Annotated in this window: 50 protein-coding genes (1 of these 50 running past the window's edge); 10 read left to right on the forward strand and 40 right to left on the reverse strand. The window is 62.3% G+C overall.

What is annotated here, in order from left to right; genetic code table 11:
• Both N2315_02960 and N2315_02965 read right to left on the reverse strand, forming a co-directional pair.
• On the reverse strand, nucleotides 1–1,420 hold a 1,420-nt coding region (locus N2315_02960), incomplete at its 3' end, for a methyl-accepting chemotaxis protein (protein ID MCX7828149.1).
• Between the two features lie 172 nt (nucleotides 1,421–1,592).
• The gene (locus tag N2315_02965; GenBank protein MCX7828150.1) at nucleotides 1,593–3,443 is read right to left on the reverse strand and encodes a molybdopterin-dependent oxidoreductase; all 1,851 of its coding nucleotides are present in this window, start codon (nucleotides 3,441–3,443) and stop codon (nucleotides 1,593–1,595) included.
• 173 nt (nucleotides 3,444–3,616) lie between these two features.
• On the opposite strand from N2315_02965, the gene N2315_02970 reads away from it, so the two are divergent.
• A complete protein-coding gene (locus tag N2315_02970) occupies nucleotides 3,617–4,852 on the forward strand; it encodes an MFS transporter (protein MCX7828151.1) in 1,236 nt (411 codons plus the stop codon).
• 129 nt (nucleotides 4,853–4,981) lie between these two features.
• On the opposite strand, the gene N2315_02975 is transcribed toward N2315_02970, so the two are convergent.
• From N2315_02975 to N2315_02990, 4 genes are read right to left on the reverse strand one after another with little or no spacing between them, the layout of a single operon-like run.
• Nucleotides 4,982–7,738, reverse strand: a complete 2,757-nt coding sequence (locus N2315_02975) for a diguanylate cyclase (GenBank protein ID MCX7828152.1) — start codon at nucleotides 7,736–7,738, stop codon at nucleotides 4,982–4,984.
• A gap of 17 nt (nucleotides 7,739–7,755) precedes the next feature.
• Nucleotides 7,756–8,994 carry an HDOD domain-containing protein gene (locus N2315_02980; protein ID MCX7828153.1) on the reverse strand — a complete coding sequence of 413 codons (1,239 nt, stop codon included), beginning with the start codon at nucleotides 8,992–8,994 and terminating at the stop codon, nucleotides 7,756–7,758.
• A gap of 3 nt (nucleotides 8,995–8,997) precedes the next feature.
• Entirely contained in the window at nucleotides 8,998–10,080 is a 1,083-nt protein-coding gene (locus N2315_02985) for a C45 family autoproteolytic acyltransferase/hydrolase (protein MCX7828154.1), read from the reverse strand.
• A complete protein-coding gene (locus N2315_02990) occupies nucleotides 10,077–10,949 on the reverse strand; it encodes a metallophosphoesterase (protein ID MCX7828155.1) in 873 nt (290 codons plus the stop codon). Before N2315_02990 ends, N2315_02985 begins: the two co-directional genes overlap by 4 nt.
• Nucleotides 10,950–11,062: 113 nt before the next feature.
• Between N2315_02990 and rsmG the strand changes: the two genes are divergently transcribed.
• Nucleotides 11,063–11,752 carry a 16S rRNA (guanine(527)-N(7))-methyltransferase RsmG gene (gene rsmG / locus N2315_02995; GenBank protein MCX7828156.1) on the forward strand — a complete coding sequence of 230 codons (690 nt, stop codon included), beginning with the start codon at nucleotides 11,063–11,065 and terminating at the stop codon, nucleotides 11,750–11,752.
• Nucleotides 11,753–11,856: 104 nt separating this feature from the next.
• On the opposite strand, the gene N2315_03000 is transcribed toward rsmG, so the two are convergent.
• Nucleotides 11,857–13,281 carry an NAD(P)/FAD-dependent oxidoreductase gene (locus tag N2315_03000; protein ID MCX7828157.1) on the reverse strand — a complete coding sequence of 475 codons (1,425 nt, stop codon included), beginning with the start codon at nucleotides 13,279–13,281 and terminating at the stop codon, nucleotides 11,857–11,859.
• Nucleotides 13,282–13,550: 269 nt separating this feature from the next.
• On the opposite strand from N2315_03000, the gene N2315_03005 reads away from it, so the two are divergent.
• Nucleotides 13,551–14,606: a class I fructose-bisphosphate aldolase gene (locus tag N2315_03005; GenBank protein MCX7828158.1), complete on the forward strand. Its 1,056-nt coding sequence runs from the start codon at nucleotides 13,551–13,553 to the stop codon at nucleotides 14,604–14,606.
• A 214-nt stretch (nucleotides 14,607–14,820) separates the two neighbouring features.
• Here N2315_03005 and N2315_03010 read toward each other — a convergent pair whose 3' ends face one another.
• The 24 genes from N2315_03010 to N2315_03125 form a co-directional block, all read right to left on the reverse strand.
• A complete protein-coding gene (locus tag N2315_03010; GenBank protein ID MCX7828159.1) occupies nucleotides 14,821–16,584 on the reverse strand; it encodes an NADH-dependent [FeFe] hydrogenase, group A6 in 1,764 nt (587 codons plus the stop codon).
• A gap of 11 nt (nucleotides 16,585–16,595) precedes the next feature.
• A complete protein-coding gene (locus tag N2315_03015; GenBank protein MCX7828160.1) occupies nucleotides 16,596–18,386 on the reverse strand; it encodes an NADH-quinone oxidoreductase subunit NuoF in 1,791 nt (596 codons plus the stop codon).
• Between the two features lie 14 nt (nucleotides 18,387–18,400).
• Nucleotides 18,401–18,805 (reverse strand): (2Fe-2S) ferredoxin domain-containing protein, encoded by a 405-nt coding sequence (locus N2315_03020; GenBank protein MCX7828161.1) that lies wholly within the window; start codon nucleotides 18,803–18,805, stop codon nucleotides 18,401–18,403.
• Nucleotides 18,798–19,319 (reverse strand): NAD(P)H-dependent oxidoreductase subunit E, encoded by a 522-nt coding sequence (locus tag N2315_03025; GenBank protein MCX7828162.1) that lies wholly within the window; start codon nucleotides 19,317–19,319, stop codon nucleotides 18,798–18,800. Before N2315_03025 ends, N2315_03020 begins: the two co-directional genes overlap by 8 nt.
• A 138-nt stretch (nucleotides 19,320–19,457) precedes the next feature.
• Nucleotides 19,458–20,087, reverse strand: a complete 630-nt coding sequence (locus N2315_03030; protein MCX7828163.1) for a molybdenum cofactor guanylyltransferase — start codon at nucleotides 20,085–20,087, stop codon at nucleotides 19,458–19,460.
• Nucleotides 20,080–20,886, reverse strand: a complete 807-nt coding sequence (locus tag N2315_03035) for a formate/nitrite transporter family protein (GenBank protein ID MCX7828164.1) — start codon at nucleotides 20,884–20,886, stop codon at nucleotides 20,080–20,082. The genes N2315_03030 and N2315_03035 overlap by 8 nt, the downstream gene beginning before the upstream one ends.
• A 167-nt stretch (nucleotides 20,887–21,053) precedes the next feature.
• Nucleotides 21,054–22,259, reverse strand: a complete 1,206-nt coding sequence (gene hydF / locus N2315_03040; GenBank protein ID MCX7828165.1) for a [FeFe] hydrogenase H-cluster maturation GTPase HydF — start codon at nucleotides 22,257–22,259, stop codon at nucleotides 21,054–21,056.
• An 11-nt stretch (nucleotides 22,260–22,270) separates the two neighbouring features.
• Complete coding sequence (hydG, locus tag N2315_03045) at nucleotides 22,271–23,698, reverse strand: [FeFe] hydrogenase H-cluster radical SAM maturase HydG (protein MCX7828166.1); 1,428 nt, start codon at nucleotides 23,696–23,698, stop codon at nucleotides 22,271–22,273.
• An 87-nt stretch (nucleotides 23,699–23,785) separates the two neighbouring features.
• Complete coding sequence (gene hydE / locus N2315_03050) at nucleotides 23,786–24,868, reverse strand: [FeFe] hydrogenase H-cluster radical SAM maturase HydE (protein MCX7828167.1); 1,083 nt, start codon at nucleotides 24,866–24,868, stop codon at nucleotides 23,786–23,788.
• 5 nt (nucleotides 24,869–24,873) lie between these two features.
• On the reverse strand, nucleotides 24,874–25,173 hold the full coding sequence (locus tag N2315_03055; protein ID MCX7828168.1) for an iron-only hydrogenase system regulator: 300 nt from the start codon (nucleotides 25,171–25,173) through the stop codon (nucleotides 24,874–24,876).
• Between the two features lie 519 nt (nucleotides 25,174–25,692).
• The gene (locus tag N2315_03060; protein ID MCX7828169.1) at nucleotides 25,693–27,270 is read right to left on the reverse strand and encodes an AbgT family transporter; all 1,578 of its coding nucleotides are present in this window, start codon (nucleotides 27,268–27,270) and stop codon (nucleotides 25,693–25,695) included.
• Nucleotides 27,271–27,427: 157 nt separating this feature from the next.
• Entirely contained in the window at nucleotides 27,428–28,711 is a 1,284-nt protein-coding gene (locus tag N2315_03065; protein MCX7828170.1) for an amidohydrolase, read from the reverse strand.
• On the reverse strand, nucleotides 28,701–29,885 hold the full coding sequence (locus N2315_03070; GenBank protein ID MCX7828171.1) for a M20 family metallopeptidase: 1,185 nt from the start codon (nucleotides 29,883–29,885) through the stop codon (nucleotides 28,701–28,703). The genes N2315_03065 and N2315_03070 overlap by 11 nt, the downstream gene beginning before the upstream one ends.
• A gap of 87 nt (nucleotides 29,886–29,972) precedes the next feature.
• Nucleotides 29,973–30,725 carry an IclR family transcriptional regulator gene (locus N2315_03075; protein MCX7828172.1) on the reverse strand — a complete coding sequence of 251 codons (753 nt, stop codon included), beginning with the start codon at nucleotides 30,723–30,725 and terminating at the stop codon, nucleotides 29,973–29,975.
• A gap of 273 nt (nucleotides 30,726–30,998) precedes the next feature.
• Nucleotides 30,999–31,883 carry a methylenetetrahydrofolate reductase gene (locus N2315_03080; protein ID MCX7828173.1) on the reverse strand — a complete coding sequence of 295 codons (885 nt, stop codon included), beginning with the start codon at nucleotides 31,881–31,883 and terminating at the stop codon, nucleotides 30,999–31,001.
• Nucleotides 31,874–34,339, reverse strand: coding sequence for a homocysteine S-methyltransferase family protein (locus N2315_03085; protein MCX7828174.1), 2,466 nt, complete (start codon nucleotides 34,337–34,339; stop codon nucleotides 31,874–31,876). The genes N2315_03080 and N2315_03085 overlap by 10 nt, the downstream gene beginning before the upstream one ends.
• Nucleotides 34,340–34,469: 130 nt before the next feature.
• Nucleotides 34,470–35,087 (reverse strand): response regulator, encoded by a 618-nt coding sequence (locus tag N2315_03090; protein ID MCX7828175.1) that lies wholly within the window; start codon nucleotides 35,085–35,087, stop codon nucleotides 34,470–34,472.
• A complete protein-coding gene (locus N2315_03095; protein MCX7828176.1) occupies nucleotides 35,084–36,397 on the reverse strand; it encodes a hypothetical protein in 1,314 nt (437 codons plus the stop codon). Before N2315_03095 ends, N2315_03090 begins: the two co-directional genes overlap by 4 nt.
• Before the next feature lie 70 nt (nucleotides 36,398–36,467).
• Complete coding sequence (ggt, locus tag N2315_03100) at nucleotides 36,468–38,189, reverse strand: gamma-glutamyltransferase (GenBank protein MCX7828177.1); 1,722 nt, start codon at nucleotides 38,187–38,189, stop codon at nucleotides 36,468–36,470.
• 41 nt (nucleotides 38,190–38,230) lie between these two features.
• Entirely contained in the window at nucleotides 38,231–39,367 is a 1,137-nt protein-coding gene (locus N2315_03105) for a succinylglutamate desuccinylase/aspartoacylase family protein (GenBank protein MCX7828178.1), read from the reverse strand.
• A gap of 11 nt (nucleotides 39,368–39,378) precedes the next feature.
• On the reverse strand, nucleotides 39,379–39,522 hold the full coding sequence (locus tag N2315_03110; protein ID MCX7828179.1) for a hypothetical protein: 144 nt from the start codon (nucleotides 39,520–39,522) through the stop codon (nucleotides 39,379–39,381).
• A gap of 13 nt (nucleotides 39,523–39,535) precedes the next feature.
• On the reverse strand, nucleotides 39,536–40,825 hold the full coding sequence (locus tag N2315_03115; protein ID MCX7828180.1) for a TRAP transporter large permease subunit: 1,290 nt from the start codon (nucleotides 40,823–40,825) through the stop codon (nucleotides 39,536–39,538).
• Nucleotides 40,826–40,829: 4 nt separating this feature from the next.
• Entirely contained in the window at nucleotides 40,830–41,405 is a 576-nt protein-coding gene (locus tag N2315_03120) for a DUF6305 family protein (protein ID MCX7828181.1), read from the reverse strand.
• A 127-nt stretch (nucleotides 41,406–41,532) separates the two neighbouring features.
• Nucleotides 41,533–42,267 (reverse strand): DUF364 domain-containing protein, encoded by a 735-nt coding sequence (locus N2315_03125; protein ID MCX7828182.1) that lies wholly within the window; start codon nucleotides 42,265–42,267, stop codon nucleotides 41,533–41,535.
• A gap of 157 nt (nucleotides 42,268–42,424) precedes the next feature.
• Here N2315_03125 and N2315_03130 point away from each other — a divergent pair, with 157 nt between their 5' ends.
• Nucleotides 42,425–43,021 carry a methyl-accepting chemotaxis protein gene (locus N2315_03130; GenBank protein ID MCX7828183.1) on the forward strand — a complete coding sequence of 199 codons (597 nt, stop codon included), beginning with the start codon at nucleotides 42,425–42,427 and terminating at the stop codon, nucleotides 43,019–43,021.
• 69 nt (nucleotides 43,022–43,090) lie between these two features.
• Nucleotides 43,091–44,077, forward strand: coding sequence for an ABC transporter substrate-binding protein (locus tag N2315_03135; protein ID MCX7828184.1), 987 nt, complete (start codon nucleotides 43,091–43,093; stop codon nucleotides 44,075–44,077).
• Between the two features lie 17 nt (nucleotides 44,078–44,094).
• On the opposite strand, the gene N2315_03140 is transcribed toward N2315_03135, so the two are convergent.
• Entirely contained in the window at nucleotides 44,095–45,234 is a 1,140-nt protein-coding gene (locus N2315_03140; GenBank protein MCX7828185.1) for a hypothetical protein, read from the reverse strand.
• A gap of 76 nt (nucleotides 45,235–45,310) precedes the next feature.
• Here N2315_03140 and N2315_03145 point away from each other — a divergent pair, with 76 nt between their 5' ends.
• Nucleotides 45,311–45,526 (forward strand): hypothetical protein, encoded by a 216-nt coding sequence (locus N2315_03145; protein ID MCX7828186.1) that lies wholly within the window; start codon nucleotides 45,311–45,313, stop codon nucleotides 45,524–45,526.
• Nucleotides 45,523–47,433 (forward strand): DNA topoisomerase (ATP-hydrolyzing) subunit B, encoded by a 1,911-nt coding sequence (gene gyrB, locus N2315_03150; protein ID MCX7828187.1) that lies wholly within the window; start codon nucleotides 45,523–45,525, stop codon nucleotides 47,431–47,433. The genes N2315_03145 and gyrB overlap by 4 nt, the downstream gene beginning before the upstream one ends.
• Nucleotides 47,434–47,520: 87 nt before the next feature.
• Here the strand turns inward: gyrB and N2315_03155 are convergent, their stop codons facing one another.
• Nucleotides 47,521–47,994, reverse strand: a complete 474-nt coding sequence (locus N2315_03155) for an Lrp/AsnC family transcriptional regulator (GenBank protein MCX7828188.1) — start codon at nucleotides 47,992–47,994, stop codon at nucleotides 47,521–47,523.
• Between the two features lie 170 nt (nucleotides 47,995–48,164).
• On the opposite strand from N2315_03155, the gene N2315_03160 reads away from it, so the two are divergent.
• A complete protein-coding gene (locus N2315_03160) occupies nucleotides 48,165–49,622 on the forward strand; it encodes an amino acid carrier protein (GenBank protein MCX7828189.1) in 1,458 nt (485 codons plus the stop codon).
• 64 nt (nucleotides 49,623–49,686) lie between these two features.
• Nucleotides 49,687–50,460 carry an arginine deiminase family protein gene (locus N2315_03165; protein MCX7828190.1) on the forward strand — a complete coding sequence of 258 codons (774 nt, stop codon included), beginning with the start codon at nucleotides 49,687–49,689 and terminating at the stop codon, nucleotides 50,458–50,460.
• A gap of 23 nt (nucleotides 50,461–50,483) precedes the next feature.
• On the opposite strand, the gene N2315_03170 is transcribed toward N2315_03165, so the two are convergent.
• The 3 genes from N2315_03170 to cobO all read right to left on the reverse strand — a co-directional run bounded on the left by N2315_03170 (nucleotide 50,484) and on the right by cobO (nucleotide 52,725).
• On the reverse strand, nucleotides 50,484–51,164 hold the full coding sequence (locus N2315_03170; GenBank protein MCX7828191.1) for an HAD family hydrolase: 681 nt from the start codon (nucleotides 51,162–51,164) through the stop codon (nucleotides 50,484–50,486).
• Nucleotides 51,161–52,141 carry an ATP-grasp domain-containing protein gene (locus N2315_03175; GenBank protein MCX7828192.1) on the reverse strand — a complete coding sequence of 327 codons (981 nt, stop codon included), beginning with the start codon at nucleotides 52,139–52,141 and terminating at the stop codon, nucleotides 51,161–51,163. Before N2315_03175 ends, N2315_03170 begins: the two co-directional genes overlap by 4 nt.
• Nucleotides 52,142–52,209: 68 nt before the next feature.
• Nucleotides 52,210–52,725, reverse strand: coding sequence for a cob(I)yrinic acid a,c-diamide adenosyltransferase (cobO, locus tag N2315_03180; protein MCX7828193.1), 516 nt, complete (start codon nucleotides 52,723–52,725; stop codon nucleotides 52,210–52,212).
• A gap of 488 nt (nucleotides 52,726–53,213) precedes the next feature.
• On the opposite strand from cobO, the gene N2315_03185 reads away from it, so the two are divergent.
• A complete protein-coding gene (locus N2315_03185) occupies nucleotides 53,214–53,684 on the forward strand; it encodes a methyl-accepting chemotaxis protein (protein MCX7828194.1) in 471 nt (156 codons plus the stop codon).
• Between the two features lie 198 nt (nucleotides 53,685–53,882).
• Here N2315_03185 and N2315_03190 read toward each other — a convergent pair whose 3' ends face one another.
• The 4 genes in view from N2315_03190 to N2315_03205 are tightly spaced (at most 24 nt apart) and all read right to left on the reverse strand, a layout consistent with a single transcriptional unit that may run on beyond the window.
• Nucleotides 53,883–54,269, reverse strand: a complete 387-nt coding sequence (locus N2315_03190) for a hypothetical protein (protein ID MCX7828195.1) — start codon at nucleotides 54,267–54,269, stop codon at nucleotides 53,883–53,885.
• 24 nt (nucleotides 54,270–54,293) lie between these two features.
• The gene (locus N2315_03195; protein ID MCX7828196.1) at nucleotides 54,294–55,397 is read right to left on the reverse strand and encodes an ABC transporter permease; all 1,104 of its coding nucleotides are present in this window, start codon (nucleotides 55,395–55,397) and stop codon (nucleotides 54,294–54,296) included.
• Complete coding sequence (locus N2315_03200; protein MCX7828197.1) at nucleotides 55,394–56,440, reverse strand: hypothetical protein; 1,047 nt, start codon at nucleotides 56,438–56,440, stop codon at nucleotides 55,394–55,396. Before N2315_03200 ends, N2315_03195 begins: the two co-directional genes overlap by 4 nt.
• Nucleotides 56,433–57,671, reverse strand: the 3' portion of a protein-coding gene (locus N2315_03205) for a sugar ABC transporter ATP-binding protein (GenBank protein MCX7828198.1). It continues 360 nt past the right edge of the window; the window shows 1,239 of its 1,599 coding nt (coding positions 361–1,599); its start codon lies off the right edge, out of view; its stop codon occupies nucleotides 56,433–56,435. The genes N2315_03200 and N2315_03205 overlap by 8 nt, the downstream gene beginning before the upstream one ends.

Here is a 57,671-nt window from a genome sequence, read left to right on the forward strand (position 1 = left end):
CCCTGTTGGACAGGTCCTTCACCTGGTCCGCCCCCTTGGCGTTGTCCTCCACCGCTTCAACCACCACGTTGAGGTCCCTCGATATGGCCTCCGCTATGTCCGATATGCTCTTGGCCGCCTGGGCGGACTCCTCCGCCAGCTTCCGCACCTCCTCCGCCACCACCGCAAACCCTCGGCCGTGCTCGCCGGCCCGGGCCGCCTCTATGGCGGCGTTCAAGGCCAAGAGGTTGGTCTGGTCCGCTATGCCCCCTATCTGGGCCACTATGGCCTGGATCGTGTTGGCCCTCTCGTGCAGCTTCTCCACCATGTCCATGGAGCTCCTGGCCTTGTCCGCCACGGCGCCTATGGACTCCACCGCCTGCCTCACGAAGGCCATCCCCGCGTCCTGCTGCTCCTTGGCCTTAACCACCTGCTCCGCCACCTCGGTGCTCTTGGCCGCCGCCAGGGACGCCGCGGAGGCAACCTCCTCCACGCTGGCGGTTACCTCCTCCGCCCCGGAGGCCGCGTCCTCCAGCCCCCCGATGGCCACATCGGCGCTGGCCTTTGTTTCCTGAACCGCCGCGTTGGTCTCCTCCGCCATGGCGGAGAAGTTCTCCGCCTCGCCGCTCACGCTGGACGCCAAGGCCCTTATCTCCCGGAGGGCGCCGCCGACGGCGGCACAAAGCAGCTCCACGTCACGGTATAACCGGCCTATCTCATCCCTCCAATCATCGGGGGCGCTGAACGAGAGGTCCAGGTTGTCCGCCATGTGCTTAACCACTTCCCCAAGCCCCTTTAAGGGTCGGATCACCGACAATGCCACCCCGAGGGCCAGGACAAGCTGCAGGACCAGCAACGAAATCCCTGCCCCAAAGGCCAACCCCATTGCGGACCTGGCTTCTCTCTCCACCGCGGAATTCCGCTCCTCCAGAGCCCTAGCCGCCCCCTCCCCAAGGGCCGCCATGGCATCCACCGCCCGGCGGGTCCTCTCCCGGGCCCTCTCCAGGAAGGCCTGAACGTCGCCGCCCTCAAGGGCGGAAGCCTCGTTCAACACCTCCAAGATCCCCTTCAAAGACTCCTCCGCCTCCCCGTGAGCTTCCCGGGAGCGCTGGTCCATGTTGATGGTGCCCTGGTAGTACTTTAAGGCCTCCATGGCCTTCTCCAGCTCCCTCCGGCTCTCCGAGAAGAACTCCTGCCGCTCCTGGCCGGAGGCCATCAAACCCCGGTAGAGGTTTATCTGCCCCGAGGCAAGGTAGAACTTGGCCTCACCGACGTAAAGCAACCCCCTTCCGCTCTCCTGGTGCATGGACCTGGCCAAATCCCTGGCCACCATAAGCTTCCACGTGAGCATCCCGCCCATGGAAGCCATCCCAAGAAAACCTATCAAAACCAAGGCCCACAGCCTAAAAGCCACCGAAAACCTGCGAAGAAAGTTGAACATCCCCACAGCCCCCCTCGGCTTAATTAGATGTGACCTTCGCAAATACTATAAGGACAACTTAGGTCAAAGTCAACGGGAAGGGGCTCGCAGGATGCGCAGCGCAAGGGCCGCTCCAGGGCATATAGAAGAGCCCTTGGCCTTTCAGCCCCAAAGGGGCCTGCGGCAGCTAACCTCACTTCTCCACCCTCACCCAGGCCTCGGAGAGCCTGGTGTTCCACCTTTCGGTTATCTCTGGACCTGAGAGGCGGTTCACCCCCTCCTGACCGGAGAAGACGAGGCACACCCCCTCCGAAAGCCCCTCCAGGGGGGCGAAGCGGGCAGACACCCTGCCGAAGGGGGACGTAAGCCACCCCAAGTCCCCCTCCCGCATGCCAAGCTCCTCCATGTGCCTCGGCGCAAGGTAAGCCCAAAGACCCCCCTTTGGGCTCTCCCAGTCATTCAATGACCAACCGTTCACCCCGTCGTACCGGTGGGGCGTCACCAGATAAAACCGATCCCCCGGCCGCGCCCCCCAATCGGAGGACCTTCCAAAAGGACCCGCGGAGGGGAAACGGAAGGGCCCCAGGTGGCGCCTTGGATGGGGGAAACGCCATATGCCCTCCGCCACCTCCTCAAGGCCCCGCAGGGACAGCACCCGCCTTACCAGCGCCTGAGCCCCTGAGACCACCAGCGGATCAACACCAAGAAGCGCCAAGACCCGGTCCAACACCTCACCTTCGTAGGGCACGGGCCCCTCCCCAAGGGGGTTCACCTGCTGGATCAGGTCGTGCCAGTAGCTGAACAGGACCCCCGTGGGCTGTTCCGGGAAGGGGGCCACGGGGATAACCAGGGAACACTCTCTGGCGGTGGCGGAAAGCCTCCAGTCAAGACATACGCTGAAGACCTTGTCACCTCGCAAAACCTCCTCCAGAACTCCTACATCCTGGGACTGGGTCATGGGATTGCAGCGAGAGAACACCGCCACATCCACCGGCGGCTCCTTGGCGTCCGCGATAAAACGCCCCACCGACGGCCTGGGGGCGCGCCTTCCAAAGCAGTCCCCCGCAAGGTCCTTTGGCACCGGGGCCTCGTCGTCGGCGCTGAAAACCATGCCGCCGCCGGCCACGTCCTGGCTTCCCAAAAGGAACACCAAAGAGTCCAGGACCCGCATCAGAAGGTCCCCGCCCACGCGCCGCTGCACCGCCCATCCAGCCCAAAGGCTCAAGGGGCCCTCCTCCGTTACGAACCGGAAAAGGTCGTCCAACTCCTCGCCGCTGAGTCCCGAGGCCTCCATGGCATGCCTACGCCCTACGCCCCGCGCAAGGGACATAAAATCCTCAAGCCCCTCAAAGCCACCCTTGGGAGGCCCCATCTCATCCAAAACCCTCCCGCAAAGGTAAAGGGAAAGGGCAAGATCCGACCCTGGGCGCACCACCCACGTGCGGTCCGCCACGCCGTGGGTCCTGGTGGGCCTCACGTCCACGTACCCCACCTTGGCCCCCAGCATCCTTGCCTTCGCAAGGAGCGGCACGAAGTGGACGTTGGTCTCCGCCACGTTGCGGCCCCAAAGCACCACCCGGCGGCTCTGTAAAACCTCCTCGGGCGGCACGTGGCGCCTCACCTCGTAGGACTCCCCAAGACCCGCGCCACCCTCCCCTCCGCACAGGGACCCCCTAAGGCCCGTGAGCCCCCCAAGGGCCTTGGAGAATAGGTCAAAGGCCAGGTTGTCCAGCTTGAGGTTCCCGGAGCCGCTGGCCCAAAGGACCCGCCTTGGATCTTTACTTACCGCCCCACCCACCTTGGCGGCGAAGATCGACAGCCCATCATCCCACGATACCTCCCGCAACACCCCGCCATCCCTCAAAAGGGGCCTTACAAGCCTATGGCCCTTGAGGAAACTCAAGAAACCCTTAAGCTTATGGCACACGAACCCCGCTGTGTAGGGATGGTCCTTCCTCCCCGCAACCTCTCCACTCTCAGGGTCGAACGCGAAACCACAGGCATCGGGACAGTCAAAGGCACAGGCGGACAATACTCTCTTCAAGCTCCCCACCTCCCGGTGGGCCCACAGGTTCCATGGGCCAAAAGACCTTATGAAACGGCATCCCAGGTCCTATCGTGGACATGGAACCATATTAGCATATAGAATTCCGAAGGGTCTTGAGTTTTCAAGCCCCCGGGGCACGGCCCCAAGAAAGCCACGAAAGGATGATGCGGGTGAACAACTCGGAAGGACGCCGGAACTGGGCGGTGACTCTGTACCTGTTGCTTTTGGCGGCCTACTTCATGTCCAACTTCTTCAGGATATCCCCGGCGGTGCTGCTGCCCAGGCTGGCAAGGGAGATGGGGATGACCGCCGCGGTGACGGGCTTCATCTCAAGCCTCTTCTTCTACGCCTACGGGGGGATACAGCCCCTCTGCGGGGCCCTAAACGACCGGTACGGCCCAATGAAGACCGGGGCCGTGGGCATGGCGTTGTGCGCCATAGGAACCTTCATGTTCTCCTTCGCCCAAAGCCCCGAGTCCCTCGGGGCCGCCAGGCTTCTCACGGGCCTTGGGCTTGGGCCCATATTCTCCGGCGTGCTGGTGCACCAGGCCCACGGGTTCCCAAAGGAACGCTACGCGGCCCTAACGGGCATAACCATAGCGGTGGGGAACCTGGGGGCGGTGGTGTCCGTGGCGCCCCTTGGGATGAGCCTGGACAAGCTGGGCCGTTTCAACACCTTTGTCATCCTGGGCGCCGTAAGCCTCGCGGTGGCCCTCTCCATGTGGCTCTGCCGCTCCAGGGACCTGGTGGCGGGAAACCGTTCGCAGGGTTCTTCCATGTCCAAGGCCCTCCGGGACGGCATGGCCCTGCTATTGAAGGGCCACCGGGGCATAAAGGCCGCCACCCTCATGTGGGCCTCCGCGGTGGGAGTTCAGATATCACTTCAGGGGCTCTGGGCGGTGGCGTGGTTCGAGGAGGCCTACCGGTGCGGGGCAGGCCCCGCCAGGAACTGGGCGACTCTGATAGGGGTGGGCATGATGGCGGGGACACTCCTTGGGGGGCGGCTAGCCTCCATGGCAAGGGGGAGGACCTGGGCCATGGCGTCCTTCGGCGGCGCCATCGCCGCCTCCTGGGCCCTCTTCCTCTCCGTCATGTGGCTCAAGGCGCCGCTTCCCCTGGCGGGGGCCGCCGGGGCGCTCATAGGCATCACCTCCGGGGTGGGGGTGGTGGCGGCCAACTCCGCCATAAACGACCTGGTGCCCCGGGAGCGGATAGGAGCCCTCATAGGAGCCGCCAACATGACGGTCTTCGCCTTCGTCATCCTGGCCCAGTGGGGCTCCGGGGTTCTCATAGAGGCCTTCGGGGGGCAGTCCTTCTTGGGCTTCCTCAGGACCTACGGGGTCCTCTCGGCCCTGCTCACCCTCTGCATGCTTCCCATCCTCACGGTGAAGTCCTTCAAGCCCTGAGGAGGGCCCGCTGAATTAGAATTGCCTGGGGAGACCGGCCTAAAAAGCAAAGAGGGGGGGCGGGGCCCCCTCTTTATGTTGTTCCTTCATGATAAGAAGACGCCATACAGAGGAAACCGCCAACACCCCTCAACCCTCAAAGGCCGCCACCCGGTTCCTGCCGTCCCCCTTGGCCCGGTACAGGGCTTGGTCCGCGTGGTCGTTGAGACGGTCCAGGGACATCCCCTCCCGGAACTCCGCCACCCCGAAGCTGGCGGTGACCATTATGGATTCCCCCTGGTACTCCACCGGGGCCGACTCTATGCCCCGCCTTACCCGGTCGCACAGCCCCACCGCCCCCTCCAGGGAGGCGCCGGGCAGCACCATAAGGAACTCCTCTCCCCCGTACCTGCCCAGGATGTCGTAGGGCCTTATGAGGGACTTCACCCTCGATGAAAGCTGGCGAAGCACTTCGTCCCCCGCCAGATGCCCGTAGCGGTCGTTTATGGCCTTGAAACGGTCTATGTCCATCATGGCCACCGACAGCCTCGTACCCTCCCGAAGCACCCGGCTTATCTCCCGCTCCTCCATCTCAAGCAAAGCACCCCGGTTGAAAAGCCCCGTGAGCGGGTCATGCCGGGCCAGGAACCGAAGCTTCCGCTGCACCTCCATCACCCGGGTGCCGGACAAAACCCGCAAGGTGAGGTCGTCCGGGTCGAAGGGCTTCACCACGTAGTTGTCCGCCCCCGACGCCATGGCCCTCACCAGGTCCTCCTTGGTGTCCCTCACGGTTATCATGATCACGTAGGTGTACCTCTCGCTGTGGGCCTCCGCCTCCCTAAGGCGCCGGATCACCTCCACCCCGTCCATGCGGGGCATCATGCAGTCCATGAGCGCCACGTCCACCGCGCCGGACAAGAGGATGTCCAAGGCCTCCTCCCCGTCCCGGGCGGTGAGCACCCTTATACCCCTGGGGGAGAATATGCGCTGGAGGGCCTCCCTGGAGGACTGGTTGTCGTCCGCCACAAGGACCCTCATCCCCTCCGGGAACTCCACGTCCGAGAACCTCACGGGCACCCCCATGGGAACCCTGAACTGGGCCCCGCCGGCGGCCTTCCACTGGCCGAAGGAGAGCGCCGCCCCCTTGAACTCGTGCAGGGCCTTCAAAAACAGGTCCTCGTCTCCCCGGCGGAAGGACTCCAGCAGAACGCCCTCAAGACGGGCCATGTCGGACCGGAAGGTCTCAAGAAGGTCCGACTTGAGCCCAACCTCCGAAGGGGCATGGTGCTTCAGGGCCCAGGCGAGCTCCCCAAGGTCCAAGGGCTTCCGGAGCACCTTCAAAAGCCCCTCCCCTATGAAACGATCCTCCTCTTCCTGGCTCACCCCGGCGGTGAGTCCCACCACCTTGGCGGAAGAGGCCTCCCTAAGGCGCCGCAACAGCGCCACCCCGTCAAAGGCCGGAAGGTTAAGGTCCATCAGCACGAAGTCGAACTCCTCCCGGGACGCCGCTTGGATCGCCTCCTCCGGAGAGGACAGGCCCTTCACATCCACCCCGCACTCCCGCAGAACAGCGCAGGCGGCGGCAAGGGACGTGTTGTTGTCGTCCACCACCAGCCCCTTGAGCCCCTCCAAGGGGCAGCGGGTCCCCTGGTGGCCGCTCAAGGGGAGCTCCAGGGTGAACACCGTCCCGTGCCCCCTCCTGGACCGGACCGTTATGTCCCCTCCCATCCGGTTCGCAAGGCCCTTTGAAAGGCAAAGACCAAGCCCCGCCCCGGTGGAGCTCCCGGCAAAGGGGACGAAAAGGCGCCCCATATCCTCCAGGTCCATGCCCTCGCCGCTGTCCTCCACCGCAAAGTACAGCTTATCCTCGGAAATCCATCCCGATAGGGATATGTGCCCCCGGCGGGTGAACTTGAGGGAGTTTGAGAGCAGGTTCACCAGCACCTGCCTTACCCTCCTGGGGTCCCCAAGGACCCTCTCCGGCAGGCGGTCGTGGAAGAACCGGAACTCCAGCCCCTCGTCCTGGGCCCTCAGGCGAAATGACGATGCCACGGACTCCAAAAGCTCCGCCGGGGAATAGGGCACGTTCATCACGTCGAGCCTGCCCGCCTCAAGCTTGGAGTAGTCCAACAGGTCGTCCAGAAGGCTGTTTAAGTTCTCGCACTCGCTCAAAAGCACCTCCAGCCTGTCGGGGTACCCCGCTGGCAGTTCCTCCTTCGACATCCCCCGAAGAAGCCCTATTATCCCGCCCAAGGGGTTTCGGATCTCGTGGCCTATGTGGGCTAAGAAGGCATCCTTGAGGCGGTTGGCCTCCTCAAGAGCCCGCTTGGTCTCCTCCAGCCGCTGGACGTTCTCCCCCAGCCGCCGGTTCAAGGACCGCACCTCCTCAAGGCGCATGGTGTTCTGTATCGACACGGCGGTGTAGGACATGAGGGTCCTGAAGAAGGCCACCCCGATCTCGGGGACCTCCTCGGGGCTCTCCTCCTGGGCCGCCAGGAAGACCCCCATTATCCTTGAAGGGGTGCTCAGCGCCGCCAGCAGCACGTTGCCCTGGGGCAGGGACAGGAACATGGGCTGGGGGTGCGCCAGCGCCCAGGCCAGGGTGCCGTCGGAGCTCAATGCCTCCAGGGCCCCATCGAAGTCGAAGTCCCCCTCCTCCCCGGCGGCCCGGTAAAGCTCAAGGCCGTCGTCGGAGAAGAGGCGGCAGCTCCAGCGGCCCAGCTTTATCAGGGACCTCGCCCTGTCGGCGGCCCTTACTATTATCCGCTCCACCCCGTCCTCGTCCCCCACCGACGCGGGGACCAAACCAACCGCCACCGCCAATATCCGGTTTACCCGGTCCCTCTCCTCCTCAAGAAGGCGGAATCGCCTTTCCAGTTCCAACATCCTAGAAGCCGAGGTGTTCATCAACCCAACCTAACCCCCTAAACAAGGAAGATCCTTCGTATCTCAGCGATCTGACGGGCCGCCTGGGAGACCACCATGGGCAGCCCCTCAGGAGGCAGCTCCAGCATCCTTGGAACCGCCGGATCCACCGGGGGGGTAAGTCGGGAGCCGGAGCTTCCCCAGCGCATGGCAAGGGCCACCACGTCCGCAAGGTGCACCACCGCAGCCTCCCGCGGCAGGTCGCAGCCCATGGGGTCGTGGTGTCCCCCCACCAGGATCCTTATGAAGTCCGGTATGTTCCACTCCTTGAGCAGCCGCTCCCCAAGGCGGCCGTGGTGGAACCCTAAGTGGCGCTCCTCAAGCAGGTGGGTGGGGACCCCCTCGAAAAGGGCCCCCTCCATCAGGGACTTCATCACCCACGGCACCTTGGAGAACAGCACCAGCCGCCCCACGTCGTGCAGCAGCCCGGACAGGAAGAACTGCTCCTCGTTCGGCATCTTAAGCACGAAGGCGATCACCCGGGCGGTTACCGCACAGGCCACCGAGTGTTCCCAGAAGGCCCCCACGTCCATGCGGGACGAGGGCACCCCCTTAAAGGCCCCCATGGCGCTCACCGCCATGGCCAGGGCGGTGAGCTGGTTGGTGCCCACGATGGCCACCGCCCGCTGGATGGAGTCTATGCGCTTGGGGAACCCGTAGTATGAGCTGTTCACCAGCCTCAGGAGGCGAACCGTAAGGGCCGGGTCCTTGCTTACCACCTCCGCTATCTTGGCGGCGGAGCTCACCGGGGACTCTATAACCTCCCGGAGCTTGAAGTATATGGCGGGGAACGAGGACAGCCGCACGTGCTGCCTCACCAGGTGCAGCATGGCGGGCAGCCCCACCCCCAGCTCGCCCAGGTTGAGCTTGGGCTGTTCCTTGGGAGGCGAGGGGATCCACCCCGGCGGAAGGGCTCCCTCCTCCAGAAGCCTGCGGGCCGCGTTCTCCGCGGAGAGCTGAAAGAGCTCCTCCTCCAGGGGGCTTGAGGGCTTGAACCAAGATGAGACCAGCTCTCTGGCGGCAACCACCGCCTCCTCCCGGCTTCGGACCTCCTCCTGGATGGCCTGCTCCTCCTCCCCCTCCACGTCCGCCCAGGGGATGCCCCATATCTTGAGCATCTTTATGTGGCTCTCCTTTATCTCCACCCCCGCCCCAAGCATGACCCTGCCGTCGGGGGCCCTAAGGGCAGACGCCAACACCATCCCGGGCCTTAGGTTCTCCAGGGAGACCAGCCCCACCGGCTATACCCCCAAATGCTCCGCCAGGTCCAGCCGGGTCCAGCCCGTAAGCCCCGGCACCTTGAGCCAAAGCCGCCGGTGCTTAGGCGACGCCGCCACCTGGTAAACAGTGTAACAATCGGAGGTGGCCCCAAGATCCTCGATCCGGGTGTCCAGAATCTCCCTCATAACGTCCTCGTCTATGCCTCCCTTGAGGTTGTCCGCCAGGTTTATCAGGTTGTTCCTCCTGGTGACGCTGAGCCAGCTCCTCTCGTCCTTGGGCTCCGGCAGCCCCCAGCTGGGGCTGGTGAAGTGGTTGGTGGCCACAAGAAGACCAGGCCTCACCGGCGGGGAGGGCTTCACATCGAACACCGGCCACTCGTAACAGCGGGCCAGGTCCTCGTCGCACACGGTCACCACCGACGCGAAAGCCGCCCTAACCGACAGGAAGTGGGCCTCCATCTCATCCAGGCTCCATGAGTCCAGGAGGAACGACAAAAGCGACAACGTGTTCGGTATCCTGTTCTGATACCAAAGGTCCCCGCCGGAGGGCATGCCGTTGTTTAGCTCCAAAAACAGCCCCGCACCGTTGAGGGCGGTGGTGACGTAGAAGGTACCCACGTACCCCACGATGCACACCGGTACCGAACCGTCCGCGGGCCTAAGACAAAGGGCGTTTATGAACCTGCCGTACTCCTTGAACCTTGGCAGGTAGTCGTAGTTGCGCCCCACCACCAAGGGCCCCCCTCCGGTGTACTCCCCCCAGGCGGCCACGCAGGAACAGTGCCCCACCAGGGACTCCACCGCCGCCACCTCTATGGCCCCAAGGGCCAAGTGGCGCCACAGCTCCATCCCGGAACCCTCCGCCATACCCCGGACGAACTCCTTGAACCTGTGGGGGTAGCAGCGGAAGAACCCCTCCCCCAGGGCCTTGAGCTCCTCCTGGGTCCTGCCGAGCTGACCCATCAGGTGCTCCTCCACCCCAAGACGGTAGAAGTCCCAAAGCTCCTGCCCCATGGCCTCCCCGTAGGCCCTGCCCATCTCCCTCCAGGTGCCCTCCAGGGATATCACCTTGAAAAGCCCCACATCCCGCCTTCTGAAGGTCATCTCACATACCCCCCCATGGGAACCGTCTCAACCTCAACCCCCTCCGGGCCGGCGGTCACCCGATGATAATGGTAAAACCCGTGGGCCGGATCCTTGCTGTAAAGCCTGGCCCCGCCCCCTCCTGATATGGTGAAGGGCATCCCCTCCCAATCACCCTCGAAGAAACCGTGCACGTGGCTGGCGAAGATCCGGCTGACCCCGGCGGCCTTGAAGACCTTCAGCAGCTCCAAGGTCCCCTTGGGGTCCATGGCGTGCCGGAAACCCTCCCCCCTGGGGTCAAATAGGGGCTGGTGCATGAACACCAGTTTCACCGGCGCGTCCTGACCCAGGACTTCTTCTATCTTCCTCAGCCTCTCCCTGGACAGCGGCATGCCGTCGGCGTTGTCGACGAGCAGGAAAAGCACGCCGCCCCGCCGGAACCAAAGATCCCGCCGGGGGCCGAATATCCCCTCAAACCTGCTCCGGCCCCGATCCACCAGCTCGTGGTTGCCCACCACCACAAGGAAGGGCTTCCGGATGCTTTTAAGGTGCCCCAGGGCCTCGTCATACTCCTTCCGGGCACCCCGGTTCGTGAGGTCCCCAAGGTGTATCACGAACTCCCCACCGTCGTCCCTCATCTGAGGCACCAGGAAGCCAAAGCGGCTCCCGGGGCCCCGGGTGTCCCCCACCACCAGGAACGTGACCGATGATCCTGCGGGGGATGAGGTTATCTGCTCCAACATCCTGTGGTTGAGGCCCCCTGCGGGAGAGCCCCCCTGGGCTAAGGCCGTGGAGGATACCCCCAAGAGGACACAGACAAGGGCCAGGAAACGGAGAAGACTGGGGATACCCCCCGCGGAGCAGGGTAAGGGGCAACGCAAGATCCTCATGGCAAGGGCCTCCTTTTAGAAATGTTTTTTCATTGTACATCCAGCCCCTAAAAGCTTCCAGGGTATCCTATAATAGTTGATCCGCGAGAAGATTTAAGAAGGGGATGGTTCCTTTGAGGATAGACCTGGCGGAGTCCTTCGGGCTTATCAACGAGCATCGGGGGGAGCTCATGCGCTACGGGGCGCTTTTGGCGTCCAGCAACGAGAGGGCCCGCCTCACGGGCCCCATGGACGAGGAGGCCCTATGGGAGAACCACATAGTGGACTGCGGGGCCCTGGCCTCCGCCCTGCCCAAGGGGGCCAGGGTCATAGACGTGGGCACCGGCGGCGGGCTGCCCGGCATGGTCTGGGCCATATGCAGGCCCGACGTGGGGGTCACCCTGCTGGACAGCGTGGGCAAGAAGTGCGCCTTGGTGGAGGAGATGAGGCAGCTCCTGGGGCTTACCCCCGAAAGGGTCCAGGTGGTGTGCTCGAGGTCCGAGGATTTCGCCAAGCTGAACCGGGAGGTCTACGACGTGGCCTGCGCCAGAGCCTTAAGCGAGGCGCCGGTGCTGGCGGAGCTCCTGTCCCCACTGGTGTCCGTAGGGGGGATGCTTTGGGCCATGAAGGGGCCTAAGGGGGCGGAGGAGGTAGCGGGGCTCGAGGGGCGCTGGGGTGAGCTGGGGCTGTCGGACCCCGCGGCCATACCCTACGACCTCGGGGACCGCTCCAGGATGCTGATCCTCTGGCGCAAGGAGTCTCCCTGCCCTCCAAGGTACCCAAGAAGGCCCGGCATGGCGGAGAAGCGGCCCTGGTACCGCTAAGCCATAGGATCGGCAAAATGCCAGGGTTCAAAAAAGCCGGGGGATCGCTCCCCCGGCTCCTTTGAAAATTTTAAATGTGAAGTTCCAAATCCCCTGGTCCCCTCTTAGCTTCTGGGCTGCCCCATGAGCTTCTGGGCCTCCATCATGAGCCCCAGGTACGGGTCGTCCACGGAGTTGTGGCTCGGGGAGTGGATGAAGTAGCGGGCGAAGAGGTCCTGGACCGTGGAGCGGGCGGTTATTATGTCTATGAACCGCTCCGCCAGGTGCACCGGGTTGTCCCCCTCGGTGAGCACCTGGAAGCCTATTATCTGCCCCATCTTAAGCCCCTCTCCCCCCATGGCCACGGTTATGCGCCACATGCCGTCCCGGCCCTCCATGAAGGGGTCCCTGGAGCGCACCGGCACCGCCACCAACTCCGCCGGTATGCCCGCCCGCCTTGCGGCCTCCAGCGTCCAGCCCACGGAGCCCCAGTGAAGGTCGAATATCTGGCTCACACCCCAAGGCGTGACGGGAGGAAGCCCCGCGGCCATGCCCGCCATGTCCATGGCGGCCACCATGGCCTGCCTCATGGCAAGGGTCCCTATGAGGGGAAGCACCGGCCTTCCGGTGGCGGCGTCCTGAACCTGGGCCATGTCGCCCACGGCGTAAATCCCCTCCACGGAGGTCCTCATGGCGTGGTCCACCACAACCCCCCGCTGGACCTCAACCCCCAGGGCCCTGGCCAGGTCAAGCCGGGGCCTCACGCCGGAGGCGAACACCACGAAGTCCGCCGCCGCGGAGGAGCCGTCGGAGAGGAGGACCTCCCCCTTCCCAACATCCTTCACGGTGACCCCAAGGCGCACGTCAACGCCCTTCTCGCACAGCTTGTTCTCCACCACCGCCGCAAGCTCAAGGTCCAAAGCGGACACCACGTGGTCCAAAACCTCCACAAGGGTCACCTGAAGCCCCCGGTCCACAAGGGCCTCCGCCACCTCAAGGCCTATGGCGCCGCTTCCTATCACCGCCGCCCGCTTCGCCTCCCGGGCCAGCTTGTCTATATCAATGGCGTCATGGGCGCCCCGAAGGACCTTCACGTTCTCCGCCAGGGCGTCCCTGGGATACAGATCATCCCCCACCATCACGGTGGGGCCCTTCGACCCCTCCGAAGCCAAAACCCCCGGCACCTTGGGCATCCAAGGGGCCGCCCCCTGGGCCAGGACCAGCTTCTCGTAGCGCACCTTGACCTCCCCGTCATCGGTGCGCACCACCGCCACCCTGGAGGGATGGTCCACCGACACCACCCTGCCCCATATGGTGTCCTCCGCTATCTCCTTTGGAAGCCGGGGGCTCTCCTTGAGGTCCACTATGACCTTATGAGGCCCCTCCGGGATGAGGCGCCTTCCTATGCCGTAGGGAAGGCTGCATATAACCGTGGGGGGCTCGTCGGCCACCATGGCGATGGAGCTTATCCCCATCTTCCTCAAGGCCATGTAGGACACCCTGCCGCCGGGACCGCCGCCAACTATGAGTACCTGAACCGACCTTTCCACACTCCACACCCCCTGATAGCTTTCTTTTGCACCGTCCACAAGTGGCTTACACGCCACTTATATACCCTTATGGGGTATATGTCAACCGCCGCCATGGCCTTCTCGTCCCAAGAAAAGGTCATCCTTTCTCATGGTGACATTTTCCCCGTCCCCTTATGGGGTGACAATATCACTGGCCGGGTACACATGTCCCATCGCCCCCCTTGCAATGAAACTAGTTAGAGTTAAAATCATATAAATCTCTTGCCATAAAAGGGGGTAGCTAAGCGATGATGTCACTTGAGGAGATAGAAAGCATCCTCGGAAGCGACGCGGAGGACCTTCTAAGCCACCGCTGCACCGGGATCCCCAAGGAGGACATACACCTTCCGGGACCGGACTTCGTGGACCGGGTGTTCGCCCAATCGGACAGGTCCCCCCAGGTGCTGAGGTCCCTTCAGCAGCTCCTAGGCCACGGGCGGCTGGGGAACACCGGGTACCTGTCCATACTTCCGGTGGACCAGGGGATAGAGCACTCGGCGGCAGCGTCCTTTGCCCCCAACCCCATCTACATGGACCCGGAGAACATCGTGCGCCTTGCCATGGAGGCGGGCTGCAGCGCCGTGGCCAGCACCCTGGGGGTTCTTGGCATGGTGGCCCGGAAGTACGCCCATAAGATACCCTTCGTGCTCAAGATAAACCACAACGAGCTGTTGAGCTACCCAAACTTCCACGACCAGACGATCTTCGCCTCGGTTGAGCAGGCCTGGGACATGGGGGCCGTGGCGGTGGGGGCCACGGTGTACTTCGGATCCCCCGAGAGCCGCCGGCAGATCCAGGAGGTATCAAAGGCCTTCAGGAGGGCCCACCAGCTGGGCATGGCCACCATACTTTGGTGCTACCTCCGGAACCCGGCCTTCGAGAAGGACAAGGACTACCACCTCTCCGCGGACCTCACGGGCCAGGCAGACCACCTGGGGGCCACCATAGAGGCGGACATAGTAAAGCAGAAGCTGCCGGAGAACAACGGTGGCTACAGGGCGGTGTCCTTCGGCAAGACCCATCCGAAGGTCTACTCGGACCTGGTGCCGGAACACCCGATCGACTACGTAAGATGGCAGGTGGCCAACGGCTACATGGGCCGGGTGGGGCTCATAAACTCCGGCGGCCCATCGGGCAAGGACGACCTCAAGGAGGCGGTCCGCACGGCGGTCATAAACAAACGGGGCGGCGGCATGGGGCTCATCCTGGGAAGGAAGGCCTTCCAAAAGCCCTTCAAGGAAGGGGTGCAGCTCATCAAGGCGGTGCAGGACGTCTACCTCTGCGACGAGATAGAGCCCGCTTAAGGCCCCAGGACCCTTGGTTTAAAACCACAAAGCCACTAGGCCCAAAGGACCCCGCCAGGGGGTCTACGAACCCCAAGGGGCCCCGCTTCCTCAAGGAAGGCGGGGCCCTTTGGCATACCCCCCCTCAGGGACCCTGTGAAACCTCCCGGCCCTTCGGGGGCATGAAAAGCGGGGGGCCGCCGCCCCCCGCATCATCCCTTTAAATTTAAAAGGGTTACAGGTCGCTGCGCTTGAAGTAATGGGTGTGCAGCAGGTGATGAGCGGTCTCACCCAGGGGCTTGCCCAGGAACTCCTCGTAGAGCTTTATTATCTCCGGGTTCTCGTGGGACTTCCTTATGGGCTTGCCCGCGTCCTCCCGATAGAGGGCCTCGGCGCGCTTACGTACTATGTCGAAGTTGCCGTGGTGGTAGGGCTGTCCGCCGCCGCCCACGCAGCCGCCGGGACAGGCCATTATCTCGATGGCGTGGAACATCTCGGACTTGCCGTCCCTTATGGACTCCAACAGGTGCCGGGCGTTGCCAAGGCCGTGGGCTATGCCTATGTGGAGCTTCAGGTCCCCCACCTGCACCCAGGCCTCGCGGCAGCCCTGCATGCCCCTAAGCTCGGTGAAGTCGATCTTCTCCAGGGGCTTCTTGGTGGCCCACTCAACGGCGGTGCGCACCGCCGCCTCGATGACGCCTCCGGTGGTGCCGAAGATGACCCCAGCGCCGGTGGACTCCCCAAGGGGACGGTCGAAGTCCTCGTCGGGCAGGTTGGCGAACTCTACGTTGAAGCGCTTGATGAGCCTCGCCAGCTCCCGGGTGGATATGGACACGTCCACGTCCGGGTTGCCGTCCACGGAGAACTCCGGCCTGGAGCACTCGTACTTCTTGGCAAGGCAGGGCATCACGGACACCACCACCAGCTTCTCCCTGGGGATGCCCAGCTTCTTGGCGAAGAAGTTCTTGGCCACGGCGCCGAACATCTGCTGGGGCGACTTGGCGGTGGAGGGCACGTCCAGAAGCTCCGGGAACTGGTGCTCGAAGAACTTGACCCACGCGGGGCAGCAGGAGGTGAGGATGGGCATCCGCACGTCCTTGTCACCCGCCAGGAACCGGTTCAGCCTGTCCAGGAACTCCGAGGCCTCCTCCATTATGGTGAGGTCCGCGGCGAAGTCCGTGTCGAACACGTAGTCGAAGCCCATCTGCCTCAGGGCGGCCACCATCTTGCCGGTCACCAGGGTGCCGGGCTCCATGCCGAACTCCTCACCAAGGGCGGCCCTCACCGCCGGGGCGGTCTGAACCACCACCACCTTGTCAGGATCCGCCAGGGCCTCTATGACCCGCCAGGAGTAGTCCCGCTCCACCAGGGCGCCGGTGGGGCACACCGCGGCGCACTGGCCGCAGAAGGTGCACACCGTGTCAACCAGGGGCTTCTCAAAGGCGGGGGCCACCACGGAGGAGAAGCCCCGGTTCACCCCAGAGAGCACCCCAACGGTCTGGACCTCGTTGCACATGGTCTCGCAGCGGCGGCACATGACGCACTTGTCCATGTCCCGCTCCAGGGCGGGGGAGTGGTCCTCCTTGTAGGTGGACTGCTCTCCCTCGAAGCGGACCTCCCGGATGGCGAACCGCTCCGCCAGGTCCTGAAGCTCGCAGTTGCCGCTCTTGGCGCACACAAGACAATCCTTGGGGTGATCCGAGAGGAGGAGCTCCAAGACCGTCTTCCGGGCGTTCATGACCCGGATGGTGTTGGTCCTCACCTCCATGCCCTCGACCACCGGGGTGGCGCAGGCGGGGGCCAGGTTACGGCGGCCCTTGACCTCCACAACGCAGACCCGGCAGGAGGCGCTCTTGTTCACCATCCCAACGTTCTGGTCCAGCCTAAGATGGCACAGGGTGGGGATGTCTATCCCCAGCTCCCGGGCGGCGTCGAGGATGGTGGACCCCTCGGGGACCTTTACGTACTTGCCGTCTATGTTCAGGTTTATCATGGCTATCCTCCCGTGCTCTAGCTACGCGAGATGGCGCCGAACTTGCAGGCGCTGTAGCAGGCGCCGCACTTCACGCACTTGTCCTGGTCTATCACATGGGGCTCCCGCACCTTGCCGGTTATGGCGTCCGCGGGGCACACCTTAGCGCACAGCGTGCAGCCCTTGCACTTCTCGGGCTCTATGACGTACCGCACCAGGTCCTTGCACTTGCCGGCGGGGCAACGCTTGTCCACCACGTGGGCCAGGTACTCGTCGTAGAAGTTGTCCATGGTGGAAAGCACCGGGTTGGGCGCGGTCTGCCCAAGGCCGCAGAGGGCGGTGTCCTTGATTATGAGGGCCAGCTCCTTGAGACGGGCCAGGTCCTTCTCGGTGGCCTGCCCCCGGGTGATCTTCTCCAGGATCTCCAGCATCCTCTTGTTGCCCACCCGGCAGGGGGTGCACTTGCCGCAGGACTCCTCCACGGTGAACTCCAGGTAGAACTTGGCCACCGACACCATGCAGTTGTCCTCGTCCATGACTATCATGCCGCCGGAACCCATCATGGAGCCCGCTTCAAGCAGGTTGTCGAAGTCTATGGGGGTGTCAAGGTGCTTCTCCGCAAGGCAGCCGCCGGAGGGGCCTCCGGTCTGGACCGCCTTGAACTTGCGGCCGTCCCTTATGCCGCCGCCGATGTCGTAGATGACCTCCCTCAGGGTGATGCCCATGGGCACCTCCACCAGGCCCACGTTGTTCACCTTGCCCGCCAGGGCGAAGACCTTGGTGCCCTTGGAGCGCTCGGTGCCGATGGAGGAGAACCAGTCGGAGCCCTTGAGGATTATGGGGGGCACGCAGGCGAAGGTCTCCACGTTGTTCACGTTGGAAGGCTTGCCCCAGAAGCCCCTCTCCGCCGGGAACGGAGGCTTGCTGACGGGCTCACCGCGGTTGCCCTCCAGGGACTGGATGAGGGCGGTCTCCTCGCCGCACACGAAGGCCCCGGCGCCGTAACGAAGCTCCACGTCAAAGCTGAAGTCGGTGCCCAGGATGTTGTCCCCCAGAAGCCCCACCTCCCGGGCGTCCTCTATGGCCTTCCTAAGCCGCTGAACCGCCAGCGGGTACTCCGCCCTTATGTAGACCATGCCCTTGCTGGCCCCTATGGCGTAGCCGCATATGGCCATGGCCTCGATGACCGAATGGGGGTCTCCCTCCAGGATGGAACGGTCCATGAAGGCCCCGGGGTCGCCTTCGTCGGCGTTGCAGATAACGTACTTCTGGTCCGCCTTGAAACGGCTGGCGATCTCCCACTTGAGCCCCGTGGGGAACCCGCCACCGCCGCGGCCCCTAAGGCCAGACTTCTTGACCTCCGCCACCACGTCCTCGGGCTTCATGGTGGTGAGCACCTTCCCCAGGGCCTCGTAGCCGTCCCGGGCGATGTACTCGTTTATGTTCTCCGGGTCGATGAAGCCGCAGTTGCGCAGGGCTATGCGCATCTGCTTCTTGTAGAAGTCCATGTGCTTGGAGTCGGAAACCTGGCTGGAGGTCTTGGGATCCTTGTAGAGCAGCCGGGTCACCTTGCGGCCCTTCAGGATGTGCTCCGCCACTATCTCCTCCGCGTCCTCCGGGGTCACCTTCACGTAGAAGGTGTTGTCCGGAGCCACCTTCACTATGGGCCCCTGCTCACAGAAGCCGAAGCAGCCCGACAGCACCACCTTAACCTCGTCCTGCAGCCCCTTGGCGGCCAAGGCGTCCTTCAACGCCTGGGCCAGGACGTCGCTCTGAGAGGATATGCAGCCGGTGCCGCCGCACACCAGTATGTGCATCTTAACAGCCATGGATCGAGGCCCCCTTACTCGTGGGAGGTGCGGTAGCTGGTGGGGATCAAGCCGTCCACCATCTCGCCCTTCTCTATCACGTGATCGAAGATCTCCCTTATGCGGTCCGTGCCCTTGACGTTGCCGTATATGACCGGCTCCTCGCCGGGACGGGCTATCATGATGGTGGGCTCGCTGTGGCAGAAGCCCATGCACCCGCACTGGGTGAACACCACGTTGTTAAGGCCCCGCTTCTTGGCCTCCTCTATCATCTCCGCCATGACCTCCCGGGCGCCGGAGGCTATCCCGCAGGTGGCCATGCTGACCTTGACCTCTATCATGTTCTCGATGTTCTGCCCCTTCTCCCGGATCTCCGTGCCCTCCTGAACCTGCTGCTTTATCTTGCGGAGCTCCTCCAGGGACTTTATCTTGTTAGACATTGCAAGTATTCACCTCCTGAGAGACCGCAGGCCTGTACTGGTCCACTATCCCGGGCACGTCCGCAGGGGTCACCCGGCCAAAGACCTTGCCGTTCACTATGACCACCGGGGCCAGGCCGCAGGCGCCCACGCAGCGCAGGGTGTCCAGGGAGAAGTAGCCGTCCTCGGAGACCTTGCCCACCTTGACCCCCATGGCCTTCTCCAGCTCGTGAAGGACCTCCTCGGCTCCCCTCACGTAACACGCGGTGCCCATGCACACCGACACCGCCACCTTGCCCTTGGGCTCCATGGTGAAGAAAGAGTAGAACGTCACCACCCCGTAGACCTTCGCCAAGGGGATGTCCAACTTCCGGGCCACAAAGGCCTGGACCTCCTCCGGAAGGTAACCGAAGATCTCCTGGGCCTTGTGGAGAACCGTTATCAGCTCCCCCTTCTTGCTCGGGAGCTTATCTATGAACTCCTCAAGCTCCCGAAACTGCTGCCCACTCTCCTTGTCGCAGCAACAGCAACTCATCTTCCGCCCTCGCCTCCTTCGCTGCCCTCATGCTTTATGCATCCGAGCACAAGCTCGTGCACATTATAATTTCTACAGCCCGGAAGCGCAATTTATCACAAGTCCTGGTTTTCAACTAAGAAAAATTTTTATCGCTTGCTATAAAAATTTTTCAATGGCCTTCAACTCCAAGGGGTCGTTGGCCCCCATGATGGACCTTCTAACCGCTTCCTCTCCCCCCACCTCCCCCACCTCAAGAAGGACAACCCGCACCGCATGGTGGAAATCCTTCATACCCCTGCCGCCACGCCTTAAAACCTCCTCCACCGGACCTAAGCAGCTCCTCCGGTAGAACCCGTGCAGGGGCTCCACGTAGCCCCCAAGCCGAAGAAGCACCGCGTCCCAGCGGGCATCGGCAAAACCCCACATGCGGCGAACCACCGACGGAGACACCAAGGGCATGTCGCATCCCACCACGAAGGCCCACTCAAAGGACGACGCCCACATAACCGCCCTGAGCCCCTCCAACGGCCCAAGACCCGGGGCGGAATCCTCCGCCACCTTAAGGCACGTCCCCTCCAGCCGGTCCGGGAAAAAACCCCCTCCACCAAATGACGCCCCTATAACCACCCCTTGGAAAAGCCCCCGAAGCCTCAGCACCACCCGCTCCCACATGGGGCGCCCCCCAAGGACCGCCAAGTGCTTAGGCCCCCCCATGCGGGACCCCAAGCCGCCGCAGAGCACGCAAAGGGCCCCCGGAATGGGGGGCCCTAAAACCTCCTCAGTCATCCCTGACCCTCAACGAATCCCCAAGGGCCTTCCAGTACGCGGCGGCCACCAGGACCGAAGCCCCCGCCGCGTTCCCAAGGGTCACCGGCACCAGGTTCCCAAGATACCCCCCAAGGTTCACCACCGACAGGTCCACCCCGTGGGGGGCCGTCCTCCCCACCTCCATCAGCCCAAGTGCCAGGAAGTACATGTTGGCCACGCTGTGCTCAAAACCACAGGCCACAAAGGCCGTCACCGGCAGAACCACCGCCGCGGCCTTGCCCCCCACGCCATCGGCCCCGTAGGACATCCACACCGCCAACGCCACAAGCCAGTTGCAAAGAACACCCCGGAAGAAGGCCTCCGAAAAGGGAAGGGACATCTTCGCCGCCGCCACCTTCAAGGCGTTCTCCCCAACCAACCCAGAATCAAGGCCCGAAAGCCGTATCAAAAAAGCCACCCCCACCGCCCCCAGCAGGTTGCCAAGGTACACCAAACACCAGTTCCTTAACATACCACCCAGCGGAAGCCTTCCCGCCAGAAGGGGCATGGGCATAAGACAGTTACCGGTGAAAAGCTCCGCCCCCGCCGCCAGCACCAACAACAACCCCAATGAAAACGCAAGACCCCCCACAAACCGGGTAAGCCCCACCCCAACAAATCCGTAGCCGTCCTGGGTCACCACCGTGTAGAAGAAACCCGCAAGGGCTATGTAAGCCCCACCTAGAAAACCCATCACCAACGTCCTATCCACCGGGGCTCCACACTTACCCACCGACACGTCGCACAGCTTCCGTCCCATATCCAAAGGGCCGGACAACCAAACCACCTCCCCAACCTGTTGGCCTACCCTTTGTTTATACAATAATTATGGAATATTGCAATTAGAAAGAAATAAAACCGGGGCAGGGATCGGGGCCTATGCCCTTGAAACCATCAGGGCAAAACCCCTACCCCCGCCCCGGCCAATTCCAAAGCCCAGAGGCCTCAGGCATGAAGCAGCATGCCCACCGCCCGGTCCAATATCCCGCTCTTCAAGGCCAGCAGGACGCCGTAGTTGGTCATGGGAACCCCCTGGGAACGGGCCCTCATGATGCGGCTCATCATGTGCTTGCGGTTCAGCATGCACCCCCCGCAGTGCACCACCAGGGAGTAACCGGAAAGATCCCTTGGGAAGTCGTTCCCCGCCGCCACCTCAAAGGTGGGCTCCGCGCCGCTCATCTCCCGGATTATCCGGGGGAGCTTCTCCCTGCCTATGTCCCCCTTAAGCGGATGGTGGGTGCACGCCTCGGCGATAAGAACCCGGTCCCCGTCCTTGAGCTCCGCAACCCGCCTGGCCCCCTCCACCAAGGTCCCAAGGTCCCCCTTGTAACGGGCCATCAGGATGGAGAAGGACGTAAGGGGGACCTCCCCCCCTATCTTATCCTTTACGTAATGAAACACCTGGGAATCGGTTATCACCAGGTCCGGAGCGGAGCCCGCCCCGGCGAAAAGGGCCAGCGCCGCCTCCAGCTCATCGGCGGTCACCATCATCCCCACGCAGCGGTTGTCCAACACGTCCCGCATCACCTGCACCTGGGGCAGTATCAGCCTTCCCTTGGGAGCCTGAATGTCCTGTGGCGCCACCATCAGCACCGTCTGCCCAGGATAAAGCAGGTCCCCCACGATGGTGTCCCGCTCCCATCCCTCCGGCACCGCCTCCTGAATGGCCTCCTTGAGGCTCTCGATCCCCATTCCGGTCCTGGCGCTCACCGGCACGAACCTTATCCCAAGCTCCCCCTCAAGGGCTTCCGGATCCACACCCCCGAGGTCAACCTTGTTGCATACCCCCACCACCGGGATGCCCCGGCCCTTAAGACCCTCCAGCCACTCCCTCTCCATTGAAAGGTCTTCCACGGGGTGCGAGACCACCAGGAGCGCCAGGTCGGTCCTGTCCATGACCCGCATGGTCCGCTCCACCCGAAGCTCCCCCAGCTCTCCGTCGTCGTCGATGCCCGCGGTGTCTATGAACACCACCGGCCCTATTGGAAGCAGCTCCATGGCCTTGAACACCGGGTCCGTGGTGGTACCGGGCATGGGAGAGACCAGGGCCGCGTCCTGGCCCGTGAGGGCGTTTATGAGGCTCGACTTGCCGGCGTTCCTCCTGCCGAATATGGCTATGTGAAGCCTGTTGGCCTTAGGCGTGTCCAGCACGAAAACCCCTCCTAGAACCTAAGATCCCTCTCGCCGGATCCTATGCGGTCCAGCATGGCCCTGGCGGCCTGTCGGGCCTTGGGATTGGGGATGGACTCAAGCTCCCGCTCTATCAACCCCTCGCCAAGGGCCCGGGCCTCATCATCCCCGTAGTCCAAAAGGAACTCCTTAAGGGTCAAAAGCCCGTTGGGCTGGCACACGTTGCCGATCTGCCCCGACTTGGCAAGGCTCATGAACCGATCCCCAGTGCGCCCCTCCCTGTAGCAGGCGGTGCAGTAGCTCGGGATGTAGCCGCTCCTCATGAGGCTCTTTATTATCTCCATGGGGGAACGGTGGTCCCCCACCTCGAACTGGGGCTTCTCATCCGCCGGACGGTTGACGTAGTGCTCCGCATACCCCCCAACCCCGGTGCAGGAACCGGCGCTTATCTGGGATATGCCAAGGGCTATCACCTGATCCCTGAAGTCCGCCTCCTCCCGGGTGGACAGGATCATCCCGGTGTAAGGGACAGAAAGCCTTATCACCGCCACCACCTTCTTGAAATCCTCGTCCTCCACGGGTCTGAAGGTCGACAGATCAACCCCGTGGGCCTTCCGCAGCCTGGGCACCGATATGGTGTGAGGCCCCACCCCGAAACGCTCCTCCAGGTGCCGGGCATGGAACAGCATGGCCACGGTGTCGTACACGTGGTCGTAAAGGCCGTACAGGACCCCAAGGCCCACGTCGTCTATGCCCGCCTCCATGGCCCGGTCCATGGCGGTGGTGTGGTAGTCGTAGGAGCTCTTGGGACCTGAGGGATGCAACGCCTCGTAGGTGGGGCGGTGATAGGTCTCCTGGAACAGCACGTAGGTGCCTATGCCAGCCGCCTTGAGCCGCCGGTAGTCCTCCACGGTTGTGGCGGCGATGTTTACGTTCACCCGCCTTATGCTGCCGTTCTCGAACTTAAGGGAGTATATCTTCTCTATGCACTCCAATATGTAGTCCAGAGGGCAGTTCACCGGGTCCTCCCCGGCCTCCAGGGCCAGCCTCTTGTGCCCCAGGCCCTCCAGAATCCTTATCTCCTCCTCCAGCTCCTCCATGGTGAGCCGGCGCCTCTCGAAGCCCTTGTTGGAGCACTTATACCCACAGTAGGCGCACTGGTTAACGCAGTAGTTGCTCACGTAAAGGGGGGCGAAAAGCACTATCCGGCGGCCGTATATGCGCTCCTTGATCTCCCGGGCCATCTGGAACATCCGCTCAAGCATCTGCGGATCCTTGACCTGCAAAAGGGCCGCCGCCTCAAGGGGCTCAAGCCCCTTCGCCTGCCCCGCCTTGGCAAGGGCCTGCTCCACAAACCCCCGGTCCTGGGCCAATAGAGCCCCCCGCTCCACCGTGCCTAGGACCTCCCGATGGTCTATGAAATCCGCCCTCTCCGCCGCCCTGGCGCTCATCACACCCATGTAAGTTCGCCTCCCATGTAAGGACCCGCCGCAGACTCAAAAGCCCACCCGGCGGCCCGGATTCAAAACGCTTTAAATTTAAATCCCTCAGCCCCTTACAGCGTCTCCCCGACCCCTGGACACCCTAAGCCCAAGCCCTTCTATTAAGGCCTCAAGGCGCCTTCGCTCCTCCGCTATGCTGAGCTCCTCCCCGTGGGGCTTGGGGTATATCTCGTACATCCTCCTGTACCTATGGGGCTCCAGCTTCTGCATCACCACGTTGGCCCCGGAGAAGAAGGCCATGTCCCTGCCCCGGCGGTCCAACACCCCAAGGGCGGTGGTGGCGGGAAGATGGGGCCGGCGGCACACAAGCCTAGCCAGTGCCACGGTCTTGAGCACCAGGAAGGGATCCCCGTTGGCGGCCCCGCCTAGGGGCGTGGCGGGATGGGATATGAAGGGGCCTATGCCCGCCATGTCCACGTCCAGCTTCCTCAACAAGAGCACGTCCAAGGCTATGGACCTCAGGCTCTGCCCCGGCAGCCCCACCATGAAGCCGCTTCCCACCTGATAGCCCAGCTCCTTGAGCTGCCCAAGGCACTCCATGCGGCGCCGGAAGGACGAATGGGGGTGCAGCCGGTCGTAAAGGCCCTCATCGCAGGTCTCGTGCTTCATGAGGAACCGGTCCGCCCCGGCCTCCTTCAAATACCGGTAGTCCTCATAGGACCTCTCCCCGATGCTCAAGGTTATGGCCACGTCCTTGACGGACTTTATCCTTTCTATCACCCTTCCCAAGGCCTCCCGGGTGTACGCCCCGTCCTCCCCGGACTGGAGCACCAGGCTCATGTACCCCGCGTCGACGGCCTCCAGGGCGCAGGACACTATCTCGTCCTCATCCATCCGGTACCTCTCAAGCCCCCGGTTGTCCCCCCGAAGGCCGCAGTAAAGGCACCGGCCGGAACAGTGGTTTGAGAACTCTATGATCCCCCTTATGTGGACCTCATCGCCGAAAAGGGAACGTTTGAGCCTGTCCGCCCCCTCGAAGAGCACCTCCGCCCCTTGCCGATCCAGCAAGAGAAGGGCCTCCATCTGATCCAGGGTGGGAAGGTACCCCTCCACCATGGCGTCCACAAGCTCCCGGAGCTCCCCCGGGGAGATCCTCACGGGATCCGCCACCTCCAACCTGCCGTCCAATTCCACTACCCCCCAACTTCCGTCCTAGAAGCGCCGGACGCCTTGGCGTAGGCGGCCTTAACGGAGACCCCCTTTATGGCCCCCAGCTTGCCGGTCATGGCGCTTATCCGATCCACGGTGCCGTCCACTATCACCGATATGACCGATATGCCCCTGTCCTTATAGGGTATCCCCATCCTGCCCACGATGATTGGAGCATGCTCGTGGAGCACGGAGTTCACCCGGTCGGACATGTCAAGGTCCTCCACCACTATGGCCACCACTCCAAGCCTCGCATCAGGCCCGCGCTCAACCGAATCACCCATTACGACGCACCCCCGAACAAACCTACGGACCCCACCTTAACCTGGGGATCAGGGCGGGGCATAAGAACAGGCGCCCTTCTCCCCAAAGGGCAGAAGGGCGCCTGGCAAAAAGACCCGGGGACATAGGACACAGTCCCCAAGCCTTAACCGCATCCACAGCACCCCTCCCCCTCGGGAACGGAAAATACCGCCCTTGAGGTCGGCAGAGCCTTTTTCTCTTTTAACCTGGGGCAGTGCCGCCGGGATCCTTGGCCAGAACCCCAAGGCCGCGGATCTTTGTCCTTGTGGTTAAAGCCCAAACCCGGCGCCGGAAGCGCCGGCCCCCTTTAAGCTCCTCCACGCCGGGAACCCAACGGGTTGGATGGGGGGAACAAAGCCCCGTTGGTTAACATGATAACATTCGTCCATCGAACGGGCAACCATACCACTATGCATACTGTTTACCGAGAGAAATGTGTTTAAGCGAACCTAAATTCGTCTATTCACCGCACTAGATACAATCAACGGTCCTCAAAGCTTTTAAAGGAACAATCCCGCCCCAGGCCCAAGGGGGAGTCTCAGGAAATACCAAACTATTAGCTGTACTGAGAAACATATGAGAAAGGCTATTGAATATGGGAGTTCCAGGGATATAACGGTACCTATCCCTATGGGCTGATCCGACTCCGCCCTGTATTGCTCCAAAAGCCCTATCACAACCGGGATGTAGTAGGAAAGCGGAGATATTATGTTGGTGCTGGAGTCTCCTATCCGATAGGCTATCTGAGTGAGAGCCGGGGAGAAGCCTACCATGGAAAACATGGGCACAAATATGGGGGCCAATATTAACCATTTGGCGGATCCGCTAACGATAAAAAGGTTCAGCACCGAACAAAGAAGTATTAACAAAAGCAGCAGCGGAATTCCCCCAAGGTTCAAAGCCTTGAGCCAACCCGCACCTTTAACCGCGAGCACCGTGGTCAAATTGCTATCATTGAAAAGCTGGATGAACATCGCAGCTGGAAGTGCCACGACCAGAAAGCTCAAGCTGCCCTGGAGCCCTTTTTGCATGAGCTTTGGGATGTCGGATGAGGATTTTATGCTCCCAGCCCCAATACCGTAAGAGATACCCAAAGCGAAAAAGAGGAAGAACAAGATGGGAACTACGCTGGATAACAGGGGCGATTTGGGAAGCAGCGAGCCGTCATCGGCCCTGAAGAAAGCCCCCTGAGGCACGGTCAATAACAAGAGCAATGCCACCGCCGCTACCCCACACCAAAGGGACCACCTAAGCCCTCTTGCCTCTTGATCGTTAAGCTTATGCCCCTCCAGATCCGAGGAATCTGCGGAGGAAACGTCTCCCAGCAGAGGCACTATTATCTTCTCTGTAACCAATGTGGTAGCTATGGTTACCGTTATCGTGGCCACCATCAGGAAGAACCAGTTTATGAGCGGGTGAGTGGGGGCCACGATGTTCATCCCCCTGGCGGCAGATTCGGTTATCCCCGCCAACAAAGCGTCCGTACCGGCGATGAAGAAATTAGCGGTGAATCCTCCGCAAGCTGCGGCAAAACCAGCTATCACCCCCACCGCGGGGTTCCTGCCAATGGCCTTAAACACCGCCCCGCCTATGGCGGGAGTGAATATTATGCCCGCATCGGATGCCAGGTTGGCGTTTATCCCCACCAAAGCCAGCACCGCGGTGACCATATAGGGCAGAGCACCTAAAATGGTTTTCCTCATGAGCGCCGATATGAAACCCGTCTGCTCAACAAGCCCTATCCCCAACATCATGACGATTATCAACCCCAGCGGGGGAAAGGATATGTAGTTCTTGACGAAGTCCGAGAAGAAGGGCCGAAGTGCCTCGTAAGAGAGCAGGTTTTTAACAGACACGGTAACCTCCTTGGGCATCTCCCCAGCCTTCGAAGATGCCGCCATGTAGGTAACGGAGGTTCCAAGGTTGGCCAACCAGTGCGAAAGCAACACCACAGCAAAAGCCAATATCACGAACAACCAGAAGGGGTGGGGAAGCTTATTACCCACCTTCTCTATGGCCAAGATAGCCTTGTCAAGGGTTCCTCCACCAGACCGTGGCCTGGAAGCGCTGTATGACACGCAGGTCCCCTCCCTTTCCTGATTCCATCGGCTTAAACGCTTGCTATCCCACATTAAAACAACCACATTAAACAGACGCGGCTAACCCAATAAATCGCAGCAAAGGCACCTCCCTTCAACAAGCTACAAATCAACTGCAATTCTCAGAAACCATCGGCTACCTTGCAGAGGAGACCGCAGAAACAAGGCGTTGCAAAACAGATACCCCTATTGGCAACGCATCCTCGTCAAGGTCAAAGCCCCCGTTATGATGGCCCGCTGCCGTATGGGCCCCAAGGATGAAATAGCAGGCCTTCCCTCCCCTATCCTGAACCTTGTTCATCATCCAGGAGATGTCCTCGCTTCCGCCTATGCTCCCCTCCGATCGGACATCCTTCACCCCTTCTACCGAAGAGGCAGCTTCCTCAACCATGCGAACCATTTCATCATCGCTCCTAGCAGTTGTCGCAGCCCCTGCCAGTTTAATTAGAACATCTACGCCATATGAAGCGGCGGCCCCCTTCAACACCTCTTCCGCCCTTCTACTCAAGTATTCATCGATCTCACTGGAGCTACCCCTGGTCTCCAGCTTAAGTTCCGCGCTGCTCGGCACGACGTTCCGTCCCGAACCCGCATTGAGCACCCCCACGTTTACCCTGCTGACACCCTCGCCATGGGGTGCTATGGCGTGCAAACCCAACACGGCGGTAGCGGCGGCCAACAAGGCGTTCCTGCCCTCGTGAGGGGCACCTCCGGCGTGCGCCGCAACCCCCTTGAACTCAACGTCCATCTTTGTCGTGCAAAGGAACCCTCCACACTTGGCGCACACCGTACCGGTGGGCACCCCTAGGCCAATGTGGAACCCCCAAAGGAAGTCCACGTCGTCCAAAACCCCCCGGTCTGCCATGGCCTTACCTCCCCTCACACCCTCCTCCGCTGGCTGAAATAACAGCTTGAAGGTGCCACGAAGGCGCTGTTTGTTCTCAATAAGCCAACCCGCAAGGGTCAGGCCTATGGCCACATGCCCATCATGGCCACACGAATGCGACACCTCAGGATCAAGGGCCGCGAAACCCTCTCTGAAAGGCCTGTGGTTTGAATCCCTGCTCTCGGGGACTTCCACCGCGTCCATGTCAAAGCGGAAGGCCACGACAGGTCCCGGCAACCCGGTCTCAAGGACACCGACAACACCGGTGAAGGAGCCCATCCTGTCGATGAAGAAAGGATCCCCTCCCCATCGCAATGCCCTCTCCCGGGCTCTTTGCAGAACCGCATCAGAGGGACGCCCCATGGCAGACCCAGGGCATATGGCCTCCTCCCCCAGCAACAGCCTAAATCCCAGGCCCTGCAGCCTAGAAGCGATGAAGGCAGTGGTCCAAAACTCCTCCCACCCCCTTTCGGCATGGCGGTGAAGCTCTCTCCTGGTTTGAACCAGCTCTTCAAAAAAACACCTATCGCCCACTGGTTAACCCTCCTTCCGATTCCAGGGCCTCTAAAAGGTCCATCGCACCCTGGGCCATCAGAGCCGCACCTATTGGCATGCAATCCTCTTCTGGAGCGAAACCGGGATTGTGAAGAGGCGGAAAATCTTCCGGGGCCACATCCTTAGGCCGACATCCAAGCCACAGGAAAGAGGAAGGTACCTGGGAGGCAAAAAAGGAGAAGTCCTCTCCTCCTAGGGACGGGCTATCCACCAAAACCAAGCCCTCACTGCCAAGCAAATCCACAACAGTTCCCCTCAACACCCTAACGACGCCCGGGTCATTGATCGTTGGAGGATATCCTCGGCTGTAAAGGACCTCACAGCTACCCCCCATAGCGCTCGCCACTCCGCTGGATATGGCCCTGATCTTATGCGGCAGCTTCTCTTGAAGATCTGGGTTGACGGTCCTCAACGTTCCCTCAAGCCGCACCTGGTCTGCTAAGACGTTATACCGGTTACCGCCGTTTATGGCCCCAAAGGTCAGCACCGCCAACTCAGAAGGGCTTATGGAGCGGGATATCAACGTCTGAAGCGCCGAGATCACCTGGGCCGCTATTACTATGGCATCCACCCCCTGATCCGGGGCGGAACCATGAGCGCTCCTACCTCTGACCACCAGATCCACCCGGTCGGAGGCCCCCATAATCGGCCCCTCCCTTAGCCCAACCGATCCAGTGGGCAGATCTGGCCAGACGTGAAGGGCCAACATGGCCTGCACTTGCGGCGACGACAACACCCCATCTTCTATCATGGCAAGGGCACCACCCGAAGGGGCACACTCCTCCGCGGGCTGGAAAACCAGTTTGACCGTACCCCTCCATTCTTCCCTAAGCGCAGAGAGGATTCGGGCCGCACCGAGAAGGACGGCGGTGTGAACATCATGACCACAGGCATGCATGACACCCGGCACCTCCGAGGAAAACGGAAGACCCGTGTCCTCCTGGATTGGCAAGGCATCCATGTCCGCCCTCAACGCCACCACTGGCCCATCTGCATAGCCCCTGAGCATTCCAACAACCCCTGTAACTCCAACGTTCCTATGAACCTCCGCTCCAAGCTCCTCAAGCCTTCTGGCCACGAAAGACGCGGTTTCAAACACTTCCATCCCCAATTCCGGACGGCGGTGAATATTGGCTCTATCATCCTTAATCAAGGAAGCGTACCTCCTTGAAAGCTCCAACGTCCGAATGGCTCTTCGCATAAGACGGATCCCCCCAGGAAACTTCTTAAGAATGGCTCCTCAGCCAAGCCTTGCGGATATGTCCTCCGCCGCAGCCCTAAGCACCGGCAGCAGATCCAAGGCCTTGGCACAAGACATGCGGACCATAGGAGCAGCAACGCAAAGACAAGCCCATACCCTGCCGATTTTGTCCGGGATGGGCACCGATATCCCTATGAAGTCCTCAACGCTCTCATTGATGCTCATGGCGTAACCCTGCTTCACAATCTTTCGGTACTCATCCAGGAGAGCACCCAAATCAAGTATTGGGTTAGGACACCCCGACGCCGCCGAAAGCAAATCCATGCCCCTCAAAATCTCGTCCCGCCTTGCCGGATCAGGGTGGTATGCCCAAAGGAGCTTGCCTATTGCCCCGGCGTTCGGAGGCATCCGAGTACCCAACTTATGTCTTAAACGGACTATGTGGGGGCTCTCTACGCTAAGAGCCAAGAAAGCCGCATCTCCGTCCCTAAGCCCCACAGAAACCGTCTCCTGCGTCAACTCTCCCAGCTTCTGCATCACCGGCAAAGCGGCATCGTTTATCTTCATTTCATTTGAGTACACCACGCCCATCCGATAAGCAACCGGCCCTATCCTATAAAGTCCTGATTCAACCTCATGGGTCACCAAGCCTTCACTAACCAAAACTTCTAATATCTTGTAAGCCCCGCTCTTGGTCATGCCCATGGCCCTTGATACATCCGAAAGGCTCAAGAAATAGGGTGGCTCACAAAGCAGATTCAATATCGCAAGTCCTCTTTCAAGTCGGCTCATGGGGCACCTCTTTTTCCATTTTGGAAAAATATTTTCTTTTTTGGATAATCATGGCTGGATACTACAAAGGGTTCCGCACAATGTCAAGCGCAATAATCACAATGATTCGAATTCATAGATTCAAATAAATTTGCCAAACACCAAACAAAGGGGGGAGAGCGGCAGGGATCCCAATCTTCCCCACGGCTCTCCCCTTTAAAAAAACATTCTTCGAATGCTAAATACCAGTCCCCGCCCCCTACGGGAGCTTCCTTCAAGACCGGACAGAGGACCTTAACTTCCCCCGCCCCTGCCGCTCACCAAGCCTATGTTGTTCATTATCCGCCGGGTGGTCTCCGGGCGGTTCATGGTGTATATGTGGACCCCATCCACCCCAAAGGCCAAAAGATCCACTATCTGCTCCGTGGCGTAGGCCACCCCAGCCTCCGCAAGGGCCGCGGGATCATCGGCGTAACGGGCCACCATCCGGGTGAACTTGGGCGGGAAGGACACACCGCACAGCGAAACTATCCGCTCCACCTGCTTACCGTTCAGCACTGGGAAAACCCCAGCCAACACCGGCACATCTATCCCAATCCCCCGGGCCTTCTCAAGGAAACGGTAAAAAAGCTCGTTGTCGAAGAAGAGCTGGGTCACCAAAAAGTCCACCCCAGCGTCCACCTTCTCCTTAAGGCGCCTTAAGTCCGACTCCAGGTCCTCCGCCTCCACGTGCCCCTCCGGGTACGCCGCGGCGGCTATGCACACCTCGTCCCCAAAGGCGAGCCTAAGGTGCCTTATGAGGTCCACCGCGTGGAGAAACGCGGGCTCCGACGGGACCGACCCGTCCCTTGGAGGATCCCCCCGCATGGCCAGGAGGTTGTACACCCCCTCATACATGAGGTCCTCCACCATCTCGTCCACCTCCACCGGACCGTGGCACAAACCGGTGCAGTGGGCCATCACCTCAAGGCCGAAACGATTCTTGACCGTCGACGCTATCTCCAGCGTGGAGTCCCGGGTGCTCCCTCCGGCCCCGTAGGTGACGCTCACGAAGTCCGGCCCAAGGTCCCTTATGGCCCCCAGGGTCCTGTAAACCTCCTCCAGCGGCACCTCCCGCCTGGGGGGGAATATCTCGAAGGAAACCACCGGACGGCGCCCAAACAGCTCCTTTATGAACATCCCAATCCCTCCCAGTCGCAGCCAAGACCCTTCATGAGCCTCTCCACCAGCTTCGCCGCCCCCACGGCGTCATAGGACATCCCGTCCGCCCCTATGGACTTAGCGAAAGAAGGGCTCACCGCCGCGCCGCCCACTATCACCTTAAAGCCGCAACCCCTCCGCCGGGCCTCCTCTATCACGTCCCTCATCCGGGGCACCGTGCTGGTCATGAGGGCCGACAGACCCACCACATGGGCCCCCTCCCTCTGGGCGGCCTCGATGATCCGCTCCGCCTTAACGTCCTTTCCAAGGTCCACCACCCGGTAGCCGTGGCTCTTCAAAACCGCCGCCACCACGTTCTTCCCAAGGTCGTGAAGGTCCCCCTCCACCGTGGCCAACACCACCGTGCCACGGCTGGCGCTTGAACCCTCCCGGGACATCTCCTCCTCCGCCAGGGCGCACACCGCCGACGCCGCCTGGGCGGACTGGATGAGCTGGGGCAGGAAGAACTCCCCGGTCTCGTAACGGCGCCCCACCTCCTCCAGGGCGGGCACAAGGTGAGCGGAGATGACCCCAAGGGGCCCCTCCGAGGCCATAAGGCGCCGCCCCTCCATCAAAGCCCCCTCCTCGTCCCCCTCGAGGACCTTTTCCGCCAGCGATGAAAGGGCGGAAGAAGGCCCCAAATCCCCTCCGCGGGGAGCCTTCGGGACCCCGCGGTCTACTTCGGCGCAGGCGCCCCCAGCCTTAACCTCCGTCCAGGAAGGGGCGAAGGCGGTGTAGATCGAAAGCCCTTCGTCCCTTCCCCTCAGGGCGTCGCAGGCCTTGACCACCCCCATCAGCTCCCGGTCCAGGGGGTTGCATATCACCATGTCCAAACCCGACCCCATGGCCATGGCCAGGAACGATCGGTTCAAAAGCCCCCTGGCAGGAAGCCCGTGGGACACGTTGCTTATCCCAAGGGACGTAAGCCCCCCAAGGGCCCCCACCTCCCGCACCGCCCGCAAGGTCTCCTGACCGTTGCGGATGGAGGCCCCCAGCGTGAGCGTAAGCGGATCAAAAACTATCCGGCTCGGCGGAAGCCCCTCCTCAAGGGCCGCCTCAAAGACCCTCTCCGCTATCCGGGCCCGCTCAAGTCCGTCCTCCAGTATCCCCCTCTGGTCTATGAGCAGCACCGCCAAGGCCGCCCCGTACCTGAGGGCAAGCCGCATCCCAAGCCTCATCTGCTCATCCTTGGCGGCCACGGAGTTTATGAGCGGCACCCCCGCCGCCTCCCTAAGCCCCGCCTCCAGGACCTTGAGGTCGTCGCTGTCCAGCGAAAGGGGAAGGTGCGACACACCCTCCACCGCCCAAACCGCCTCCCTCATGGCCCTTACCTGGTCCACCTCCGGCAGCCCCACGTTCACGTCTATGACCGCCGCTCCAGCAAGGGTCTGGGCCCTGGCCTCGTCCTTCACCGCCCCGTAGCGGTAGGCCGCCACCTGCTCCCTTATGGGGGACTTCCGAGACACGTTTATCCTCTCCCCTATCACCCCAAGGGGAAGGCCCGGGCCGAAGCAAAAGACCTTGCTCCTGCCGCACAACCGAAGGACGGCGGCATCGGGCCTGGGACTCAACGTCCTTCCCTCCGTAAGTCCCCTTAAGGCCCTTATGTGCTCCGGGGTGGTGCCGCAGCAGCCCCCTACCACCGCCGCCCCGGCGTCCAAAAGCCCAGCGCAGCGGGCGGCGAACTCCGACGGCCCAAGGTAGTCACCAGCGGAGGGCACCCCCGCGTTGGGGTAAACCCACACCGGAAGCCCCGACGCCTCCGCAAGGCGCCGCACCACCTCCACGTATCCCTCGGGCCCAAGGCCGCAGTTGGCCCCAACCCCTACGGCCCCAACCGCTTGAGCCCAAACCGCCGCTGCCTCCGGGGAGGTGCCGGTGACGGTCCTTCCGTCCCGGTCGAAGGTGAAGCTCACCACGAAGGGCATGTCCTCCCGGACCCGCTTCACCGCCTCCACCGCCGCCTTTGCCTCCTTGATGTCCAGCATGGTCTCGATCAGGATGAGATCCACGCCGCCCTTCACAAGCCCCCGCACCTGGGGCTCGAAGGACCTTACGGCCTCTTCAAAGTCCAGCTCCCCCAAGGGCATCAGCATCTCCCCGCAGGGGCCCACGGACCCCGCCACCAGGCCCCCCCCCGCCTGCCGGGCCAGCTCCGCCGCCCTTAGGGCCAGCTCCTCCGCCATGCCCCCCAAACCCTTCATGGAGAGCTTCCTAAGGGAACCGCCGAAGCTGTTGGTCTCTATCACGGCGGCCCCGGCGTCCACGTAGCTCCTGTGGACATCCAGAACCGCCTTAGGCATGTGAAGGCACATCTCCTCCGGAAGCATCGGGGGATGCCATCCCCTCTCCGCCAACTGGGTCCCCATGCCCCCGTCCAGCACCAACGGGGACCTCAAACTCCGGAAGAACTCCCGCACACGCCCTTGATCCAACAAGACCACACTCCCTTCCGTATAACCGCCCCGGTTCATCTTGCCTCCTCCGGGGCCATGGTTTTTAAAGAGGGATACTATAGCAAAAACCCCCCTCAAACAAGGGGGGCGGGGAACGGGTTCTATCATGTCACCTGCCGCGATACACCAGCCTGGGACGCCCTGGGCGGCCGTCGCCTGGAGACTCCTCCCGCTCCGCAATGCCCCTTGATACCAGGTACTCCAGATACCTATGGGCGGTCACATAGGCCACCCCAAGCCTGCTTCCCATCTCGTCGGCGGTGATTCCCTTGTCCCCGGCCTCCTCAAGGATACCCACCGCCCGTCTTAACTTATCCTCCGAAAGCCCCTTCCGGGTCTGCCTCCATGCCGCCTTAAGGGACAGGGACAACCGTCTTAAAAGGTTTATCCTGGCGCAGAAGTCCGCGAGCCTTATGGGCTTGGTGATGAAGTCCTCCGCCCCTTCCCCCAGCAGCAGCCTTGCGGTCTTTGGGTTCTGCTCCACCGTCAGCATGGCTATGACCGCGTCGGGGGACAGGGCCTTGGCCTGCCTCAACACGTTAAGACCCGACATCCTGGGCAGGTGGTAGTCCAAAAGATATATGTCCTTCGCTCCGTCCTTAACCCAGCCCAAGAACCGCTCCATCGACGTGGTGGTCTCCATGTCCCACCCCTGGGTCTTGGCCATGGCGGTAAGGGTGAAGAGTATGGCCTCGTCGTCGTCAAGGGCCCCTATCTTCAACGTCAACCGGGAACTACCTCCTGCTCATTTAGCACCAACAGCGACACCTCACAACCCCCGTCCCCGGGGTTTCGTATCTCAACGGCTCCCCCATGGGAAGCGGCGGTGTCCTCCACGAAGGTAAGGCCCGTGCCGAAGGACCCGCCGCTGAACCCTGGGCCCCGGTCTCGAACCAAAAATTCAACTCCCCCGGGGACCCTTCTGCAGGACAGCGTAACCGTCCCTCCCCACCGGGCGCCGTTGTCCACCAGGTTTGCCAAGGCCCTGGATAGCCTCATCACGTTGGCCCTTATGACCGTCCCCGCCACGTCCTCCGGCAAGCTCTCCTCCACCCTCTCCCGGTAGGGCATGGGACTCAGCTGAGAAAGGCAAAGATCCACCACCTCTCGCACCGTCACCTCCCGCGACGCCTCGCCGGACAGTATCTCCTGGATCATCCGGTTCATCCCCTCCGCCGCCTCCATGACCAAACGGAGCCTCCTGTCGGAGGGGCTCTCGGAAAGGAGCACGTCCACAAGGCCGGTTATCACCGTAAGGGGACGGCGAAGGTCGTGGACCAGGTGCTGTATCTCCCGGAAGACCCGGGCCCTCCTGCCCTCCTCCCTCATCTGGGCCAGCATCCTCTCCTGGCTTCGAATGAGCCGAAACTGCCTCTCCTGCAGCACCTTTCCCATGAGTATGGACGCCCCGGAGAGGGCCCCCGTAAGCGAAAGGGCAAAGCCCAAAAACCCTATCCAGTCGAAAAGGGCCTCCTCCCCCATGGCGGAGGCCAGACCCTTCACCGCCATGGACAGCTCCCCGCCCCCAAAACCGTAGGACGTGAGGGAAGGGCAAAGGTCCAGCCACTGGAGGGACAGCACCACAAGCCCCATCACCGCCACCCTGTCCAGGGTGCCCCTAAGGGGCCCGGTGAGATACCTCACCAAAAGCACCGACGAAAGGGACACCACCGCCCCGGTCCCAAAGTGCAGCCCTGAACCCCCCGTAACCGCCCAGGACAGGCCGTAGGACAAGGGTATCCCCGCCAGGATGACGGCAGACCCCACCCAACCCCTTATGCCCCCAGGGAACGCCTCTCCCAAGGAGAGCCACCCCCAGTAGAGCATGAGGGCCCTTATGGAGTTCATGGCCGCCAGCAGAAGGCCCGCCTTCACCAGGTCCCCCGCCAAAAGGCCCGAGGGGGCGTTAAGGGATCTCACCACCAAAACTCCCCCCGCCCGGAGGGAGCTTGACCAGACCGCCAACAGCGCCGCGCCAAGGCACAGGGACTCGATACGGCTCAAAGGCCTCCAACGGATCTTTCCATAGGATCTCATCGCACCATTCTAGACCGGAAAAGGGGGGCCCCGAAAGGCCCCCGATTTCACATCCTGCTGTGAACGGTGTCTAAAAACCCACCGGCACCCCAAGACGGCGGGAGTCCGCGCCGCCGTCAAGGCCCTTATCGGCGCCGAACAGGATGCCCTGGGCGGTGCCGAAGGTGCCGGACTTGGGTTTTACCTCCACGTCGTGGCCCTTAAGCCGCAGAAGGTCCAGCGTTAAGGGGTCTATCCCCTCCTCGGCGTAAAGCTTCCCCGCCTTCCCGCCGGACACGAGGTTGTATATCCTTGGCTGCTCTATGGCCTCGTCCATGGACATGCCAAAGTCCACGGCGTTCATTATGATCTGGGTCACCGCGGTTATTATCCTGGTGGCCCCCGCGGCCCCCACCGCCATGAAGGGCTTGCCCTCCGGGGTCAGTATCACCGTGGGGGACATGGAAGAAAGGGGCCTCTTGCGGGGCTCCGGGGCGTTCACGCTGTTGGGGTCCTGGGAGAAATCGTCCATCTGGTCGTTCAGCACGATCCCGTAGCCGGGCACCATGACGCCGGACCCGAAGAAGTAGTTTATGGTGTTGGTGGCCGCCACGATGTTGCCCTCTTTGTCCGCCACCGAGAAGCTGGTGGTGCTCACCCTCTCGTTCACCTCGCCGCCCACGTAGGAGGACGCCTTGGGCTCGAAGTCCCAGGGGTTCCCGAAGGGCACGTCCTTCATGACCGACTTGAGGTCTATACGGCCCGCCTGCCTTTGGGCATACCCCTTGCTGGTAAGCCCCTCTATGGGAACCTTCACGAAGGCGGTGTCCGCCATGTACCTCCCCCGGTCCGCGTAAACCAGCTTCATGGCCTCCGCCATGACGTTGAGGTAGGAGAAGGAGTTGTGCTTGAAATCCCTCATGGGGAAGTTCTCGAGGATGTTGAGGAGCTCCACCACGTGGGTGCCTCCGCTGGAAGCGGGGGGAGTGGAGTATATCCGATAGCCCCTGTAGGTGCCGGACACCGGCTTCCGCTCCAGAACTCGGTAGGACTTAAGATCCTCCATGGTCATATTACCGCCGCTGCGGTTAACCGCCTGGACCAACGCCTCGCCGATGGGGCCGTTGTAAAAGGCGTCCTTCCCCTCCGAAGCCAAGACGCGAAGGGTCCTGGCAAGGTCCTTCTGCACGCAGAGCTCCCCTGCGGGCATGGGAAGGCCGTCCTTGAAGAAGGGCACCGAAAGGGGGTCGTTATAGGCCTGAAGCTTCTCGTACTCGTCGGTTATTATCTGGTTCTGCATGGGATGGAGCTTGAAGCCCTTCTCCGCCAGCTCTATGGCGGGCTGGGCCACCTGGGCGAAAGACATGGTGCCGTACTTCTCCAACACGTGGAACATCCCCGCCACAAAGCCCGGCACCGCCACCGCCTTGCCGCCGTTTACGGACCACTTGGCCTTCTTGGCCTCCTCGGAGGCGAACATGTCCTTAGCGGCCGAAGCGGGGGCGGTCTCCCGGTAGTCCACCACCACCACCTTGCCGTCGGCGGTCCTTATGGTCATGAAACCGCCTCCACCGATGCCGGAGGCGTTGGGCTCCACCACGTTGAGCGCCAGGGCCACCGCCACCGCCGCGTCCACCGCGTTGCCCCCCTGCTTCAGTATCTGAACCCCCGCCCGGGAGGCCAGCTCGTGGGCGCTGGACACCATCCCGTTGGGGGCGTAGACGTCCCCGGAAGACGCAAATCCGGGGCCCACAAGACCGCATGCCAACAACACCGCCAGCGCCATGGCGCCTATCTTAAGAATGTTCCTCACATGAATCCCTCCTTACCTGCCAGCCAGATCCCCGAAGACCATCAGGGACCGCTCTTAAGGAACGACCCTACCCCGCCGGATACTATCTCCTCGTAGCTTGGGATCCCCTCTATCACTACCCCCCTCTCGGGATTGAAATCCGAAAAGGCGCCCACCACCGCCATCACCGTGGCCAGCTGCCGCCCCACCCTCTCCTCTATGGGCTTCCCCTTGGAGTCGTAGGGCACGAAAAGCCGCCCAAGCCCCGACGCCTTAAGATAAGCCTTATCAAGGCCGGTCTTCACCAGCCCCTCGTCGGTGCGGCCCCGGAGGCGCCCTTGGCTTGGGTTGGCCACCTCGATAAGGAAGGGCATGGCCCCGGCCCCATCCCCCCACTCCCGGTGGCTTAACCCCCGCAGCTTCCTGGGGGAGGGCTCAAGCCTCATGTCGATGCCGGACAGCTTGAGCTCCATCACCGCCGCGGCGGCCACCTCCATGGACTTCTCATGGGCCACCACGGCGTCCACCACCGGGTACTCCGGCGAAGCCTCGTGCAGGTCAAAGGCCACGTCGGCCCTCTGCCTCCTAAGAAGCTCCATGATGGCGTAGGCCAGCTTCTCAGACCAGGTCCCATCGGGAGAACCCGGATAGGCGCGGTTCAAGTTCCTGCTCTCGTTGCCCGAAAGGGCCTGGCCTGAGGCTCGGTGTATGTAAACGTCCGGCACCGGCCACATGAGAAGGGGGCTGATGTCCCTGGCGCCGTACCTGAAGCTCCTGTAAGACCCATCCCGGAGCTTGAAGGATATGCGGTTAGGGGAGGCCTCCTGGGGCTGGTTGTGGGTGAATCCCGAGGCGTTGCCGAAGGGGATCACCACAAGACGACCTCGCTTCACCCTGGCGTTCTCCAAAAGCACCACCGCCGAGAGGTAACCGGCGGGCTCGTTCGGGTGGGTGCCCCCCAACACGAACACGGTGCCGCCCTTCTCCGGCCCCTCCTGCACGTAAACCTCCGTGTCCACCCCGCTCCCCCTTATGGAGGGCAGGTACTTGGACAGCATCTCAACCCTGAACCCCGGGGCGGGGAACACCTTGTCCCTTTCCGCCATGGCCCTGAAGTCAAGGGAAGCCCAAAAGCACAGGACCCCCGCCAGGGCCAGCATGGCCAAGCCGCTGATCTTGTTGGCCTTGATCGCGTTCATCATGGCTCCACCTACTTGACCCTAAGGAGCCTTAAGAGCAGCGGTATTGCCACCATGGCGGCGGTGGCCTGAGCCATGAGGTCCTTTTCCCTAATGCAGAAATCCACCACCAGGAACAACACCATGGCAACTATGAAGAGATAGATCACCGTCAAGGAAGCTCCCTCCTCACCGTAAAAGGGCCGCCAAGGGGTTGGCCGCCGCCACCATGCCAAGCCCCCAGAGGACCGTAAGGGCCGCGGGGAACACGCAGTGCCTCAACACCCTGAAGTAGTCCTCCTCCCCCGCCACCTGGGCGGCGAACATCCCCGCAAGGGCCGTGGGGGGCATGAGATCCCCAAGGCCCGATAGCAGCGCCAGGGCGCTGGACACCACTATCTGGTCCTTTCCCAGGAGGGCCAGCACGAAGGGCACCCCCAGGACCGACGCAGCACCGAAGGCGGACACGGCGCCGAACAGGGGGATGCTGAGCCCCATCATGGGATAAAGGAGCGCCACAGGCACCGCAAGGCACGAGACCACCACGAACCCCCTAACCCCCGTAAGGGTCATCATCTGTATGAACATACCCACCCCCATTAGGATGCCCAGCACCGGCATGGCGTCCCGCACCGCCTCCCGGGCCACCGAAAGGGGGTTCATCCTACGGCCCACCATAAAGGCCGAGGAGGCGGCCAGGAGGAACTGAAGGGGCATCCCAAGGCTCACCTTGCCCTTGAACAGGGCCTCCAACGTCATAAGACCCGCCAGCACCGCGAAGGGAAGGAAAAGGGACGGCCTCAAGGGCACCTCTTCCATCTTTTTGAGCCTTGCCTCCAGCTCTGAAGCGTCGGAACGGTTGCCCTTAAGGTGAGGCAGAAGCAGCCACAGGGAGGAGATGACCGCCAGCGGGACGGTGGCGAAGAGCAGGGGCCCCGTAAAGCCCACGTAGGGCATGTCTATGCCGCCGCCTATTATCATCACCGGGATGTCTATGGGGGGCGCGATCATGCCGTATATGGCCCCCATGGCTATGGCGGCGGCCCCCTTCGCCCTGGGGACCCCCATGCTCACCAGGACCGGGGCCACCAGGGCCCCGGTGGTGAGGCACCCGGCGGTGGACGAACCGGTTATCATCCCCGGCAGCATGATCAGCAGGGTCACCGCGATGCAAAGCAGCACCGGGTGGTCCTTGAAGCGCCGCACCGTCCATGCCGCCAGAGAGTCCAAAAGGCCGCACCCCTGGATGGACTTCATGAACGTCATGGCGCAGGCGATTATGAGCACCGTGTCCAGGTAGCCGAACATCCCCTCCACCAGGTGCCTCACGGGAAATCCGAAGCCGCCGAAAAGGGCCCCCGCCACGGAGGCCAAAGCCATGGCGATGGATATGGGGAGCTTCAAGCGGAAGGCCCCGGCGGCGAAGGTCCCCACCATCAGGACCGCCAGGGCCCCTTCGGGCCAAAACCAGCTTCCCATGGGACTACTTGGACACCCCGAAGGAGGTCAGCTGGCTCAGCATGGGGCCCAAAACCGCCTGGATGGACTCCACCTCCGCCACCTTTACCCCCTTAGGAGCCAGCTTGGTCACAAGACCGTCGTCGTTGCCCCCCTTCACCACTATCACCCCGTCCGCCTTCGGGAACGCCGCCGCCATGAGGTAGTCCGTGAGCTCACCCCTGCGGCCCTTGCCGCCCACGTGCATCACCAGCACCTTCACCCCCTTGGACCTGGCGGCGTCCAAAAGCTGCTTGACCCGGTCCCGCTCCTGCTCCTTGTCGATCCCCGCGGCCCCAAGGCCCTTCATGCTGCCCCCCACCACGGCGATCAGGACCTTGTGCTCCTTCGAGAGGTCCTGGGGTTTCATCATGGCATCGTACTTGCAATCCAAACCAGCCTTCTTGAGCAGCACCCGCACCATCATGGCGTCCGGGCTCTGACCCACCGAGGTCACCGCCACCTGGGACGCCATGGCGGAAGCCGGGGCAAGGCACAAGCCAAGGACCAGCGAAAAGGCCAGCCCCCACAAAACGAGCGCGCTTCTTCCGTAACTACGCAAAACAGACCGCCTCCCGGTTTTCAAGTAGAAGACCCACGAATAAGTGGATCTCCATTGAAAATACTAGGGGAGGCGGGTTCTACACAGAAGGAGTTAATATCTTTTTTCTATTCCCACCGGCGTCAAGCTAGGGACACAGCACCTCCCCACAGCCCCTAAGGAGCACCTTGTCGGTAAAAGGCTCGAAGAACCTGGTGCCGCAGCCCCGGGATACGATCCGCATGAGCGCCTGGGGGCTCTTCACTGACCGTCCCAGCACGACGCTGACCGATGTCCCCCGATAGACGTCCCAGGAAAGCGGCGCCGAGGGCCCCGCCACCCAGCAGTCCCGGGCCAGCTCAACAAACCGCTCCCAGGTGCCGTTCACTATGGAGCTGGCGGAGAGCACCACAAGGCCGCACCGGGACGCCATGTCCAAAGCCTCGCCGTCGCTTAACCCGCCTGGGCGGTTGTGGTCCGCGAAGAGCACCTTGGCCTCCAACGCCACCAGCTTGTTCTCCAGGGGCTCCATGCGCCCCACCATGAGGACCTCAATCCCGGGCTCCACCTTGGGGATGGCGCCGCTCAGCTCCCCCTCCACGGGCAAAAGGGCGTTGGCCACCGCAAGGGCCACCGCCCGGTCCCCGGGACACCGGGAGCCGCTGAGCCCAAGGGCCTCCGACGGGTCCACCGGAAGGGAGGACAAAAGCGCCGGGGACTCCTCCTCCGCCATCACCATGTCCGGGAAAGAATAGGCAAGCCCCACCCGGCCGTTGTCCAGAAGCGCCGCGGTGTACCTCACCCCCCGCACCACCTCAAGGACCATCCTTCCCGACGCCTTAGCGTAAGCCAGATCCCAAAGCCGCTTGTCAAGGCTGCCCATAAACCTCACCTCCGGGAAAATCCTGTCTCAAACCTTAACCTACCACTACACCGGGGACACGGGACTCCATGGTTCATTATAGGGCACCCCAGGCATAATGTTCAGTCTATTTGACAGAATGATCTAACCTCAAATCTTGTTAATGGAGGTGCAGCCAATGGAGCTTACCCAATCCTCCCCTTCGGGACAGGCCATGTCCGCCCTCGGGCGGATAGAGTTGGGGCTGGAGGACCTGGAGGGGGCCGTGGAGGTGTTGGCCTCGTCCCTGTCTTCGATAGAGGAGGAGTCCTCCCAGGTGGGCAAGGCGGGGGAGTCCGTGGACCTCCACGCCCGGGAGCTGCTCAAGGAGCTGGACGAAAGCGCCCGGGAGGCCAAGACGCCCATGGAGCAGATGAGGCAGGCCCTTGAGATCGGCCTTAGGGTTCAGGAGGAGGCCCAGAGGGACCGTACTATGCTGGCCCACACGGTGGAAGCGGTGAGGGCCATGGTCCGGTCCGCGGAGTCCGTGGCGGACTCCATAGGGCGCATAACCCAGGTGCTGGGGAACATAGCGGACATAACCACCCACATAACCGCCATAGCCAAGCAGACCAAGCTGCTCTCCCTCAACGCCTCCATAGGGGCGGAACGGGCTGGAGAGCACGGCAGGGGTTTCGCGGTGGTGGCGGAGGAGGTGCGCAAGCTGGCCGCCAGGACCAGCGAGGCGGCATCCAAGATAAGCGACCTCGCGTCCTCCAGCAGGGCAATAGGGTAGGAGGCGTCGGAGAACATCGACCGGGCCCTCAACCTATCCAGGAACGCCTCGGACCGGGCGGAGGCCACCATGGAGGACCTTAAGGACATGTTCGACTCCCTTTCCCACATAGGCTCCTCCCTCCGGCTGGGGGCGGAAGGGGCGGCAAAACAGCACGAAAGGGCCGAGAGGATGTCTAAGAAGGCCCGGATCATGGCGGACAGGGCGGAAGAGCAGGCGGGGCGGCTCAAGAGGGTGGACGGCAAGATCCGGGAGAACCGGATCATCATGGACTCGATACCCATAAGCCTTCGGGAAGCGTCGGAGGCCCTGTGGGGGTTCAGCGACGCCGCCCAAGAGGCGGACTTGGGGAATCCTTCGATCGGGGCCATAAAGGAACGGGGGGAGCTCCTGCTGGGCATAGAGACCGACGACTTCGGGAAGTTCCACTGGTGGAGGGAAGGCTCCCCAAAGGGGCTGGACGTGGAGTTGGGGGAGGCCATAGCCCGCCGCCTTGGGGTCCGCCTTCGCTGGGTGCCAATGGCATGGGGAAGCGGAGAGCCGGGCACCATAACCGGCACCTGGAACCGGGGAAGCTTCGAGGGCTTTGACTTCCTCTGCTCCACCGCCACGAAGCTGCCGGAGCGGCTTAAGTTCTGCGCCTTCTCCAAAAGCTACTTCCGGAGCGGCCAGAGCGTGTTGGTGCCCAAGGACTCGCCGGTGGACTCCCTGTTGGACCTCAAGGGGCTTAAGGTGGCGGTGACCCGGGGGGCCACCAGCGAGAAGGCCGCCCGGGAGAAGCTCAAGGGCTGTGAGATCGTGCCCTTCCCAACCGCGGTAGATGAGGCCAAGGCCCTTCAAAGCGGCAAGGTGGACGCCCTGGCGGTGGACCGGCCGGTGGCCTGGGCGTTCCTCGAGCAACACCAGGAATGGCGGGAGCTTAACGTGTCGCTTTCGGTGGAGAACTTCGGGCTGGTGATGCCCAAGACCGTCTCCTTGGCCCTTAAGGCCCTGGTGGACAGGGTGGTCCTTGAGGAGCGGGACAGCCTGTTCAGGAAGTACTTCAAGAACCCATAGGGGCGCGCGTTAGGGGCTCATGAGAGCACCGCTCGAGCTATCCTAAGCGCCGATCCGCTGTTAAGGCGCACCATATCCTTGAAGGCCTCCAGCATGGGGGCGGCCCTTTCGGGGTCCCTCAAAAGCTGCAGCGCCCCCATGGCAAGGTCGACGGGCTCCAAGGGCCCCACCAGCTCCGGCACCACCATGCGTCCTGCAAGGCGGTTAGGAAGGCTCACGAAGGGAAGCTTCCTAACCATGCGGGACACCATGGCGCTCTTGAGGTGTCTTAGGCCCCACAGGCCCCAGGGGATCAACCCCAGAAGGCCGTCCATGGGGATCTCCCAGGCCCGGTTCAGCGGCAGCGCCACCAGAAGGGGCACCCCAAGGGCCGCGGCCTGCAGGTTGTTTGTGCCCGGGAACGCCACCCACAGGGCCGGGTTTTCGGGCACGGAGCCGTCCCAGGTGATGCGCACCCTAAAGACACCGGCGGGGCCCTTTACCTCCAGCACCGACGGCCTTTGGTCCCTGTCGGGGACCCCAAGGGCCCTCATCACCGGGTAAAGGGCCTTAGGGTCTATGGTGGGGGCCATGGGGAACAGGGGGGACAGGTCCGGCATGGACTTCAGCATCTCGCCCGCCGCCTTGACCATGAAGGGCAGGCCGTGCAGGGCCTCAAAGGGGCGGCTGCCGCACATGAACACCACCGGCACCCCCTCAAGGGCCCCGCAAGAGGGGGGAACCGCGTCGAACACCGGCCAGCCCACGGGCACGGCGCAGCCCCCCTGGGCTATCACGGCGGATTCCATCTCGAGGTTCGGCACCAGGTGCTTCCTCACCCCTCTTACCCTACGGCCTCGCCCCACGTAGGCGTCCACGGGACAGCCCATGAGGCGGCCTAAGAGGACCGCCAGCTTCACGTCCCCCCCGAGCCTAAGGAGCCTAACCTCCCCCCTTCCGCCCCTCCAGGGTCGCTCCCTAAGGAACTTGGCCAAGGGGTAAACCCGGTCCGCCACCCGCCTGGCGGCGTCGAGCTCTCCGCCGCTGGCGTACTGGCACGGGGGGATCACCGCGGTCAACGAGACATCCCCGAGGGACCGCAGCGCATTGGCCACCGGGGCGGCCCATCCCATGAGCTCCCCCGGGGAGTTCACCAGCATGTGGACATCGAAGCTCAACGGAGCACCACCATTCATGATAAAATAAGCGTTCAACGATAATGTAGATTATAGGCCAACGGGAGGCGTCTTTCAGGTGTTCCTCGTCTTAAGTTCCAGGGAAGTGGTTTGGGCCCCCAACGTGGTGGCCCTCATAAGGAGTCCCGGCGGCGCCGCGGTGCACCTTAAGGACGGCGGGGTTTTGGAGAGTCCTCTTGCCCCCGCTTCGATCTTAAAGCGCTCCTCGGAGCTGGGACTTTACCCTGGGAAGCGGGAAGGCGCCTCGCATGGGAAGAAGGAGAGGGAGCAATGAACGCACCGGTTTCTCAGTACACCGCCAAGGACATACAGGTACTGGAGGGGCTCTCGGCGGTAAGGAAGCGGCCCGGAATGTACATAGGGGACCAAGGCCAGCGGGGACTTCACCATCTGGTCTACGAGGTGGTGGACAACGCCATCGACGAGGCCATGGCGGGGTTCTGCGACACCGTTCAGGTGACGGTGCATCCCGACGGCAGCGTCTCGGTGGAGGACAACGGCCGAGGGATCCCCACGGAGCTGCACCCCACCATGGGCAGGCCCGCGGCGGAGGTGGTGCTCACGGTGCTTCACGCGGGGGCCAAGTTCGACAAGAAGGCCTACCAGGTGTCGGGCGGCCTCCACGGGGTTGGGGTGTCGGTGGTGAACGCACTGTCCGAGTGGCTGGAGGTAACCATCTGGCGGAACCGCAAGGAGCACCGTCAGAGCTACCGCCGCGGGGTTCCGGTGACGGACCTGGAGGTGGGGGAGGACACGGACAAGAGGGGCACCCGGGTGCACTTCATGCCCGACGGGGAGATCTTCTCCACCCTGGAGTTCTCCTCCGACGTGCTACTGGGCCGGCTCAGGGAGCTGGCGTTCCTTAACCCCGGCGTCACCATAGTGTTCCGGGACCTCAGGCAAGATCCCCCGCTGGAGCGGAAGCTCCACTTCGAGGGGGGCATAGCTTCCTTCGTGGAGTACCTGAACCGGGGCAAGGAGGTGCTCTTCAAGCCCCCCATGGTGGTAAGGGGGGAGAAGGACGGGGTCATAGTGGAGGTGGCCCTTCAGTACAACGACACGTACCTGGAGAGGATCTTCGCCTTCGCGAACCTGATAAACACCGTGGAGGGTGGCACCCACGTATCGGGTTTCAGGACCGCCCTTACGAGGATAATCAACGACCAGGCCAGGAAGGAGAAGCTGCTGAAGGACAAGGACCCCAACTTCTCCGGCGACGACCTGAAGGAGGGGCTCACGGCGGTGATATCCGTGAAGCTCCTGGAGCCCCAGTTCGAGGGTCAGACCAAGACGAAGCTTGGCAACGGGGACGTGAAGGGTATAGTGGACTCGGTGGTATACGAGGGGCTCAAGGTAATCCTGGAGGACCATCCCCAGATCCTAAGGCCCGTGGTGGAGAAGGCGGTGAAGGCCCGGCAGGCCCGGGAGGCGGCCAAGAAGGCCCGGGACCTGGTGCGCCGCAAGTCCGCCATGAGCGGCATGGACCTGCCGGGGAAGCTGGCGGACTGCTCCAACCGGCGGCCAGAGGAGTGCGAGCTCTACATAGTGGAGGGGGACTCCGCGGGAGGCAGCGCCAAGATGGGAAGGGACCGGTCCTTCCAGGCCATACTTCCCCTGAGGGGCAAGATACTCAACGTGGAGAAGGCCCGGCTTGACAAGATCCTATCCAACGACCAGGTGCGCACCATAATCCAGGCCCTGGGCTGCGGCGTGGGGGATGACTTCGACTACTCAAAGCTACGGTACCACAAGATATTCCTCATGGCCGACGCCGACGTGGACGGGGCCCACATAAGGACCCTTCTGCTCACGCTGTTCTTCCGCTACATGCCCCAGATAATCGAGAACGGGCACCTCTACGTGGCCCAGCCCCCCTTGTACCGGATTCAGGAGGGGAAGAACGTCCACTACTGCTACTCCGACCGGGAGCTGAAGGAGATGATGCAGCGCCTAGGGGGCAAGAAGGCGTCGGTGCAGCGCTACAAGGGGCTTGGAGAGATGAACCCGGAGCAGCTCTGGGAGACCACCATGGACCCCGCGAACCGTGTCATAAAGCGGGTTGAGGTGGAGGACGCGGTGCTGGCGGACGAGCTTTTCAGCATCCTGATGGGGGACGCGGTGGGCCCCCGGCGGGAGTTCATCGAGACCCACGCCAAAGAGGTCCGGAACCTGGACGTTTAGCCCGTAATAAACGAGAAAAAAGCCCCCGGGCCCATGGGCCTTCGGGGGCTTGGTCGTTACCTCCCCAAACAATAGTCGATCATGGGGTCAAAGGGCCTCCCGGGGAGGGGTCACCTTGCCGCTTCCCCCCATCAAGGGCAGCACCATGGAGGTCACTATGCGCCCGTGCCGGGAGAGACGCGTCAATAGCTCCTGCAGGAACTCCATGGAGGGGATCAGGGCCTCCATGTAGAAGTCGTTGGAGCCGGTGACGCTCCAACAGCGGATCACCTCCGGCAGCTCCTCCAGGGCCTTCATCACCACGTGGTCCGGGTTGTTGTAGACCGACGACACCGCCAGCATCACCCGGAAGGAGTAGCCCACCTTCCTTGGGTTCACCACCGCCCGGTAACCCTCTATTATCCCCTCCTCCTCCATCCGCCGGACCCGCTCTATCACCGCGGGAGTCGAAAGCCCCACCCGGCGCCCCAGCTCCTTGTAGGATATCCGACAGTTCTCCTGAAGCACCTCCAATATCCTCCACCCCGTAGGGTCCAACAGCTTGCTCTTGTCCGAACTCATGGGGGACAACACCTCACCGGCGTAAACTTATTCCAAAAATCACCTAATTTTATCACCTTAAAAAGCATCATGGGCTAAAACAAGCCATTCACCGCAAAACCCTTGTTTGCTAACCTGGCTCAAAAATAAACCCCGGTGAAGAGCTGGGGCGCAAGGAGGGGGTTAAGGGGATGAACTTCTTGGACCTTATAAGCGTCATCGTGTGGGACTACATGTGGGGCATGCCGCTGGTGCTCACGATCCTTGGCACCGGCGCGTACCTCACGGTAAGGACCGGCGGCTTCCAGTTCCTCATGTTCCGGGAGGCGCTGAGGAACGCATTAAGCAGCATACTTAAGCCCAGGGAAGGGGAGGGCAAGGGGCTTCTGTCCTCCGCGGAGGCCATGAGCGCCGCCCTTGGCACCACCGTGGGGGTGGGGAACATAGGTGGAGTGGCCACCGCCATAGCCACCGGCGGCCCCGGGGCGGTGTTCTGGATGTGGGTGGCCGCCATGGTGGGAATGATAATAAAGACCGCGGAGATAACCCTGGCGGTGCACTACCGGTCCACGGACGAGAGGGGGGATACCTATGGGGGCCCCAACTACTACATGAAGAAGGGCATAGGGGAGGAGATGGGGCTCAAGAGGGTCTTCAAGGCGCTGAGCGGCCTCTTCGCCTTCGGCTTCCTCACGTCGTACTTCATAAACATCCAGACCTACACCGTCTCCGAGGCGGTGGGGAACACCTTTGGGATACCCATGACCTGGGTCGGCGTTGTGTATACCATGCTCCTATACGGCATGATAAGCGGAGGTCTGAAGGGGATAGGTCGGACAGCCTCGTGGCTGGTGCCATTCATGTGCGTCTTCTACATACTGGGTGGAGGCCTCATACTGCTGAGGTACTGGACCCACCTGCCCAAGGCCCTGGGCCTCATCGTGAGCTCCGCCTTCACCGGCAGCGCCGCCGCGGGGGGCTTTGCGGGGGCCGCGGTGTCCCAGGCCATGAAGGTGGGCTTCGCCAGGTCCGTGTTCAGCAACGAGGCGGGCTGGGGCTCCGCGCCCATGATACACTCCACCGCCAAGGTGGACCACCCGGTAAGACAAGGCCTCATGGGCATATTCGAGGTCTTCATGGACACCTTCGTTATCTGCACCGTCACGTGTCTGGTCATCGTGGTGACCGGCCAGTGGTCCAGCGGGCTTGACGGGGCCACGTTGACCCTCTCGGCCTTCGAGACCGGCATAGGCCGTTACGGACGGCTGATACTGGCCCTTGCGGTCTTCATATTCGGCCTTACCACCTCCGGCGGGGTCTATGCCCAGATGGAGGTGGTGCTCCGGTACCTGCTGGGGGATTCCCCTTGGAAGGGACGGCTGCTTGGCTTTTACAAGTGGACCTACCCGATACCAAGCCTTCTCATGGTCTATGTGGCGGTGTGGTTCGGCCTTCCCGGCACCATCGTATGGGTCTTCTCCGACGCCTCCACGGCGCTTCCCATCTTCGCCAACGTGACGGCGCTGTGGCTTCTGGCCCCTAAGTTCCTGTCCCTCCTGGAGGACTACCGCACAAGGTACGTCAAGTCCGCCCAGGGGGAAACTTCAAAGCCCCTGGTGCCGCCCTTCTACGACGAGCAGTCCGCCTAAGGCCTGGGCAGGCAGCTTCTAAAGGCTTTAAAAGAAACCACACATAAAAAGGAGGACGAAACCCATGGAGTTCAGGAACGTGATAGTGCGCACCCCCGGCAGGTCCGTAACGGAGGGGATAACCTCATCCCCGGAGCTTGGAAAACCGGACTACCACCTTGCGCTGGAGCAGCACCGGGAGTACATAAGGGCCCTTGAGTCCTGCGGCGTCAAGGTGACGGTGCTGGAGCCGATGGAGGAGTACCCGGACTCATGCTTCGTGGAGGACACGGCGGTGATAACCCGGAACTGCGCCATAATAACCAACCCCGGCGCCCCGAGCCGCAAGGGGGAGGTGCAGTCCATGGTTCAGGTGCTCAAGGAGTTCTTCCCGGAGGACCGGATGGAGTTCATCCACGCCCCCGGCACCCTTGAGGGGGGGGACGTGATGATGGTGGGGGACCACTTCTACGTGGGGCTCTCCGCCAGGACCAACCAGGAGGGCATAGACCAGTTCCTCTCCATCCTAGGGCGCCACGGTCTTAGTGGCTCCCAGGTGCCCCTCAAGGAGGTGCTGCACCTGAAGACCGGCGTGAACTACATAGAGAACAACAACCTGCTGGTCTCCGGTGAGTTCGTGAACAAGGAGGAGTTCCTAAGCTTCAACCGCATCGCGGTGCCGCCGGAGGAGGCCTACGGGGCCAACTGCATATGGGTCAACGGGACGGTCATCGTGCCCAAGGGTTACCCCACCGTTGAAGGCAGCGTAAGGGACCTGGGCTACCGGGTCATAACGGTGGACACCTCGGAGTTTAGGAAGATCGACGGGGGCCTTTCGTGCCTGTCCCTACGGTTCTAAGATCCTACGGAGAGGAGCCGGCCTTAAGCAAGGAACCGTCTTAGGTCCTTAAGGTCCCCTATCTCCTCCGCCGGGGCCTTGGAGGGATCATCGGGCTCCTCGCGGAACCGGAGCTGCCTTGGGTGCCTGAACCTCACGGTCAGCCACCCAAGGCGGTTGGGGGCGGTGAAGTCCTTCTGGGGGTTATCCCCCACGTAGCAAAGCAAAGCTCCCCTAAGCCCCGACTCCTCCTCCACCATCCTGAAGGCCCCCTCGGAGGGCTTCCAGAAATCCCTGCCGTACCGGTCCGTGAGTATGACCCTGTGGAACAATTGATCCAGCCCCAGGGCGGAGGCCTTTCTACGCTGGGACTCCAGGGGGCCGTCGGATATGACCCCAAGCCAAAGGCCAAGGTCCCGAAGGTACGAAAGGAGCTCCAGCGTTTCGTCCCCAAGCCCTATGCGGGGCCGGTGCTCCCGGTAGATCCTGACCAGGTCCAACGGGGTGAACCGCTCCGCCGCCAAGGGGAAACATTCCAAGAGGGCGTCGAAGCTGCTGCCCCTCACGCCTTGAAGGAAACCCCGCCAGAGAAAACCAAACACCTCGCAAGGATCAAGCCCGCAGGCTGCAGCCACCGCGGAGGCCACGTGGGAAAAGCCGCTTCTTACGTAATCCTCCTCGAAGTAGAGGGTGTCATCGAGGTCGAACACCACCCCCCTTATCATGGGAGCTCAACCCCTCCGTCCTCCCCCACGAAGATCTCCTGGTAGAACCGGGTCATCTTAAGCCCCACCCGGTACTCCCCTATCCTTGGGCTGACATCTTCCCCTTGAACCATGCGGACTATCCACTCGGGGTAGTCGCCGCCCGCCGCCAAGGCCAAGGGGAATCCCCCGCCGAACCTTGGGTTCACCTCCGACAGCACGGGCCCCCTCTCGGTCAAGAAGGCCTGGACCGTTATGGGCCCCATGCCGCCCGCCTGGGATATGAGGGACAACACCTTAAGCATCCAGTCCCTGATGGGCTCATCGGATATGGTGACCCCCTCCACGGACTCACCTCCCACCGCCTTTATCCTTATCCTGGGTACGTAGTGGATCACCTCTCCGTTGAGCCCCAAAAGACAGTCCACGGTGATCTCGTCTCCCTCAAGGCACTCCTGCACTATGAGGGGCTCATCCGTGAGCTCCAGCGCCTTCGGGAGATCCTCCCTCGCCACCCGCCTGGCGTTCCTGCTGGCGCTCCCCCCTCGGGGCTTCACGAAGACGGTTTCCGGCAGCTCCTGCCCCTCAATGTGTTGGGGAAGCCAGCTCAAGGACACGTCCACCCCGTGGGAGCTAAAGAACTCCACGGTGTTCCACTTGTCGTTGCATATGTTTATGAGCTCCAGCCCCGACACCAACGCCAGGCAGCCTAGGTCCTGGAACTTGCCAGCGTTCCTCGACAGGAGCTCCAGCTCCGTGTCTATGGTGGGGACCACAAGGCCTATCCTCTCCCGCTCCACCAGCTTCAAAAGGCCGTCCAGGTACCCTTCTCGCCCCAAGGGCTCCATCTGGATCCCCCTGTGGGCAAGGAAAAGCGCCGGGGCCAGCGGGTCCGCGTCGGCCGCCAGGACCGTCCCCGCCCTCTTCTCCACAGCCCTCTTGAAGGCCTTAAGAAGGGACACCCGCCGGCCCGCGCTGGTCATCAAGACGTTGATCATAAGGAACCCCCCAATAATCTATGTCCCAGCGCCCCATGGCGGCCGGGAAGTCTATTCTACACCACACCCTAGTACTCTATGCCCTCCCGGGCTTTGACGCCCCTTTGGTAGGGGTGCTTCACCTCCCGCATCTCCGTCAACAGGTCCGCCTCCCCGATGAACTCCTCCGGGGCGTAACGGCCCGTCAGCACCACCTCCGTATCCTCGTGACGGTTCCTTATTACCTCCAGCACCTCCTGGACATCAAGGAGGCCGTAATCCACCGCCACGTTGATCTCATCCAGGATCACCAGGTGGTACGAACCGGACGAAAGGGCCTCCCGGGCCAGCTCAAGCCCCCGCCGGGCCTCGGAGAAGTCCACCTCCCTGGCCTTTCCCTTTGGCACGTAGTCCGGAGTGCCGGTGCGCACCAGCTCAAACCCATCAAGCCCCTGGACGCCCCGGATCTCCCCGTAGAAGTCCCAGCCCTTCAGGAACTGGATCATCTTGACCCTCCTGCGGTGCCCCACCGCCCTCACCGCAAGCCCCAGGGCCGCGGTGGTCTTTCCCTTGCCGTTTCCGGTGTAAACCTGCACCATGCCCATTTATGCATACCCCCCACATCTGATAAAATTCGCAAAGGACTATGAACTTAAGCATACCACGTGCTGTGGTGCCAAAACCTTTGGTGAGGGGGTCTTTTAATATGGCAGAAATGAAGATAGGTTTCATAGGAGGCGGCGACGGGGCACTCAAGATAATGCGTCACCTCTTGAAGCTGGACTTCAAGATAGCCGGGGTGGTGGACATCTCCGACGACGCCCCCGCCATGAGGGAGGCCCGACAGCACCACATCCCCACCTACACGAAGATGGAGGACCTCTTGAACCGCCCCTGCGACCTCATAATCGAGGTCACCGGCCGGGACTCGGTGGCCCGGGAGGTGGAGGAGAAGAAGTCCCCCCGCACGGGGCTTTTAAGGTCCCAGGACGCCAGGTTCCTGTACGACATAATAGCCAAGGAGGAGGAGAACTCCCGGGTCATCGCAAGGCAGGTGGAGGAGATAATAAAGCTCCGGAAGGCCCTCACGGAGATGCTTCAGCCCCTCAAGGAGGCCTTTGACTCTTTGGCCTCGGGGAACAAGGACGTGGAGGGCACCATGAAGCCCATGTTGGAGGGCATGGAGCGGCTCACCAAGGAGACCCAGCGGTCCGACGAACTTGTGAGCACCATCCACGCCATAGCCCGGCAGACCAAGATGCTGGGGCTCAACGCCGCCATAGAGGCCGCCCGGGCGGGGGACATGGGCAAGGGCTTCGCGGTGGTGGCCGACGAGGTGCGAAAGCTGGCGGAGCAGACCACCGCGTCGGTGCAGGAGGTGGGGGACGTGCTCACCGACATAGCGGAGATCTCCAAGACCCTGGGGGAGCCCATAAGGCAGTTCAGCCAGGTGGCGGAGAAGCGGGTTAAGACCATCGAGGCCCTCAAATCCCAGGTGGAGGGGCTCTCCTCCATGGTGTCCGCGGCGGAGAACGTGGAGGCCCGCCTTAAGGAGCTCCTGTAGAAGGCCCTAGCCTTCGGCGGTACGGCCGCGGCCCCGGCTGGGGGGACGGCGGAGGGACCCCAAGGCCCTGGAGGAATGGGCCGGCGGGCACATGAAGGCCCTGGAGATGAAGCTTAAGGAGCTTAAAACGAGGGGAACCCCACGGGGTTCCCCTCGTTAAGCTAAGCGATGTCCAGATTATAAGGCTTCATAGCCCCCCTATTCGTTGCCCGGAGGCGGGAGCATGGCTGGCAGCCCCTCCACCAGGGCGGGCAGGGACACCATGGCCCGGTCCTCGGTTAAGAACGACAGGGTGGACTCCACGGTCTTTATGACGGCCCCGTTTTGGTCCAGCACCTCTATCTTTATGGGCACCTTGGGGCCTCGGACCACCACCACGTCCCGGTCGTCCGCCATGAACTCCATGGGTTCCCCGGAGCCTACGGTGACCCGCAGGGATTCGATGGGCTTTAGGTCCTTTCCGGACAGGGTTGCGGCCTGGTTGTCCAGGAACAGCTGGTGCTCCTTGCCCAGCACGAACAGGACGGCGCCCAAGGCCACCAAAGCTCCCACCAGCACGAGTCTTATGAGGTTTCTTCTAGTCAAGCGGAACACCTCCCCTCACGGGCCTTAGGCCGCCTGGCCCCGGAGGGAACGGCGGGCCCGCTCCCGGTCCTTCTGTCTCTTCCAGGCGTGAAGCGCCAGGGAGATGGCGATTATGCCGTAGGAGACGAAGACCCGGAAGTACTCCCCAAGCTGGGCCTGGCCTATGAGCTGCTTGCCCGCCATGGGGGACACCACGAACATGAGGTGGAACAGCACCACCCCCAGGAACACGTTGCCGATGGTGGCCTTGGCGACGGTGGCGCCGCCGATGAGCAGCGCCGCTATGGCGAACATGCCCGCCTGGTCGTGGCTGTTGTATGTGTTCATGGTGCCTATGTTCTGGAGGAATATTATCTGACCGTAGCAGGCCAGCACGGTGGAGATGATGATGGCTATTATCCTGGTCTTCTCCACCGGGATGCCCGCCGAGTCCGCCACCGCCATGTCCTGTCCTATGGCCCTCATGTCCTGGCCCAGCTTGGTGCGCTGGAACCAGAGGATGAATAGGCAGAAGGCCCCTATGACCAGGTAGGTGGCCAAGGGCACGCTTAGCTCCCCTATCTTGAGGGGTATCAGCTCGTCCAGGCAGTGCCTTATGCCCTGCAGGTTGATGGCGTTCCTTATGCCGTAGCCCCTGGAGAGCACCAGCTCCGCCTTCCTTATGGGTATGAGCTTGCCCATTCCGTATAGCACCAGCAGCTGGTAGAGGCCGTTGATGAAGAAGCCCAGGATGTAGCTGGTGACCATCTCCCGCCCCTTGGCCCGGTTAAGCACAGATCCGCACACCCAGCCCAGGAAGACCGCTATGGGGGTGGCGATGAGGGCGGCCAGCAGCATTCCCGGCAGCCCTGAAACGGACCAGTCGGAGATGAGGATGAGCCCTATCTGCCCCGCCATGGCCCCCAGCACCATGCCGAAGTTGAGCCCCATTCCCGCCAGGATCGGGATGAGAAGGGAGAGAACCAGGAAGGAGTTCCTGGCCACCCGGGTCATCATCTCTTGGATGAGGTAGCTGGCGGTAAACCCGGACAGGGGTATCGCCACCGCCGACAGGGCGATGAAGATGATGGGCACCGCGTTGCTTATGAGAAGCCGCTGGATCTTTTCCTTCATGTTGGCGTCCTTCATCTCTTTACCTGCACCTTTCTGGTCAAAGCGTAGAGGATCATGCCGTTGCTCACGATGATCCTTATGACCTCGGACATGTCGGTCTGCATTATGCTGTTTATGACCGACGGGGTCATGGTCAGTATCCCCTGGAAGAGGAAGGTACCCACGATGACGTTCAGCATGGAGGCCTTGTTAACCGAGGCGCCCCCCAGGAGGATGGCCGCCACCGCGGGGAACGCCATGTAGAAGGGCCCCATGTAGAGCTGGATGAAACCGAAGCTCTGCTCGTACACCAGGATGCCTATGGCCCCGAAGACCGTTGAGAGCACCACCGAGACGATCCGCATCTTGTCCACGTCGATGCCCGACGCCCTGGCGAACTCCGGGTTGGACCCCACGGCGGTCATGGCGGTGCCGGTCTTGGTCTTGAGGAACCCCCACATGATGAAGCACATGAGGGCGAAGAAGAGGAACATGCCGGTGGGGAAGTAGAAGTTGGGGCCTATGTTGAAGGCCAAGAAGTCGCTCAACACCTTGAGCCAGTAGCCCTGCACGCTTATGGTGGTTCTAAGGCCGGAGCCGCCGTATCCCCATATCATGTTGGGGCTCTTGTAGGGGAGCAGAAGCCACGCCATGCACATGAGGGCCACGGAGGAGAAGCCCACGTAGGTGGCTATCATCATCTCGTCCCCCTTGACCCGGTTGAGCAGAAGCCCGTAGCCGTAGCCCAGCACCACCGCCAGTAGAACCGCTATGGCCATGGCGGTGAGGAACCCCATCATGCCGGTAACGTTGAGCTCGATGCTGGTCACGGCCCCCACAAGGCCGGCGATTATCCCAAGCGGCAGCCCGAAGTTAAGGCCGCACCCCGACTGGACCATGGGGACCAGGGCAAGCACCATGACGCCGTTCATCCCCACCCGCACCAGAGTATCGCTCAGGGAGGTGTCCACCCGGACCCCCACGAAGGGGGCCGCCACGAAGAGGGAGACCAGGAAAAGCCCTATGATGACCCTGGGCCAGCCGGCGGCCTCTATAAAGGACTTAAGCTTATCAGTCACAGGCCTTCACCTTCTCTTCCGTTTCAACCTTGATCTCTCCCATCATGAGGAGCCCGAACTCCTCAGAAGGCGCCTTGGCGGGGAGCACCCCCGCTATGCGGCCCTCGTCCACTATGGCTATGCGGTCGCATATGGACCTGAGCTCCTCCAGCTCCGACGAGGTCATCACTATGGTGGTTCCGTACTCCCGGTTGTAGCGCCGCAGGGTGTCCAGCACCAGCTTCTTGGCCCCCACGTCTATGCCCCGGGTTGGCTCGGAGACGAAGAGCACGTCGGGGCGCACCACGAAGGCCTTGGCAAGGCAGACCTTCTGCTGGTTGCCGCCGGACAGCTCCACCGCCCTCTGCTTTGGGCCGGTGCACTTTATCTCCAGGGCCTTTATGTACTCGTTGGCGCACTCCTCTATGGCCTTGTCGTCCCTCCACTTGATGAGGCCTCCCATGAGGGGGCGGATGAACTTCTCCTGGATCTGCATGGCGGTGAAGGCTATGTTCCAGTCTATGCCCTCCTGGAGCAGAAGCCCCACCCCCCGCCGGTCCTCGGATACGAAGGCCATGCCGGCCCTCAAGGACGCCTCCGGGTCGTTCAGCTTTATGGGCTTGCCGTGGAGTTCCACGTGGCCTCCCGCGGCGTAAAGCCCCATTATGCCGTTGGCTATGCCGAGCTTCCCCTGCCCCGCAAGGCCCCCGATGCCGAAGATCTCCCCCTTGCGGACCTCGAAGGACACGTCCCGCACGGTCTCGCCGGGCATGTCCACCCACAGGTTCTTCACCGACAGGATGGGCTCACCAAGGGAGCGGACCTCCCCATCCTCCGCGTGGGACTCCTCCACCTTGCGGCCCACCATCCAGTTGGCTATCTGCCGGACCGTGACGTCACAGGTCCTGGCCTCCTGGACCACGTGTCCGTCCCGGAGCACCACTATCTTGTCGCAGAGGTCTATGACCTCCTGGAGGCGGTGGGATATGAATATGACCGAAAGGCCCTTGGCGGTGAGGCGCTTCACCGCCTTTATGAGGATCTCCGCCTCGGACTCGGTGAGCACCGCGGTGGGCTCGTCCAGCACCAGAAGCTTGGTGTTGCTCCTGTCTATCTCCCGGGCTATCTCGGTGAACTGCTTGTGGCCCACGGGCATCTCGGAGCAAAGGGTATCCGGATCTATGTCCACTCCCAGCACCGATATGGCCTTCTGGGCCCTCTCCTTCATCACCGGCCGGTCCAACGTCCTAAG

The organism is Thermanaerothrix sp. (assembly GCA_026417795.1).
GTDB lineage: Bacteria > Synergistota > Synergistia > Synergistales > Synergistaceae > Thermanaerovibrio.

What these genes read in the sequence shown, in the direction of transcription:
- N2315_03080 (MCX7828173.1), bottom strand. Translation starts at nt 31,883, where the DNA reads ATGTTCATAAAGGAGCTGTTTGGGCGCCGTCCGGTGGTTTCCTTCGAG.
- N2315_03155 (MCX7828188.1), bottom strand. Translation starts at nt 47,994, where the DNA reads ATGAGTTCGGACAAGAGCAAGCTGTTGGACCCTACGGGGTGGAGGATA.
- N2315_03175 (MCX7828192.1), bottom strand. Translation starts at nt 52,141, where the DNA reads ATGATCAACGTCTTGATGACCAGCGCGGGCCGGCGGGTGTCCCTTCTT.
- N2315_03170 (MCX7828191.1), bottom strand. Translation starts at nt 51,164, where the DNA reads ATGATAAGGGGGGTGGTGTTCGACCTCGATGACACCCTCTACTTCGAG.
- N2315_03105 (MCX7828178.1), bottom strand. Translation starts at nt 39,367, where the DNA reads ATGAACGCGATCAAGGCCAACAAGATCAGCGGCTTGGCCATGCTGGCC.
- N2315_03115 (MCX7828180.1), bottom strand. Translation starts at nt 40,825, where the DNA reads ATGGGAAGCTGGTTTTGGCCCGAAGGGGCCCTGGCGGTCCTGATGGTG.
- N2315_03095 (MCX7828176.1), bottom strand. Translation starts at nt 36,397, where the DNA reads ATGAGATCCTATGGAAAGATCCGTTGGAGGCCTTTGAGCCGTATCGAG.
- N2315_03055 (MCX7828168.1), bottom strand. Translation starts at nt 25,173, where the DNA reads ATGGGTGATTCGGTTGAGCGCGGGCCTGATGCGAGGCTTGGAGTGGTG.
- N2315_03130 (MCX7828183.1), top strand. Translation starts at nt 42,425, where the DNA reads ATGGAGCTTACCCAATCCTCCCCTTCGGGACAGGCCATGTCCGCCCTC.
- N2315_03135 (MCX7828184.1), top strand. Translation starts at nt 43,091, where the DNA reads ATGGAGGACCTTAAGGACATGTTCGACTCCCTTTCCCACATAGGCTCC.
- cobO (MCX7828193.1), bottom strand. Translation starts at nt 52,725, where the DNA reads ATGGGCATGGTGCAGGTTTACACCGGAAACGGCAAGGGAAAGACCACC.
- hydG (MCX7828166.1), bottom strand. Translation starts at nt 23,698, where the DNA reads ATGGGTGTGATGAGCGCCAGGGCGGCGGAGAGGGCGGATTTCATAGAC.
- N2315_03195 (MCX7828196.1), bottom strand. Translation starts at nt 55,397, where the DNA reads ATGAAGGACGCCAACATGAAGGAAAAGATCCAGCGGCTTCTCATAAGC.
- N2315_03075 (MCX7828172.1), bottom strand. Translation starts at nt 30,725, where the DNA reads ATGAGCCGACTTGAAAGAGGACTTGCGATATTGAATCTGCTTTGTGAG.
- N2315_03125 (MCX7828182.1), bottom strand. Translation starts at nt 42,267, where the DNA reads ATGGGCAGCCTTGACAAGCGGCTTTGGGATCTGGCTTACGCTAAGGCG.
- N2315_03030 (MCX7828163.1), bottom strand. Translation starts at nt 20,087, where the DNA reads ATGACTGAGGAGGTTTTAGGGCCCCCCATTCCGGGGGCCCTTTGCGTG.
- N2315_03025 (MCX7828162.1), bottom strand. Translation starts at nt 19,319, where the DNA reads ATGAGTTGCTGTTGCTGCGACAAGGAGAGTGGGCAGCAGTTTCGGGAG.
- N2315_02985 (MCX7828154.1), bottom strand. Translation starts at nt 10,080, where the DNA reads ATGACCTTCAGAAGGCGGGATGTGGGGCTTTTCAAGGTGATATCCCTG.
- N2315_03015 (MCX7828160.1), bottom strand. Translation starts at nt 18,386, where the DNA reads ATGGCTGTTAAGATGCACATACTGGTGTGCGGCGGCACCGGCTGCATA.
- N2315_02990 (MCX7828155.1), bottom strand. Translation starts at nt 10,949, where the DNA reads ATGAGGATCTTGCGTTGCCCCTTACCCTGCTCCGCGGGGGGTATCCCC.
- N2315_03185 (MCX7828194.1), top strand. Translation starts at nt 53,214, where the DNA reads ATGCTTCAGCCCCTCAAGGAGGCCTTTGACTCTTTGGCCTCGGGGAAC.
- N2315_03005 (MCX7828158.1), top strand. Translation starts at nt 13,551, where the DNA reads ATGATGTCACTTGAGGAGATAGAAAGCATCCTCGGAAGCGACGCGGAG.
- N2315_03160 (MCX7828189.1), top strand. Translation starts at nt 48,165, where the DNA reads ATGAACTTCTTGGACCTTATAAGCGTCATCGTGTGGGACTACATGTGG.
- N2315_02975 (MCX7828152.1), bottom strand. Translation starts at nt 7,738, where the DNA reads ATGAACACCTCGGCTTCTAGGATGTTGGAACTGGAAAGGCGATTCCGC.
- N2315_03165 (MCX7828190.1), top strand. Translation starts at nt 49,687, where the DNA reads ATGGAGTTCAGGAACGTGATAGTGCGCACCCCCGGCAGGTCCGTAACG.
- N2315_03020 (MCX7828161.1), bottom strand. Translation starts at nt 18,805, where the DNA reads ATGTCTAACAAGATAAAGTCCCTGGAGGAGCTCCGCAAGATAAAGCAG.
- gyrB (MCX7828187.1), top strand. Translation starts at nt 45,523, where the DNA reads ATGAACGCACCGGTTTCTCAGTACACCGCCAAGGACATACAGGTACTG.